Here is a 57,671-nt window from a genome sequence, read left to right as displayed (position 1 = left end):
TTACCTGGCTGCAGGACTCCCTCATGGAAGCTATGCTCAGCCAGCTCGATGATTAGCAGGTAGGACCCTTCCGGCTTCACCCGTCTACCTCCCATTTTTATGGCAAATCTACGCTTATATGACGGGTTAGAGGCGGCCTTGGCGTGATAGTCCACTCAAAAGCGTGTAGGTGAGACCGCCAACCTATTGTTCTCTCTCATTTTTAGCTAATGTCAGGTCACGATGAACGATTCATTCTCAACCCTTCAAACTCCCTGGGGAACTCAGGTGCTAGCAGAACCTCACGCTAGCGCCCCCATTGGTGTGTTCGATTCCGGGGTGGGGGGCTTAACGGTGGCGCGAGCCATTATGGATCAGCTACCCAATGAATCGGTCATCTATGTGGGAGATACCGCCCACGGCCCCTACGGCCCTCTAACAATCGCCCAGGTACGAGCCCATGCGCTCCGTATTATGGATGAGCTGGTCGACTCCGGCGTCAAGCTGCTCGTCATCGCCTGCAATACTGCTTCAGCCGCAGTTCTCAGGGACGCTCGTGAACGCTACACTCGCAAGTACGGCATACAGGTGGTTGAAGTGATTCAGCCGGCTGCCCGCCGTGCCGTAGCAGCTACCCGCAACCGAAAAATTGGAGTTATCGCCACCGAGGCAACCGTGACATCACGGGCTTACGAAGACACCTTCTCTGTCATGAGTGACCTTGAAATTCATTCGGTAGCCTGTCCCCGATTTGTTGAGTTTGTTGAGCGGGGGATTACCTCCGGGCCAGAACTACTCAAAACCGCAGAGGCCTACCTGCAACCGCTGAAGGACGCCGGTATAGACACCCTAGTTCTGGGCTGCACCCACTACCCCCTACTGACCGGCGTTATCTCCTACATCATGGGAGATGGGGTTACCCTAGTTTCTTCGTCTGAAGAATCGGCTAAGGATGTCTACAAGGCGCTCTTGAAAGCCGGGCTAGAACGCCCCACCGACTTGCCGGCGTCCCACGAATTTCTTGCCACCGGCGAAACCGACACCTTTGAACACCTTGCCCGGCGCTTCCTGGGCCCAGAGGTAGCCAGGGTTAGCCATACCGAATCGGTCGCTGAGCGCTTTCCCACCGGTTCCCTGTCCATCGTGCCGCCGGCCCTCCCAACTCCTACCATATCGATCGACAATAACCTCGATCGCACCGCTGACTAGAAAGACCGCCTTATGCGTTTAACTGTTATTGGTTGCACCGGCTCCTTCCCGGGCCCCAACGCCGCAGCTAGCTGCTACATGGTCTCGACTATTGATGACCTGGGCAAGACCTGGCGCATCATCATTGATATGGGCAACGGCGCTCTGGGCACCCTGCAGACCCACATCAACCTTGAAGATATTGACGCTATCTTGGTATCCCACCTGCACCCCGATCACTGCATCGACCTTTCGGGGCTTCACGTGGCGATTAAATGGGACCCCAAGGGCTGGTCAAAGGGACCGATTCCGCTCTACGGCCCCAGCGACATCCACCAGTACCTGGTTAACACCCACGGGTTACCCCTGGACCCCGGAATGCACACCGAATTTGAATTCCACGAGTGGGCCAACTACAAAGAAGTAAAAATTGGGCCCTTTACCGTTACCCCTCACACCGTAGTTCACCCGACCAAGGAGCCCTACGCCTTGCGTCTAGAGTGCGAGACCTCTGAGGGTAAGACCGTGCTGACCTACTCGGGAGACACCGACAGCTGCATTGGCCTGATTGAAGCCGCTAGGGGCGCTGACCTCTTCCTCTGCGAAGCAGCCTACCAGGAGGGGCGCGATGACGCCCTGCGCGGCATTCACCTGACCGGCAAGCGTGCCGGTGAAACCGCCCGAGAAGCCGGTGTGCGCAACCTCCTGCTAACTCACCTGCCGGTGTGGAACGACCCAGAGACCGCGCTCGCAGAAGCTAAAGAAGTTTTTGATGGCCCGGTCAGCGTGGCCGAAGAATCTGCCACCTACCGTGTCAACCCCCGCCGCAGCCCAGAAGAATATGCTGCGAACCCCAAAACCACCACCCTTGAAGTGGTCTCGCGGCACCGCATCCGCTAGGTTGAAACCCTAAGATAATCACTCTCAATTCTGCAAAAAACTGCAGGAGGTATAGGCTAAAGCCATGACTGATAACACGGCAATCACCATCGTTCGAGCAGACGGCCGCACCGTTGACCAGTTGCGCCCCATCACCATTACACGCGGCTGGTCCAAGAACGCTGAAGGCTCAGCGCTGATTGAATTTGGCAACACTCGTGTGCTCTGTACCGCTTCGCTCACCGAAGGCGTGCCCCGCTGGCTCAAGGGCGAGGGTAAAGGCTGGGTAACTGCCGAGTACGCCATGCTCCCCAGGGCTACTAATACCCGTAATTCCCGTGAGTCTGTCAAAGGCAAGGTGGGTGGCCGCACCCACGAAATTTCACGTCTTATTGGTCGTTCTTTGCGCGCAATCATTGACACCAAAGAGCTGGGCGAAAACACCATCGTCCTGGATTGCGACGTCCTGCAGGCAGATGGTGGCACCCGTACCGCTGCTATTACCGGAGCTTACGTGGCTCTGGCAGATGCCATTAGTTGGGCTAAATCTAAGGGCATTATTCCTGCCAAAGCCCAACCGCTCACCGGCTCTGTTTCAGCTATCTCAGTGGGTATTATCGACGGCGTCCCCATGCTTGATTTACCCTACGTTGAGGATGTCCGCGCTGAGACCGATATGAACGTGGTCGTTACCGGTGACGGTAAATTTGTTGAAGTTCAGGGGACCGCTGAAGGTGCTCCCTTCGACCGCGAGGAGCTTAACTCCCTGCTAGATCTGGCTTTGGTAGGAACCTACGAACTATCTGAAATCCAGCGTGAGGCTTTGAAGAACTAATGCCAGCCAAAATTGTTTTAGCAACGCATAATGCCGGCAAACTGCGGGAGTTTCGCGAGATTTTGCGCGGAACCATCGACGGGCTGGACGTTGACACCGAAGTAGTCGATGCCGGTGCGGTGGGCGCCCCTGATGTCTTAGAAGACGGCGTCACCTTTGCCGAGAATTCACTGCTCAAAGCCCGTGCAGTAGCCCAAGTAACCGGCCTGATCGCTATCGCTGATGACTCCGGGCTGGCGGTGGATGTTCTTCATGGCGCCCCCGGAATTTTCAGTGCCCGCTGGGCAGGTCAACACGGTGATGACACCGCTAACCTGGAGCTTCTGCTGGCCCAGCTGGCTGATATCAAAGATGAGCACCGCGGTGCCCGCTTTATCTGCGCCGCATCATTGGCCGCCCCCGGAGGGGTTGAGGCAGTAGAACACGGCGAACTTTCTGGCACCCTCTTGCGCGAACCTCGCGGTGAGGGCGGCTTCGGCTACGACCCTATTCTTGCCCCCTCAGCCTTTACCGGTGAATATGCTGGCCTTTCCTGCGCCCAGGTGCCACCTGAAGTTAAGAACGCTATTAGCCACCGCGCTCAAGCCCTGGCGGCTTTGGTGCCTCATATCCGGGCAGCTTTAGCAGGCCACTAACGCACAGAGCAGAAAAGGTTCCCTATGGTAGCGCACCTTGCACAGCTAGAACAGATGAACAGCCTGCCGGTCATCAACGCAGTGATGACCCAGGCTGGTCTCAACATTCCAATGGACCGTTGGGACGTTCGTACCACGGGCTCCGCCCATATCGTGGTCAACATGGGTGGGCAGCTGAGCGTGCGTGTAGCCAAAACCCAACTCACCGGCTACCTGGTAGCTCGGCGCACCGAGATTCTACGCCGCCTACCGCAAAGTCTGCCCTTCACCGTGCCCCGGCCCATCACGCGCGTCATTACCCGCGCGGGGTTTACCGCTGTGGGGCTTACCTGGATTAAGGGCGAACCCCGCGTCCAGGGAGCGGCACCACCCAAACAACTAGTTAAACTGCTCAAAGGTATTCACACCATTGACTGCCGCGGGTACGGGCCGTATCTTGATCACCAGTACGAACACTGGAGGGGTGTAGAAGAGTGGGATACCCACCTGCGTGCCAACGTCGTGCCCCAGTTGCTTACAGGAGCCCAAAAGGTTGCGCTGAGAGCAATTGACTGCGTCCTGGAGCTGCCACCGGTCGAACCTGTACTTATCCACGGTGATTTAGCTGGGCACAATATTTTGTGGAACGGAGATAAGCTGGTCGGTGTTATCGACTGGGACCACGCAACCCTAGGCGACCCTGCCGTTGATCACGCTTCTCTGGGTAATTTCTATGGCTGGGAATCTCTCTCAAAAGCACTTGATGCACCCCAGATAGCCCGTGCACAGAGGGTGGCTGGCCTCTTGCCCCTGCAATCTCTTGCCTACATTATGAAGAATGGTATGGGCGGTGCCATTCAGCGACTAGCTGTTGAACGCGCCGATGAATGGTACCTTGACCACCGCAGTGAAATCCTTGGTTAGCTGACGCCTAACTGTTTCAACCAGTTCTCAAGGACGAGCTCAAGCGCCGGAACCGCATCGAGGGAAGCAAGCGTCTGCGTATTGAAAACATCCTCGGTGTAAAGAGCACCTAGCAGGGTGCCGGTCAGCGCGGCAATTGAATCCGAGTCACCGTCACAACTCACTGCCTGCGCCAAAGCTTTACGTGTAGCGAGCGCCGGACTGCTATCACCATCGGATATTTCCTGTTCTGCACTCAGCAGTAGGTAGGCGGCAAAACCTAAACAGCCGGGGGCTAACCAGAGGTCCCCAAAACTCTCTAGTGTGCGCTCAAGCGGCATACCGCTGTCCACCGATCTCAGCGCGGTCTGCAGGGCAGCTATGGTCAGGGCAGCATCCCCGGGTAGTGCCTGGCTCTGCTCCACTGTGCCCAGCCATTGCAAGACCGCTTCTAGGGCCTGCCGAGCCGGCAAATGGAGGTCGATAGCTTCGTGGGAACCCAGCAGGTGACGCACCAGCAGAGCATAGGCGCTGGCGCTCAGAATAGCGTCGGGGTGCCCGTGGGTCAGAGCTGCAGCATGGGCAGATAGCTTAATGACAGTGGCATCATCTGCCACGGGCAGAAAACCAAAGGGCGCTGATCGGATGAGCGCCCCGGTCCCCAGGGCTTGGGGATTGACGTTCTTAGAGATGAACTGCATTTCACCGGCTGCCAGCGCCGCCAGGGTGGCTTTGCCGGGGCCTCGGGCGACGCTCATGCTGGGCTGGGCATCCAGGGGGCGGGTGAGAGCGAAAGGAGCAGCAGCGGGGTAGGAGTTACCGGTGCTACGGTACCAGCGCAGGTAGGCAAGCCAAATGCAGGCGAGCTCATCGGCTGCCTGACCGTCGTTATTCCATTCCAATACTTCGCTCAGCCCATCTAGGGTGTAGAGGGTTAGCTGGGTATCATCGGAAACCACCAGGGGCTGGGCGGCAAGCGTGTCGAGAAGCTCTAAGGAGTTTTTTACCTTGTACCGTTCAAACATCTCGGTGCGGCTGAGCATTTCAACGGGGTAGCCCAAGGCGTCCCCCGTTGCACCCCCGAGGAGGGCGCCGCGCAGGGCAGCGCGGTAGGCGGGTGAGGTAGCGGAGGGTGCGGGGAAAGCAGAGGTCATAGGCACCAGTGTAGAGCAGAGCTGGCGCGGCTCCCATTAGACTGGGTTTATGCGTATTTTGCACACCTCTGACTGGCACTTGGGCCGCACCTTTCACGGCGTCTCTTTGCACGACACCATGGCTGACCTGCTCGATGAAATGGTGCAGTTGGTGGGCACTGAGGCGGTGGATGTGGTGCTGATTAGTGGGGACGTCTATGATCAGTCGCAGCCCCGCACCGAAACCGTGCGCCTTTTCAGCAAGACTCTGAGCTCCCTGGTGGATGCCGGGGCACAGGTTATTGCTACCAGCGGCAACCACGATTCGGCGGTTCGGCTGGGCTTTGCTTCAGATCTGTTAGCTCATAGCGGAGTGCACCTGGTGACCTCCCAGACCCAGGTGGGCCAGCCTATCCTGCTCCCGATAAAGGGGGGAGAGGTTGCTTTCTACGGCATTCCCTATCTGGAACCACGCCCACTTGCCACTCACTGGAACACCGACATCAGCCACAGCTCCGTACTCACCGAGGCTATGCGTCGAGTGACTGAAAACGTAGCAGAAGTAAAACCTCTGGCCACGGTGGTGCTGGCTCATTGTTTTGCCACAGGGGCCGACCCCTCTGATTCCGAACGTGACATTTCTGTGGGTGGGGCGCTCTCTGTTCCAGCCTCCCTTTTTGAGGCGGCAGACTACACCGCACTAGGGCATCTGCACGGGCGCCAGCGGGTTACCGATACCGTGCGCTACTCTGGCTCCCTCCTGCCTTATTCCTTTAGCGAGCAGAACCACCGCAAGGGCGCCTGGATTATTGATATCGACGAGCAGGGCACGGTCAGCGTGCAGGAGTACACCTGGCGCACCTGCCTCACGGTCAAAAAATTGCGGGGCACTTTTGAAGACATCACCGGTGGTTCCTATGAAGCCTACCGCTCTGCCTTTGTCAGCATTACCCTCACCGACGCGGTGCGCCCGGCGCGTGCTCTAGAGCAGCTCAAAGAGCACTTTGACTACGTGCTTGAACTTTTCTTTGAACCTCAGGGCGTCCAGCATACCGAGCTTCACAGCTACAGCCGCACACGGGAGGCCCGGACTACCTTCGATGTTTGTCAGTCTTTCTATCAGCATGTGCGGGGTCGCGCTCTAGACGAAGATGAGACCGCCTATCTGACCGAGGTTACTGAACTGGCGCGGCTGGCAGGAGCATCAGAATGAGAATCCACAGTTTAGAAATCAACGCCTACGGTCCCTTCCCCGGCACCATTAGCCTGGACTTTAATGAGCTCAACGAAGCCGGTATCTTTCTACTCAATGGTCCTACCGGCTCGGGTAAGTCCTCCATTCTGGACGCCATCTGTTATGCCCTTTACGGTAGTACCTCATCGGGACGAACCGACCTTAAATCCCGCTTCGCCGAGCCTGAGGCACAGCCCTGGGTCAAACTTGAGTGCTCGGTGGCGGGTAAACGTTACCGCATCTTTAGAAGCCCTGAGTACCTGCGCCCCAAAAAGCGCGGGAGCGGGCTCACCCGCGAGCAGGCCAGCGTCACCATTGAGGTCTTTGATGCAAAAGTGGGTAACTGGGAAGAGGACGCCAGCGTCACCCGGCACAAGGACGCCGGGGACTTCATGTACTCGGTCATTGGGCTGACCGCACAGCAGTTCAACCAGGTGATGCTCCTGCCGCAGGGTAAGTTCCAGCAGTTCTTGGTTGCCAAATCAGCAGACCGCGAGGAACTGCTCAAAAAGCTCTTCTCGACCCGAGAATTTGAGCGCATCCAGCAGATTTTAGACGACAAAGCTAAGGGCGCCGAAGCGAAGGCAGCTGAAGCTGAAGCGGCGGTGCGCTCCCTGATAGAGCGTGCCCGGCGGGCGGAGAAGGCTGCCGATATTACGACGGCCCGGCAGCTTCTGGTAGGGGATACCGGGACTACTCTGCCCGAAGCCACGTCTACGGGCGAACAACCCATAAAACCAGACTGGCTAGAGCTCACGTCAGAAGGAGCACTGAGCCGTACCCAGCAGCTACGTGATGACGTCGCCGAACTTAACCGGGTTGCTATTGACCTTACCGATACCGCGGCGGCTGAGATTGCTGAGCTGCGCCAGCAAGAAACCGCACTGGGGGAGCTAGAACGGCACTGGGTCCAGTACCGTGACCTACAGGCCCAGGAGGAAGAACTGGAGAGCCAGCGCGAACAGATAACCGAAGCTGAAGCCAGCCTTGCGCTGCATAGGCGGGCCGCCACCGTCCTGCCCATGATGACCGCCCAGGAGCGTGCTGCTGCGGCCGTGAAAGATGCTCAAGATCGCCTCGAAACAGTGACCAGTCGCCTGGAAACTGCTATTGAGAACGCCCTGACTGGGATAGCGGCAGCCGCCCCGGAATATACGCTCCTTACCCATGTGCAAAATCTCGCTGACTATGATGAGACCGAGGACCAGGTTGCCGATCTCAACCGCCACATCGAGAACCTCAACGATTTTGCTCGCAGTGACCGCCAGCTCACCTCTCTGGTGCAAGAACGGAGGCAGGCGGAGACGAAAACCGAGGGACTGCAAAAAGCTCTGGATGCAGCCCACACTGCGGTAACAAAGCAGGAACGCGAACTCGCGGAACTCAGTGCTCGTTTCATAGCCCTAGAGGACGCCGGGGCCCAGCTGACTGCGGCTCAAGTTCAGCGTGATACCGCTGAAACTGCTGTAATTCTTGCCCGAAAGCTAGAGCAGAGCAGAAGCCGGGTCGCGGCTGCTGAAGCTGCGACCAAGACCACCAATGAGGCTCGCCGGGCCGCAGGTATTAGAGCTGAAAACCTTCAACAGCAACGCTTTGACCGTGCCGCTCAAACGCTGGCTAGCAATCTTGAACCCGGCCACCCCTGCGCTGTTTGCGGGTCACGAGAACACCCTGCCCCAGCTACTTTCACAGAGGAAGTCCCGGCCATCTCAGCTGAAGAGGTGAAGGACGCATTAGCTGCCCGAGACCAAGCTGAGGCAAAGGCTCAAGCGGCCCTCCTGGAACTCACCTCAGCCGAGACCATCGTGGCTGAGCTGATTGCTACCGGTGCCAGCGACCTAAGTTCTGCTCTCATCCAGCTTCAGCAGGCTCAAGAGTCTCTTACCGAGAAACAGAGAAATATGCAACGTAGAAGCGACCTCGCACAAGAGCGTGCTGCAGCTGAAGCGGATCACGAGCGACTAAAGGTAAAAGAGAATACCTGTGCGAGAGATGTGGCCCACCACCGCACCCTGTTGAACAGCCTGGCCGAACGGATTGAAAAAGATGAGGCCGAGCTTGAAGCGCACCGGCAAACAACCGGGTTCACGCAGCGTGCTACAGCTTTGAGTCAGGTAGCACAAAGCCTGGTTTCTGCTCTCAGCATCCAACAAGAGGCTCAAAGACTAAAAAAAGCTCACATCAGGGCTGAAGAAGAACTAACCCAGGTAGTACAGAACAGCGGTTTCTCTAGCAGTGCTGAAGCTGTGGAAGCCCACCTGCCGAGCGAACGGGAAAGAGATCTCACCATGCTGGTCCAAACCCACCAGCAAAAAAGATTTACCCTTGATGGGCTTCTGGCGAGCAACGCAATGACCGGTATCGCTGCTCGCGTCCAGCAGGGAGAAGAATCGCCCACGCCTCAGGCCTTGCAGGAGGTGATCCAGTTGCGTCAGAGCCGAGAGCAAGCGCGTGATACCTACCTCCGTACAGGAGTGCGCCTCAGCGCAGCCTACCAAGAGCTCACCAGTATCGTCACAGAGCTAACCACCAGCCTCAGCCATAACCAGAAACTGTTAGTTCGAGCCCTCCGCGCTCGCAGCCTCGCAGCAACGGCAACGGCTGCCAAGAGCTCCGATAACGCCCTGCGCATGACACTGACCACCTATGTTCTAGCGGCTCAGCTAGAAGAGGTAGCTCAGGCGGCTTCAGAGCACCTTGAACAGATGACGCACGGCCGGTACACCCTTGAACATACCGATGACGCTGAGGGGCGCGGTAGCAAATCAGGTCTGGGTCTCACTGTGCGCGATGCCTGGCACGGTGCTACCCGCCACCCATCGACTCTCTCAGGCGGCGAGACCTTTATGGCCTCCCTCTGTCTGGCATTGGGGCTGGCAGATGTAGTTCAGCGCACCAACGGTGGGATCGAAATTGATACACTTTTTGTGGACGAGGGGTTTGGATCGCTGGACGAGGAAACCCTTGAAGAGGTCATGACGACCCTCGATAGTCTCCGCGAAGGTGGTAGAGTCATTGGGCTTATCTCGCACGTGGCCGAAATGAAAAACCGGATTACCCGTCAGGTGCAACTGACTACCTCACCCACCGGATCATCCCTCAAACCTGAGACGGGAGCCGTATGAGCCCGTACCGCATTAAGAATAAGCGCATCAGCTCGCCCCTGAGCGGTTTCGCTTCTCTGCGTACCCGCAATAAGTTGCCAGAAAAACCTAGAACCCCGCGTCAGACCGTGAGCGAACTGGGCACCCGTATGCGGGTCTCCTCCCGCTACGCCCAAACACGTATGCAAAATATCCTGCTCACGCACGGCTGGCGATTCTTTATCTTCTCCCTGCTGATGAGACTGCCGGCATCTATGGTAATGCTGGCGGTGATGATGATGCTGGCCTCCCAGAATAATGAAGCCACGCTGGGGGGCTACGCCGCCGGAACTGTTGGTATCAGCGCGGCTTTCATGATTCCGGTCTACCGGCGGCTTTCAGACCGCTGGGGGCAACACAAAATCTTCTTCGCCGTCACCGTGCTCAATATTTTGGCGCTGGTCTGGTTGCTGCTGGAAAGTTTGAGCTTTGCTGAGGGAACGAGTGGCAGTATCTCCCGTTTTTTGCTAGCAGCGGCCCTCACCGGCATTACCACGGTCCCGCTGGGTACCGTCATGCGCACCTACTGGAGTGCTGAGTACCTCAAAACTAAGGACAGACGTAAACTTAACGTCTCCATCTCCCTTGAAACCATGCTGGACGTCATTGCCCTACCAGCGGGCGCCGTGATTGCCGGTCTTTCTACCCTTGTTTTTAATGCCCAGGCAACCCTCTTCTCTGTGCTTATTATCGATGTTCTGGGGCTGCTCATGATTCTTTGGAGGCCAGGGAGTCTGCCCATCGATCGTCGAGACATGGTGGAAGGTAAACCCAAGCCACTGCGCGGTGGCAACCGCTCCCTGCTCTGGCTTCCGCAAACTGGCATGATTTGTCTGGGCACGGTGCTGGGGTCTACCCAGGCAGCTATCGTAGCTTTTGCTCTATCCACCGACCAGATAAGCGTGACCGGCTTCCTGATGGCCCTGCTGGGTCTCTTCGCTGTAGCCAGCGCTCTTTTCATCATCTTTGAACGGCTACCCGCCTTTACGTGGATAGCCTGGCTACTCAGCGGTTTGGGGCTGACTGGAGCTACCCTGCTTCTTTCCTTGCCCTCATCCCTCGAATGGCTGATGCTGGCCTTGGTGCTGGTGGGATTGTCCTACGGTATTTGCCTGGTAGTAGTGGATTCAGCGCTCACTTCTTTAGCGGCCCGCAGCAACCTGGACTTAGCACTGAGCACCATGCAGGCATGTTCCCTGGGCGGAATCGCCGTGGGCTTTGTGTGGGCCGCCGACCTGAGCGAGTCCTACAACCACCAGGTCGCTCTTTTGGTTCCCCTCATTGCCGCTGTCTTCTTCTTTATACTGGGGCACCTCTACGGCTTCCTCTGGCGCAGAATGTACGAGGAGCGTTTAGCGCCCCTGCCGCAAGACTAAAGCCGCTCGTGCTCCGTTATCGCCTGCTGCTCCAACTGTGGCCCGGTCACCTAAGAAGGTGACCGGGCCACAGCGTTGGGTTATCGAAGGCAGAGTCTAATCTCCTCGAGCGATCCATGCCTCCAGATTGGGTGCTTCCAGACCAATGCCGGTGGAATCACCGTGGCCTGTTAGCACCGCAGTGGATTCCGGTAGGGTCAGTAGCTTGTGCCGGATCGACTCAATGATGGTCTCGAAACTCGAGAAGGAGCGACCGGTTGCGCCGGGCCCACCGTTGAAGAGAGTATCACCTGAAAAAACTACGCCCTCGCTGTTATCCCAGCTCAGGGTGGGAGCGTAGAAACATACCGAGCCGGGGGAGTGCCCCGGGGTCGCTAGTACGGTGAGCTCGGTATCTCCAAGGGCCAGGACCATACCGTCTTCCAGCTCTTCATCGAAACCCCAGGAGGGGTACACCATGGTCCACAGCTCCCGATCCGCTGGATTGAGGTAAACAGGTGCCCCAAAGCGGTCGGATGCCTCTTTGGCTGAGCCAATATGATCATCATGGGCGTGAGTCAGCAGAATTTTCTCGACCGTTCGGCCCGCGACCTTAGCCGCGATTTTATCGACGTCGTGGGCGGGGTCAATGATGATCACTGAGGATTCATTCCCCAGAATCCACACGTTGTTATCAACGTCCCAGGTGCCGCCGTCCAGCGAGAAAGTCCCCGAGGTCACAACTCGTTCGATACGTTCAGTCACAGTAGTGCTCCTACTTGAATTCAACCACCGAGCGTAGCACTCGGCCGGTCTTCATGGTCTCGAAGGCTTCATTGACCTGCTCCAGGCTGATTCGTTCAGAGACGAAGCCGTCCAGATCTAGATTGCCGGCGAGGTAGTGGTCAACGAACATGGGGAAGTCACGGGAGGGAAGGGTATCACCGTACCAAGCACTCTTGATTGATCCACCGCGTCCAAAGACCTCATCTAGGGGAATGGTCCAGGTGGCGCCGGGGGCAGGGACACCGACCAGCACTAAACGGCCGGCGAGATCACGGGCATAGAAAGCCTGTTCGAAGGTTGCCGGCACACCCACTGCATCAATGACAAGGTCAGCACCGAAGCCACCGGTGAGCTCACGGATAGCTTCAACCGCGTCCTCCTGCTGTGAGTTCACGGTGTGGGTGGCGCCGTGCTCCCTGGCACGAGCCAGTTTCGCTTCATCAATATCAACAGCGATGATGGTGGTTGCCCCGCCCAACTTAGCTCCGGCAATAGCGGCGGTGCCGACGCCGCCGCAACCAATAACTGCAACAGACTCACCGCGTGCAACTGCTCCTGTATTGAGCACGGCACCCAGGCCTGCGGTCACACCGCAACCCAGCAGCCCAACAGCTGCATACTGGTCTTCAGTAAGCTCTGCATTAATTTTGGTGCACTGGCCAGCAGCAACCAGAGTCTTTTCTGCGAAGGATCCGATACCCAGAGCAGGCTCGAGTTCGGTGCCATCTTCAAGAGTCATCTTCTGGGTGGCGTTATGGGTAGCGAAGCAGTACTGCGGCTGACCCTTGGCGCAGGCGCGGCATTCACCGCATACGGCACGCCAGTTGAGGATGACAAGGTCGCCGGGGGCTACATTGGTGACGCCTTCGCCTACGGCCTCAACGATGCCGGTTGATTCGTGACCCAGGAGGTAGGGGTAGTTGTCGCCAACGCCACCTTGAACATAGTGGTGGTCGGTCTGGCAGACACCGCAAGACAATACCTTAACCAGGGCTTCACCCTTAATAGGGTCAGGGACATTGATGTTGGTGACGGTGGCTGGCTCATTTTTAGCCAGTGAAACGACGGCCTTAACGGTCTGCATAGTGCTCCTTGAGATGGGTTGGGGTGACATATTTTATCTGTGTCGACCGGTCTTCCCGGCTTCAGTCTCTAACGCTACCTAAGACCACACCGCATCGCTACCTCTAGCCCCGCCATTTGGCTGAGAGCGTGTGTGAATCCAATATGATGAGGCAGGCTTACTGTTACATTCACCGCGGATTCTTGGTTTGATCGGCAGCGCTTCATCAGTGCTCGTCCAAGAAGCGTACGGTTTCTTTTCTGACCTGCCCACTGGTAAGTATGTTGATGTGGTCCCGCCCGGCTATTTCCAGCCAGTTTGCCTGGCGTGTGGAAAGCAGGTTAAAGGCTGAGCGGGAATGAGCGAGGCTGTCTTTGCACCCTTCGTACATGAAGACGGGGCACTGAGGAATAATCTCTGGGTCCACTGCGGGAAAATGTGCTGAGGTAAATGACACAAGACTTTCTGGGGCAATGGGTGAACAAGCGAGGACGCTATCAAAGCCCTCCGGTACACCAATCTCGCCAAGTAGCGATGAATGAACCTGATCAAGCCTGCTATTGACCGGCATAGCTCCCAGAGTTAGCGTCAGTGCTAGATGAGGGAAAGTTGCTGCAAAACCCCAAAGAACCCGCGCACCTATCGAAAAGCCGATAAGGTGCGCGGGCTGCCCCAAACCTTCGGTATAGGTCTTGAGAACTTCTGAGAGCTGCGCCACTGCGTCCTGATGGTCAGCCCAGGAGATATCAAGCAAGGTCGCTGGTCGGAGACTTTCATCTTCGACCGACTGCAGACGATGGTAGGGGAGCGTCACCAGATGCAGGGGGTAGCCGGCAGCTTCAAGCGTTTTAACCCAGCCGGTAGAAACCCAGTTATGGTAAGGAGTGGAGGCGAAACCATGCACTAAAAGCACAGGAGCTTTTGCTGAGCGTCCACCTGTCAAAGGTGTAAAAGCTAGGGTAGCCACCGCAGCCTACTTCTTTGAACCATCCTGCTTCTGCTCAGCCATCTGCTGAAAATCAACCGTGCTGTTGGAGAGCCTAATCTTGCGGCCCTCTTCAACGAGGTTGTCCTTCTTCTGCTGAATTTTAATGGCTTGGGTATCGTCACGTGGGGGAAGCTTAATCTCGTCTTCGGACTTGATGCCTGCCTGTAGCTCACGGGTGCGCTGAATCTCTGCGTCGATCTGAGCGCCCAACAGGAGCACATTATTCATAATCCAGATGAAGAGAAGCATGACGATGACGCCACCAATGAGACCGTAAGTAGCGTTGTAGGAACCGAAGTTAGAGACGTAGAAACTGAAACCCAAGCCAGCTAGGCCCATGGTGACCAGCGCGATGGCTGCACCGGGGGTGAGGAAGCGAATCTTAGGCTGCTTAACGTTGGGGGTTGCGTAGTAGAGCAGGCTGATAAGAATAACAGCGATAATCAGCATCAAGGGGTAGCGCAACCACATCCAAACCCCAATGAAGCCGCCCAGTTCGATAGCTGGAACAGCGTCCTGGACGGTGTTGAGGACGTCTTCGCTGGAGAGCAGAACCAGCATCATGGCTACTACCATGAGCACCAAAACGAAAGTCACCAGAAGGTTGAAGGGGCGAAGCTTCCAGATAGGGCGCCCTTCGACCACACCGTATATCTTGTTCATAGCGCGCCCAAAAGCACCCACAAAACCTGAGGCAGTCCACAGTGCACCCACGATACCGGTAATCAGAGCGATACCTGCTGCAGAAGATGAGGTGAGCTGGGTGATGGGCTGTTCAATGACGGCCAACATATCTGCCGGAGCGTAGCCCTGAAGAAAATTGAGAATTGCATCGGTGGTCTGCTGTCCCTGCCCAAAAACACCCAGCAGAGAAACAACGGCCAGCAGACCGGGGAAGACGGACAGCACGGTGAAATAGGTCAGAGCCGCAGCGAGATCGGTGCACCCATCGTTCATGAATTCGCTAAAGGAGCGCTTGAAAATGTATTTCCAGTTTTTACCGCTGACGTCTGTCAATTTGGCAGGCTTGGGGGTTTGCCGATGCTCACCCTCAGTGGCGGCTCGGCTGATGGTCTGTTCTTCGAGAGACATCGTGTGTTCCTTCAGGGTGCAGGGAATTACTCAGTAGACATCCTATCAGCACAAGGCACCGTGTCACTTTGCAGGTTCTTGTGTGCTGGATTAAGGATGAAGAATTAAGAGCAAAAAAACCGCGACCGTCGCATGACGGCCGCGGCAGTTACTCAAAGGGTTAGTTATTGATTCCCAGTACCTGAGCTGTGTGAGCAAATAGCTCGTCAGCTAAATCATGGTTAGCGTTGAGCTGCACACCAAAACCGGGTACTAACTCCTTGATACGAGGTGCCCAACCGTCAAAATGGGTGGGGAAGCACTGTTGCAGCAGATTGAGCATAATGGGTGCTGCGGTGGACGCGCCGGGGGAGGCACCCAACAGAGCAGCGATGGAGCCATCCCCTGAGGTAATGAGCTCGGTTCCAAACTGTAGAACCCCTCCAGCCTTCTTGTCCTTTTTGATGACCTGAACTCGCTGACCAGCGGTGATGAGTTCCCATTCATCGGCTACAGCTTCGGGGTAATACTCGCGCAGGGACAGCACATGCTTTTCGCGGTTTTTCAGGAGTTCGCCGATGAGATATTTGGTCAGATCCATATTGGCTAGGCCGGCACGAATCATGGGGTATACGTTATCAGGGCGCAGTGAGAGTGGCAGGTCAAGGAGGCTGCCCTGTTTCAGGAAGTTGGTTTTGAAGCCAGCGTAAGGGCCAAAGAGTAGCGAACGCTTGCCGCCCACGTAGCGTGTATCAAGGTGGGGCACTGACATGGGAGGTGCACCCACTGAGGCCTGACCGTAGACTTTGGCGTTATGTTGTAGGGCGGTCTGCTCGTTGGTATTGCGGAAGAAAAGACCTGAGACGGGGAAACCGCCAAAGCCCTTACCTTCTTTAATGCCTGATTTCTGCAGGAGGTTCAGGGCGCCACCACCGGCACCCAGGAAGACGAACTTTGCTCGGATTGTTGAACCATGATTGCGGTTGAGACGGTCCTTAACCTTGACTGTCCAGGTTCCATCTGATTCTTTTGTTACATCCGTGACCTGCTGGCCGTAGGTGACCGTTACGCCCTTGCTGACCAGGTAGTCAGTCATCTGGGTGGTGAGGTTACCGAAATCAACATCGGTGCCTTCGGGGGACCAGGTTGCTGCAATTTTCTGATGAATATCGCGCCCGTTGACCGAAAGAGGAGCCCAGTCACGAATTTGTTCAAGGTCGGTTGAGAACTTCATACGCTCAAAGAGCTTTTGATCTTGAAACGCCTCAAAGCGCTTTGCCAGGTAATCTACGTGGGCATCACCAAAAACCAATGACATGTGTGGCACAGGATTGATGAAGGAGGAGTCTTTGATCTTGCCCTCTTCAACGAGGGAAGCCCAGAGCTGGCGACTTATTTGAAACTGCTCATTAATAGCAATAGCTTTGGTGGGGTTGACCGTTCCATCAGCACCGAGGGGCGCATAATTGAGTTCACAGAGCGCTGAGTGGCCGGTACCAGCATTGTTCCACGGGTTGGAGGATTCCTGGCCTACCGCGTCCAAACGTTCCAGCAGAGTGATGTCCCATGTTGGTTCAACTTCTTTGAGGAAAACACCGAGGGTGGCGCTCATGATACCGCCACCGACGAGCACAACGTCAGTTTTAACTTCGCTTGCCACTTTGACACTCCGTCACTTGAAAGTGGTGACCGACGCTGGACACCACGCTGAGCGGGCAACACCGGTTGCCCCTGGTTCATTGTTTAGCGTAGTACACATTACACCTCGCTCATAGCAAAGGCAGGTTGTGTGCTCTTAAGTTACTGACCTTCTCGTAGCTCTATCTTGTTGAAACGGTCTAGTCCGGTGGCTTCAACACCGTAGGTTCGCACGCGGGGCCCTTGGGTTACCCCTGAGACGGGGTAGGTGAGGGGGATAGCTGGGAGCAAAAGAGCTAATTTAGCATTGATCTCACGGTAGGCTGACCTGCGCACCTCGACATCCTCAATGACATCGGCGGCTTGCAAGGCTTCTATTATTTCAGCGTGATGTGTTGCCTCAGCGGCAGACGTTTCTGGGCTCGGGCTCGCTGAGGGGGAGCTAGCGGAGCTGGACGCTGAAGGTACCGTGAGTGAGTCCGGCGCAGTTGAAGCTGGAGCAAGAACCTTACCCAGAAAGGCGGAGGGGTCTCTGAAAGTGCCCACGAAGCCTGTGAGCTCAAGCCCGTAGTCGGGGTGGTGAGCTGGGATGTCCTCAGAATCAGGTGCATCCCATCGGTAGGGCCTAGGCACGATATTGAAGCCTGCTGCTACTAAATTAGCTGATATGACAGAGTATATTGCCTCGGGAGCGGGCAGAGTTGCCAGGGAAACCTGAACGGGGTAATAAAAGTCGATGGGCTCACCCTTGTAGGTTGAATCCTTAAGGAGGGAGCCGGCTGTAGCTGAGTCGTAACCGTAGTGCTCACGAGCTTTTTCGTGTCGAGTCTGAAAAAGAGCCGGCAGAAAGTCATAAGCTGTGGAGGTGCCTTGCGGGTAGTAATCTGCAGCGATTTTGCTTCGGTCAATCGCTTGGGCAAGTGCTTGGCGTGTGAGAGCATCTGCAAAGGCTGGGTGAGAAAGGTTAATATTCACATAAGCCACCGCGTAGGGGTCACGGGTCTGAACTGCGTACCCATCAAGTGCTAGCGGTACATAATCTTCGAGCCCGATCTGATCAAAGGCGTCCACGTTTCCCTGAAGTAGCGAGTAGTAGCGCTTTTCGGCGTCGGGGAGTGAGACGAACTCCAGCACGTCAATCCCTGGCTCAGCGCCGCCATAGTGGGGGTTGGTTACAAGGCGTATGCTTCCTTCACTCCACTCATCAAGTTTGAAGGCGCCAGTGCCTATGGGGTCCTCTGTGAAGTAACCGTCTTTCCCAATGAGTGCTGGAAGGGCGATGCCTAGGGCCGGCTGTGTGAGCACCTTAAGGAAGGAGACCGAGGGGCGTGACAGAGTCACACGAAGCACCTGATCGCTCGGAATTTCCCAGGAGGTGACGAGGGGAGGTTGCTCTTCTGAGTCTACCGACCCAAAAAGTTGGTGGTAAGGCTGGGTGAGGCGCGTGAGTGGTTGCTGCCCCAGTGCCTCCCAGCGTTCTAGGTTCGATGCAAGGGCTTGGGGCGTCAGCGCAGACCCATCGCTGAAAGTAGTCTGGGGATCAAGCTCAAAAGTATAGACTAAGCCATCATCACTGATGGTCCATTCTTGCGCGAGTCCGCTAACTGGCTCACCCGTGTTGGGGTCTGCTCTGACTAAGGGATCCAGGATTTGGGCTGTAATGCGGACGCTCTCGAGGCGTTGAGTACGCGCCGGGTCTAGTGTGAGGCAGGGTGCCGCCTGGGCAAACCTGAATACTCGCTCTTCTCTTGAGGGGGCAGGCTCTGGATCCTTGCTGTCACCAGAGTTGCTAGTAGAACATGCAGATAGGGTAAAGCCCGCAGTAATGACAGCCGAAATTTGCACAAAACGACGCCGACTCATCTTATGTGAAGCCATAATCCCCCCTTCGTAGCAGCTTGCGATCTGGTCTTTGATACACAAAAAGCCCAGATAACCTGGGCTTTGAGAGTGCGCGAGGAGGGACTTGAACCCTCACGCCGTAAGGCACAGGAACCTAAATCCTGCGTGTCTGCCAATTTCACCACTCGCGCAAGCGGTGCTGTAAGCACAACAGGAATAATGTTACAGCACCTCCAAGCTCACTGCAAAATGCTGGAGCTTAGCTGTCAATCCCTAAATCTCGGCGTAGTTTAGCAACGTGCCCTTTAGCGCGCACATTGTATTGAGCCATTTCTACCAAGCCGTCTTCATTAACCACGATGGTTGAACGAATCAGACCTGTGTAGGTCTTGCCGTAATTCTTTTTCTCTCCCCATGCCCCATAGCGCTCTGCGACAGCGTGGTCTTCATCGGACAGCAGAGGAAAGGTCAGGTTCTGGGTGCCGATAAATTTTTCCAGGGCTTCTGCTGAATCTGGAGAAACCCCCAGCACGCTATAGCCGTGGGCTGATAGGGACTCTAAGCTGTCTCTAAAATCGCAGGCCTGTGTGGTGCAACCGGGAGTTGATGCTTTGGGGTAAAAATAAACAATAACTTTGCGCCCTAAATAATCGCTCAGCGATACAGCGTCTCCGCCAGCGGCAGGTAGCGTAAATGCAGGGGCTGGGACTCCAATTTCCAAGCGTGACATGCCCTTCTTCTCTCCTTATGAATAACATTGAATAGACCAATATTGGGGTGGACGGTGAAGAATAAGTTACCACCCATACTAATATGCGAAGGTGCGACGTCACTAAATAATAAGGACAACTAAAATCGGAAAAATGAAAGGGGGTGCAAATGGGTGGTGAGAACAATATATGCGTTGACGTGGTAAACATGCTTATAATAACAACATGCCTGAAATTAACAATTGGTCTATCAATAGACTATTATCAACTGCCGCGCGCATGCTCGAGTACAGCTGGAATGATCAACTGAAGTCACTGGGATTGACTCATGCTGGCGTTACAGCCCTGAGTGTTATCGCCCAACAAGGAATAATTTCTCAGGTCAAAGTTGCATCATTAGTGGGAGTTCAAGCCCAAACAATGGGTAAGACCCTTGCTCGGCTCGAGAGCCACGGTCACGTTTTTAGAACACGAAATACCATTGATCGACGCAGCTATCTTCTTGGTATCACCGATGAGGGCCGGCGCGTCCTTTCTGAAGCCGAAAATATTGACCGAAAACTTGCATCCGTAGGCGAACTATCCAAGCCTGAATTTCGTGGCATGTTAATTAACATTATTGAAGGCCTGAAGGAGCAGGGCGGCGAGGAAGTCCTCAAGAGTTCTATTCCCCACCAGGATGCTTTTAGTAGCTCCTATGACGCAACTGATTCGGGTGAGGTGAACCTGGGTAAAGGTGCGACTGAGGTTAAACGCGTTAACACTGCTGTGATGGATGTCATCACCCCCGAGATGATTACTCGCCATCGCAGTGAGGGTGACCGCTAGTCCTCACCCAGCGCTGTGTGTATCATCACAGTATGTTTTATGATTTGCATGTACGACATGATGTGCGTATAGTATTTATTCGTTGCCAACAAGCAATAAAAAATTAGCGCCTCTAGCTCAATTGGCAGAGCAATTGACTCTTAATCAATGGGTTCTCGGTTCGAGTCCGAGGGGGCGCACCACTGCAGAAAAGCCCTGACCAATCGGTCAGGGCTTTTTTGTTCTCCCAGAGAATGTCCATCCGCTACTTATATGGTCTTAGCTGACAGTCTATATTTGCCAGGCATCGATAATGACCCGCTTGAAATCTTCGATATCAAGTTGCTGGTCCAGAACACCTGACCCATGGTGACTTTCGACGGGCATGAGAGGCTCGAACCTTAGGGTAAAACTGGTCCCGTTAGTGAGCTCAATGCCGTAAGTGCAGTCCCCCACAATAAAGGTACGCATCGCATTGGTGTTATCAACAGAAGTAGGTACCCCAGTAGCTTCAATGGCAGGAAGGGCGAGGGGAGCGATAATCGCTTCACGCGGGGTGTCCCTGTATCCCACCAAAAAATACTTTTGGTGGGGCTGCTGTTGGGCCGCAACGTCGCTATTTGCGTATACCGATGAGCCTGAAGCAAAGACGAGATTGTAGGCACCATAATTGAGGATTTGTGTGTCAAAGACCTGGTGTAGGGCCTTGCTGATCTCGGTGCTACTGAGCTCTGGGGTATTCATAGGCACCAGTCTACGGGCGATGTATATGAAAGCAACCCACGTAGAACCATTACGTACAGATGACATACCGTGACGCGCCAGGGTGGTGGTGTGCCCCTAAAGAATCCAGTCTTATTCCTAGTCGCATTGGCCTAGGTTCATATCAGCGACATAAAAGTTCATAATATAAAACCAGTTTGACCTGGTGGACATAAATCGTGAGTATATGATGTATGACAACACGCCAGCAGTCACAGATTCGAATTCTTGTGGTGCGTTTCCTTCTTGGGTACGCGGCATAAGTTTTGTTTGTATTCTGACAGCGTCTATGCCCTTCGCCCCACCACAGCGGAGGGTTTTTTCATAGGTACAACCACATCCAGGATTAAACCTATGACCCTAGAGAATAACCCCATTCGCCTCAACATCACACCACACTCTGACCTACTTTTAGAGGATGACCAATGACAGCGGGAAATCCCATTAACCCGGCAGCAATCGCTAAGACTTTTTCGTCTCGATCTGCCAAGACCGAGACGGCTCAACCGTCCAGCCAGCGAATGACGGGCTCACAGGCTATTGTGCGTTCACTCGAAGAGCTTGGTGTCACCGATATCTTTGGTTTGCCAGGTGGAGCAATTCTTCCAACCTACGACCCTCTCTTTGACTCTGAACAGCTGAACCATATTCTCGTACGTCACGAGCAGGGTGCAGGGCATGCCGCTGAGGGCTACGCCGTTGCCAGTGGCAAGGTTGGTGTGGCGATCGCTACTTCAGGCCCAGGCGCCACCAATCTTCTGACCGCTATTGCCGATGCCAATATGGATTCAGTACCCATTGTTTGCATTACGGGTCAGGTCTCCAGCAAAGTCATCGGCACCGACGCTTTCCAGGAAGCCGACATCGTGGGTATGACCATGCCCATCACTAAGCACTCTTTTATGGTGCGTGACCCCCAAGAAATCCCGCGTTGCCTTGCCACTGCTTTCCGTATCGCAGCAACTGGCCGCCCCGGGCCGGTGCTGGTGGATATTACTAAGGATGCCCAGCAGGGCATGATGGATTTCTCCTGGCCGCCGACCACCGAGGTGCGGGGCTACAACCCGGTAACCCGCGGTCATTCAAAGCAGGTCCGTGAGGCTGCCAAGCTCATTACTGAGGCTCAACGCCCGGTGCTCTATGTCGGTGGAGGTATGGTCCGCGCTGATGCTTCAGAAGAGCTCATGAAGCTTGCTCGTCTTATTAACGCCCCTGTGGTGACTACTCTGACCGCAAGAGGCGCCTTCCCTGACTCTGACCCGCAGAATCTGGGGATGCCCGGTATGCACGGCACGGTACCGGCTGTCATCGCAATGCAGAAGTCTGATCTGCTAATCGCGCTTGGCGCTCGTTTCGATGACCGGGTCACTGGAGTTGTGGATGAATTCGCCCCGGGTGCCAAAGTTATCCACGTGGACGTTGACCCTGCAGAAATCTCAAAAATCCGGATTGCTGATGTGCCAATCGTTGGCGACCTGCGCTACGTTCTCCCTGAACTAACCAGCATCATCACCGAGGAATTTGCCGCTGCGCTGCCTGACCTCAGTAATTGGTGGGCACTGGTCAATCGTTTCAAAGAGACCTTCCCCTTGGGGTACACCAAGACCGAAGATGGCCTTGGCTCACCCGAGTATGTCATTGAAAAACTGAGTGAAATTTCAGGTCCCGATGCCTACTACGTGACCGGTGTGGGTCAACACCAGATGTGGTCAGCTCAGTTCATTCAAAATGAGAAGCCCCGCCACTTCATCAATTCTGCAGGTTTGGGCACCATGGGCTTCTCGGTTCCTGCGGCAATGGGCGTGAAGGTAGCTTTCCCCGAAGCCACTGTGTGGGCTATCGACGGTGATGGTTGCTTCCAAATGACCAATCAAGAGCTAGCAACCTGTGCTCAAAATAATATCCCCATCAAGGTTGCTGTTATTAATAATTCATCCTTGGGCATGGTGCGCCAGTGGCAGAACCTCTTCTACGATGGTCGCTACTCGAATACCCATCTAAAGACAGGTATGGGCACCGAACGCATCCCTGACTTCGTGAAGCTAGCTGAGGCCTATGGCTGTGTTGGTTTGCGTTGCGAATCTGATGATGATGTTGAGGCAACTATTCGTCAGGCCCTTGAGATCAATGACCGCCCTGTGGTGGTGGACTTCAATGTCAGCCCTGATGCCCTGGTCTGGCCCATGGTGCCCGCCGGTGTCTCTAATGACCAGATTCAGATCGCAAAAGATATTTCCCCCAGCTGGGATGATGAGGAGACAGCATGAGCCGCCACACCCTATCTGTACTGGTAGAAGATAAACCCGGGGTTTTAGCGCGCGTTTCAGGGCTTTTTGCCCGGCGTATGTTCAATATCGATTCACTGGCTGTTGGCCCCACTGAAGTGCCGGGTATTTCGCGGATTACTCTGGTCGTTGATGCTGATGGGCACCTCTTGGAGCAGGTGACCAAGCAGCTTAACAAGCTGATTCATGTGCTCAAAATTGTTGAACTGAGTGATGAACAATCAGCCCAGCGTGATCACATCCTGATCAAGGTTCGTGCTGATGCTTCAGCCCGCATCCAGGTCACCCAGGCAGCTGATCTCTTCCGTGCCAAAATCGTTGATGTTTCCCCCGAGTCAGTCATCATTGAAGCCACTGGCTCAGCCAATAAAATAAATGCACTTCTTGAGGTGCTTGAACCCTTTGGTGTACGTGAGATCGTCCGAGCGGGGACTATTGCGCTCTCTCGTGGGCCTCGTTCTATGAGCGAAAAAGCGTTGCGCAGCTAGCCCTTGCCGCGGTGATTCAATCCGCAAAACATAAGTTCATTATGTGGACAATCCATCTCATTTTTAGTTTTGCTGACTAAGGTAGAGACAAGGATCCACACCCACAAGTTTTAGAGCAGTAGCTCAACATCAAACTGATCAAGGAGATCGCACATCATGGCAAAGATCTACTACAACGACGACGCCGACCTCGCCAACATCTCAGAGCGCTCGGTAGCCATCATCGGCTACGGCTCCCAGGGTCACGCTCATGCGCTCAACCTGCGCGACTCAGGCGTAGACGTACGTATTGGTCTTGCAGAAGGCTCAAAGTCACGCGCAAAGGCTGAAGCAGAAGGTCTGCGCGTGCTCTCTGTTGCAGAAGCAGCAGCCGAAGCTGATGTCATCATGATTCTGACCCCCGACCAGGTGCAGGCCGAGGTTTACAAGAAGGACATTGCCCCCAACCTCAACGAAGGTGATGCCCTCTTCTTCGCCCACGGCTTCAACATCGTCTTTGGATATATTGAAGCACCTGAAGGCGTAGATGTAGCGATGGTTGCTCCTAAAGGTCCCGGCCACACCGTGCGCCGCGAATTTGAAGCAGGACGCGCTGTTCCCGCCCTCGTAGCCGTCGAAAAAGACGCCTCAGGATCAGCTCTTGAGCTGGCTTTGGCTTACGCCAAGGGCCTGGGGGCGACCCGCGCTGGCGTCATCGAGACCACCTTCAAGGAAGAAACCGAATCAGACCTCTTCGGTGAGCAGGCTGTTCTGTGTGGCGGTGCTTCCCAGCTGATTCAGTACGGTTTTGAAACCCTGACTGAGGCTGGTTACCAGCCCGAAATCGCCTACTTCGAGGTGCTACACGAACTCAAGCTGATTGTTGACCTCATGGTTGAAGGTGGCATCGCCAAGCAGCGTTGGTCCATCTCAGATACCGCTGAGTACGGTGACTATGTTTCAGGCCCCCGCGTCATCACCCCCGAGGTGAAGGAGAACATGAAGGCTGTTCTCTCTGACATTCAGACCGGTGCATTTGCCAAGCGCTTTATGGAAGACCAGGCAGCTGGCGGCACCGAGTTCAAGGAACTGCGCGCCAAGGGCGAGGCTCACCCCATCGAGACCACCGGCCGCGAACTGCGCAAGCTCTTTGCCTGGAACACTGCTGACGATGACTACACCGACGGTTCAGTAGCCCGCTAAGGCGTACCTTCCACCGATAGCTAGAACAAGAGCTTCATCGTTGGGCAACACAGCCGGTTACCCGATACGATAGAACGGGTAGCCGGCTTTTGCCGTCTTTCTAGAACTTTTGCCCCTGGACCGGTTGACGTAGCCTTTGTGGTGAACTGCGCAATCGGGGGAGCAAAAGCCCATATTATTCAGTTGGCTCAATAAGAGCGACTGCTCACCGGCGTCCTTAGGGTCCGAAGCGTCGGTGACAGTAGTGCTGAACCCATCAACCACCAGTGTTATTCATAAGGAACCCACCGTGACCACCAAACCCGTAGTGCTACTTGCAGAAGAACTATCCCCCGCAACAGTTGAGGCTCTGGGGCCTGACTTTGAGATTCGTTCCTGCGACGGCGCTGATCGTTCCCAACTTCTGCCTGCTATCAAAGATGTCGATGCAATTTTGGTCCGCAGTGCCACCCAGCTTGACGCTGAAGCCATCGAAATGGCACAGAAACTGAAAGTTATTGCTCGTGCCGGTGTGGGCCTGGATAACGTTGATATTAAGGCGGCAACCAAAGCCGGTGTGATGGTAGTGAACGCCCCCACCTCTAACGTGATTTCAGCTGCTGAGCTCACTGTGGGCCACATTTTGGGCCTGGCACGCAACATTGCTGCCGCTGATGCTTCGATGAAGGCAGGGGAGTGGAAGCGCTCCTCTTTCTCAGGCGTTGAACTGTATGAGAAGACCGTGGGCATTATCGGCCTAGGTCGAATTGGTGGCCTTGTGGCTGAGCGTCTTCGCGCCTTCGGTACCGAGCTCATCGCCTACGACCCCTTCGTTACCTCCGCTCGCGCAGCAGCTCTTGGTGCCGAATTGGTAGATTTGGACGAGCTGATTGAACGCTCTGACTTCATCACCATCCACATGCCCCGCACTCCCGAAACTCTGGGCATGATCAATGCTACGAGCTTTAAGAAGATGAAGAAGAGCGCCTACGTGGTGAACGTAGCTCGCGGTGGTCTGATTGATGAAGCAGACTTGGACGCCGCCCTGCGTGCCGGCGAAATTGCTGGTGCTGCCATTGACGTCTACGTCAAGGAGCCCGCAAAGAATGTGCCTTTCGTGGGCTTACCCTCGGTGGTAGCCACCCCGCACTTGGGCGCTTCGACTTTCGAGGCTCAGGAAAAGGCCGGTATCTCGGTTGCTAAGTCTGTGCGCCTGGCCCTGGAAGGGGACCTTGTGCCCGATGCTGTTAACGTGGCTGGTGGTGCCATCGATAAGGACGTCCGCCCCGGCGTGCCCCTGGCAGAAAAGGTAGGCCGTATTCTCACTGCACTGGGTGGGGACGAAGCCCTCACCCGCGTAGAGGTCAAAATTGCTGGAGAAATTGCCACTAAGGATGTCACCTCCCTCAAGCTTTCAGCTCTTAAGGGTGTATTCACCGATGTTGTTTCTGACAAGGTTTCATATGTCAACGCCCCCATTTTGGCTGAGCAGCGCGGTGTAAAGGTCGAGCTGGTCACCACCACTGAAACCGAGTACTTCCGTAACGAAACCGTGTTGTCCGGTGCATTTGCCAACGGGGAGGTTGTCTCGGTGGCTGGCACCGTGACCGGCCCCAAACTCATTGAGAAGCTGACCAACGTTAACGGCTACGATATCGAAATCCCCATCACCGACCACATGCTGGTGCTTGAGTACGCCGACCGCCCGGGTATCATCGCGGCGATTGGTACCCTACTGGGCACCGCATCCATCAACATCGCAGGCATGCAGGTCTCCCGTCAGAGTAAGGGTGAAGAAGCGCTCTGCGTGCTCGCCCTGGACTCGGCTCTTTCACCCGAGGTGCTCGACAGCATCAAGCGCGTAGTATCTGCTGAGCGTGCCGCCATCATCAACCTGGCTGACTAGCTAGAGGTATAGACCTAGAAGTCTTACAAAGAAGGGTCTTGCTTTTCCACCGAGGGGAAGAGCAAGGCCCTTTAGCGTTGCTAGATTCCCGAGTCCACCCCACATGAGAGTGTTTACCCATATCAGAAATGGGTAAAAGGGTGACGCCGGATGCTGTTGCTGGTAGGTTGGTGATTTCCCGGACCCTTAAAAAACAGCTTGCGTTTATGATCCCCACGGTCTAAATGCACTGGGTGCTTTGGCTCCCTTGCTGCACGGTGATACCGGATTCCCAGAACCCAACAGAAAGTCACTCCAACGATGACCGTTCAACCACACCTACCCCGCCGAGCTCTTGCCCCCTTACTGACCGGCACTCTAGCGCTGGCCCTCACACAGCCCCATAGCCAGGCACAGGCAAGCCCCGTCTCCCCACTGCATCCAGCTAACTACCTGGCTCGAGGCACCGTTGCCCAACGTAGCGTTGCAGCCATGCCGGTTCTCCCTAACTCTGCACAGATGGCTAACTACCTCAAGAACCTGCATTCAACCTACGTCACCGATCAATTTAAGGGTAAGCTCCCGCTGAGCGGCAATGTTTTTGCCTACAACATCCCCATCCACACGGTTAACAGCAAGGACCCCAACCAGAACTACGAGTGGTTCTACAGCTTTGATCACCGCGTCAAATACCAGAGCGATGAATACAAAAAACTGATGGGTGCTGAAACCCCGGTTCGTATACCCCTCCCCATAAATTTTCAAATACCCGCTGGTGGGGATCGCTCGATCGCTGTCTATGACCTGGGCACCGGTTTATGGCGGTCCTTCTTTCTGGTTCAGAAAACAACTGAGGGCGAGCATAAGGGACGCTGGCATTACAGCTCTGGTGGCTACATCAAGGACGCACGAGCCCTGGCCGGATCAGGTCATAGCCTCCAGCTCACCGGAGGTTCCAGCAGCGTGGTGGGAATGGCTAGCGAGCTCACTCAAATCGGTATCGATGAGGTGCTAGCAGGGAGAATCAACCATGCGGTCTCCTTTACCCTGCCCAACGCCCGCAGCGGCTACTCCTGGCCTGCTCGTCAAGGAGACGGCAACCTAACAGACCCCCTTGCTCCCTATGAGGGGCAGTGGTTCCGCATCAACCCAGCGGTCAATTTAGATTCTTTGGGCCTGCGCCCACTGACCCTCATGATCGCCAAAGCTCTCCAGAAATACGGGGGCTACGGCAGTGACCGTAACATCTGGTGCATGGCAGCTAATTACGAATACGACACCAGTCAGACTGAGGCTACTCAAGGGAATTCCCGCTGGTACACCCAGGTGCAAGCTAAGTATGGTCAGGCGCCAGAGAACCTGCATGACTTCCCTTTCCAGCATTTGCAATTTGCTCCTAAAGACTGGAAGGGCGGCCTCTAATCTCCCACCGCTGTTCAGATGATAGAGGGGGTGGGGGAGCCGACGCCCTGCAGCGGTAGAGCGCACCCCTAAAGCGGACGATATTAGCCCATGGGCCGTGGTTCACGGTAAAGTTGTGCCTATGACTTCAACCCCCTTCTACATCACCACCGCAATCGCTTACCCCAACGGTGACCCCCACATCGGTCACGCTTACGAACATATTGCTACCGATGTGATGGCCCGTTTCAAGCGCCTCGATGGCTTTGATGTACGCTTTTTGACCGGCACCGATGAGCACGGCCAAAAAATGCAAACCACCGCCGAGAAACTGGGTATGAGTGCTCAAGAACTCGCCGACCAGAATGCCGCCCGCTTTAAAGCTATGGATGATCAGCTGAGCATCAGCTACGACCGCTACATCCGCACCACAGACCCCGACCACTATGAAGCATCCCAGGCTTTGTGGAAGCGGATGGAAGAGGCCGGAGACATCTACCTGGACAAGTACGAGGGCTGGTACTCCGTCCGTGACGAAGCCTTCTACGCAGAAGACGAGACCGAGGTGCGCAACGGCGTACGCTACGCCATTGAAACCGGCACCGAGGTGGAGTGGAACGAGGAAGAATCCTACTTCTTCCGACTCTCCAAGTACGCAGACCGCCTCAAAGAGCTCTACGCAACTGATGGGTTCGTCTACCCCGAATCCCGCCGTAACGAGCTAGCAGGCTTCATGAAGGATGGGTTGCGCGACCTCTCCATCTCCCGCACCAGCTTTGACTGGGGCGTGCCCGTGCCCGGCAATGAAAAGCACGTCATGTACGTCTGGGTGGACGCCCTGACTAACTACCTGACCGGCGTCGGCTTTCCGGACACCAACAGCGACCTCTTTAAGACCTACTGGCCCGCCAGCTACCACGTCATCGGCAAAGATATCTCACGCTTCCACGCTATCTACTGGCCTGCTTTCCTCTGGTCAGCCGGTATCGAGCTACCCAAGCGAGTCTTCGCCCACGGCTTCCTGCTGGTTGACGGCGAAAAGATGAGCAAGTCCATCGGCAACGTCGTTGACCCTGTAGATCTGGTTTCCTCCTTCGGGCTGGATCAGCTACGCTTCTTCCTGCTCCGTGAGGTCAGCTTCGGTCAGGATGGCTCCTACTCAGCCGAAGCTATCAAGAGCCGCATCAACTCTGATTTAGCCAATGACTTGGGTAACCTGGCCCAGCGATCGCTATCAATGGTTGCCAAGAACTGCGAGGGTAAGGTGCCGCTTCACGGCGCTTTCACCGCTGAGGATCAGGCCATGCTCGATCTGGCGAATGCCCTCTATGAGCCGGTGCGCGCTGATTTCGATGAACTGGCCTTCCACAAAGCTCTAGAACGTATCTGGCAGGTGGTAGGCGAAGCTAACCGCTACTTCACCTCCCAGGAACCATGGAAGTTGCGCAAGACCAATCTTGAGCGCATGAACACGGTGCTCTACGTGACCGCTGAGGTGCTGCGTATTGTCGCGATCCTGACTCAGCCGGTCATGCCCACCGCGATGGGAAAGATGCTGGACCTTCTAGCGGTTAGCCAAGACGCCCGCGATTTCGCTGACCTGGGCCAGGCGCTGGTACCCGGTGCCGAACTGCCGGCTCCTGCTCCGATCTTCCCCCGCTATGAGGAGCCCAAAGAAGGCTAAGCCTTAGCATCCCACCGAAACTAAGAAAAACTGCCCCACCTGAAGGCTTCAGGTGGGGCAATTTTATGGGCTAAGTAGCATTCTCATAGGGAGCCTGCGCTCAGCTTGAGGCAGATTGGCGGCATACGTATCTAACTCATCTACTCTTAGAACCAACCCAAGCCAGTGACCTTGTAGTAGAGCATCTGCGCCAGGGCAATGTAGCCCCACCCATTGAGGTGCAGACCATCTGTTGAGAAGAGAGAGGGCGGGATCTTACCTTCATCGTAGGCTTTTCTATCGGTATCTGAGCTCCACACACCCGAACCTGAGAGGGCGCCGTACCTCAACCAGCTCTCCTGGGTGGTCTCCCGAAGGAAGGTTTCGGGGTTTACGAAGAGCTCGCCGTACTTTTCAGCAGCCCATGCGTTATATTCACTGACCTGCTTTGCTCGGTCAGAATCTTTGCTATCACTTCTGCTACGGAAGTGCCCCATCACCAGGGTGCGCTTGGGGGCAAGGGCAAAAGCGTGTTCTGTATCTTTGCGAATCTGCTCGGTTTGATTCATATTATTCCGACCAATTTGAATGATGTGGTAAGAGGAACGCGAAATCATTTCTTGATAAGAATGGAACCAACTAGCTGGGGTAGTAGCAGGTGCGTAGATTGCTTCACCGTCAACCTGTCTCGTGAAGGTGAACGTATCGTTGGACGCAGGCACCAGGACGCCAGGTACCCCACCTACGTAGCCGGCGGCAAGAGTGCTGCCGCCCCATGCGACGTTAGAATCAGACGCTAGGGTTACTTCAACAGAACCTGAAGCCGGAATGGTATCCTGCGGGAACACCAACTTGTACATGCTTTCTGGTGTTCCCCTGCGAGCATTGATCTGGGTGGAAGTTTCACCGCCACGTCCAAAATTCAGGACTGGAGCTCCTAAATAGGAATGCAGTAAGGCTTCAATGGTGGCGTTAAAGCCGGCAGGAACACCCTGATCAGCCTGAGCTCCTTCGAAGGAGGAGCTCCCCCAAAGAGCCAGAGAGGGGCCATTGACCGTGGGGTAGGTGAGTTCGGACGGGAAGATATCGGACGTCGCATCGGAAGCGTGAGCAGGTGAGCTGCTGGAGGTTGTGCTGATGAGGGTCGCTGCACTGGCTGCGCCGGTTAAAGCAGCAAAGCGCATGAGGTTTCTGCGCGAAGTCGAAAGACCTTCTACATTTTCGGGGGTCATCTGTACCTTAGTCATGGTGATTAGAGTGATAAGAATGTCGTATCAACGTGTCTGTTGTTTTGCGCCTCAGCTATACATAGTAGTTAGACTTGGGGCTGATTATCTAGGAAAGGTCGCCGTGTCATTACTAACTAGTCACTGTATAAAAGGTGTATCCATTCTGAGCCTATTAGCTACGGGGTTGCTCACCGGCTGTTCCACACAGCCAGAAAACTTCAGCGAACTTCCCACCCAGAAACCTAAACCGGAGCACATCTCCCAGCTCTCTTCATGGATTTACCCTCCCGCAGAAGCAGAGGAAGCCCGCCGTGGATTTGTTGAGCGGTGCGTCAAACAGGCAGGTGGCTCCTACAAAGAGGCTGTACTGCACCATGATCTGGAAGACACCGTCTACACCGGCCGCACCACAGAAGAACTTAAGGAAACCGGTTATGGGCCTGAGCCTGCAGATAAGAGCCAGCAGATAGCTGACTTTGACCAAAAAGGGCTTGATGCTTATATCGGTACAGATAAGACTCAGCAGTTCCAGGTGACCTTCATGGACTACACCAGCGGTGGTATTTCAGCGGACGGTTGCCTGGCACAAAGCTATGAGTACATCTACGGTAGTGCTGAAAATGGTATTAAGGTTGCACTCTTAGCCCCGCAATTTGGTCAGGCTATTTCAGAAGAGCTGCACGCTGACCAAACCTATATTGACTTGCAAAATGCCTGGAAAACCTGCATGAACGACGCTGGGATTACTTCCCTTGAATCCACCGATCAGGCTGTCTATCAGTCCAGCTTGGTTGATGCTGAAACAGCGGAAAAAATGCTGAAAAGCGATATCAGTTGCCGAGAAGGCAATAATTTTGATGGTGCTGTCACTGAGCTCAAGCACTCATATTACGAGAGCATGTATAAGCGCCTAAAACAGTTCTCAAACGATATCGAAGAGACCCATCAGTTTGCTCTTGAACGGGTTAACGCTGATAAGGCTGAGCCCAAGGACACCTCATCTGTCACGGTGCCCACAACCTCCCCCTCACCTTCAGCATCCTAAAATCTTAGGGAGATCACCGGGTCGGTGGGCTTTGATCTAGTGTCAAGCCCACCGACTCAGTTTTTGCTAGTGGCCTTAGGTGATCTGCCGAAGAGCAACTGCTGGTGGCACCCCAGCACCTTTGTAAGCAGGTAGGGAAGCAGCTAGCCAGGCTAGTGTTAGGCTACCTATCCAGGTTGCAACCAACCCCTGCCAAGCGAAAGCGTAGGTTAGAACCGCACCTTCAGCCACGAAAGCTTGCAGGAGGAGCAAGCCCATGCTGACTTCCTCATTTAAAGAGTTAGCCTCGCCCTTGTCTACGTTAACCCTGGCAGAAATTCCGAAGGTGCTATTAATCTCCACCTCTTTCAAACTGGTGACTTGCACCGTTACTTAACCGTTCATGAGTATCAGCAAACTCAGTATGAGTGTCCAGGAGCGCCGTGATCAGCTAACCTCTGCAATACCACGGCATTCACCCTGAACCTACGGCGCTCAGCATCCTTTAACTGAACCAAAACATCATCCACGGCTGTCAGTTTAGAGAGCTAAAGTGCCAGCACCAGAACCGACAGATGATATACCCCGTCAATTCATACCGCAGTATGAGCACCAGACCCACCGAGGCACCAAGATTGGGTAGGGTAGTAGCATGCAGTACATCTCAACGCGCGATACTGGCGCAACCCCCGCGTCTTTCACTGACATCCTTCTGGGCGGGCTAGCCCCCGACGGCGGTCTCTACCTGCCCGTAGAATACCCTCAGCTGACTGACGCCACTCTTACCCACTGGCGCCAGGTGCTGAACACTGAGGGCTACCATGCGCTTGCCGCTGAAGTGCTGCAGCTCTTCGTTGATGACATTCCTGCTGAGGACCTCAAAGCGATTACTGCCCGTGCCTACAGCTACCCCAAGTTTGCCTCTGAAGACATTGTTCCCGTGACGGAACTAGAACCCGGCCTGCTCATCGGTCACCTGTCTGAGGGACCCACTGCTGCCTTTAAAGACATGGCCATGCAGCTGCTGGGTGAGCTCTTTGAATACGAGCTAGCCCGCCGCGGAGAACACCTGACCATTGTGGGCGCGACCTCTGGCGACACCGGCTCCTCAGCCGAATACGCTATGCGTGGCCGCGCAGGCATCAAGGTTTTCATGCTGACCCCTGCCGGTCGCATGACTCCCTTCCAGCAAGCACAGATGTTCGGTCTAGATGATGAGAACATCGTTAACATCGCTCTGGACGGTGTGTTTGACGACTGCCAAGACGTCGTCAAGGCCATCTCAGCCGACGCTGCTTTCAAGTCGGAACACCGTATCGGTGCGGTGAACTCCATCAACTGGGCACGACTCATGGCCCAGGTGGTCTACTACGTCTCAAGCTGGATTCGTGCCACCGAAACCAACGACCAGAAGGTCTCCTTCTGCGTACCCACCGGCAACTTTGGTGATATCTGTGCAGGGCATATCGCCCGCCAAATGGGGTTGCCCATTGACCGGCTGATCGTTGCGACCAACGAGAATGATGTGCTCGATGAATTCTTCCGCACCGGTGACTACCGCGTGCGTTCTTCGTCTGATACCTATGAAACTTCCAGCCCCTCCATGGATATCTCACGAGCCTCAAATTTTGAGCGCTTTGTCTTTGACTTGCTGGGGCGCGATGCTGAGCGCACTGCTGATCTCTTCGGTATCAAGGTGCGCCAGGGTGGGTTCTCACTGAGAGATGATCCGGCATTCGCGGACGCCGCGGACCGTTACGGCTTTGCCTCGGGCAAGTCCACCCACGCCGATCGTGTTGCCACAATTCGCGAGGTCAACGAGAAACTGGGTGTGCTGCTTGACCCCCACACCGCTGACGGTGTGAAGGTGGCCCGCTCACTGGCCCCCGAAATTGACACCCCTATTATTTGCCTTGAAACCGCCCTGCCGGTCAAGTTCGCTGAGACCATTGCTGAGGCAACCGGCTCTGAGCCAGAAATTCCGGCACGTTTTGAGGGCATCATGGAGGCCGAGCGTCACGTGCTTGACCTGCCCAACGATACTGAGGCAGTTAAGGCCCTGATTCGCGAGCGAGCCTAGTCTAAAAAATCAACAAGCGGCCCCTATCTTCTAAGAAAGAGAATAGGGGTCGCTTGTTTTAGCATGGCGTTTAGTGAAATTACTAAAGAAATCGTTGAGACCGGACAAGCCCACTATCTGAAACCAGCGACCAAAATGTGGTAAAGACTAGAGGGCGGGGCTAGCCTGGAAGCATGACTGAAAATCGCTCCATCAACCTCGCCGTCATTGCCGGCGACGGCATTGGCCCCGAAGTAGTAGCCCAAGCCGAGCGCGTGCTGAACCACGTCGCTGACCTCGAGAACATCACCCTCACCAGCACCCCCTACAGCTTGGGAGCTGAGCACTGGCTAGCAACCGGTGAAACCCTCACCCAAGAGACCAAAGATCAGCTAGCTACCCACGATGCTATTCTTTTTGGTGCTGTGGGCGCTGATCCCCGCTCGGCAACGGTGCCCAGCGGTCTTATCGAGCGCGAAATCCTGCTCAATCTGCGCTTCTCCTTTGATCACTACATCAACCTGCGCCCATCCAAGCTCTTTCCCGGGGCAGTCTCACCGCTGAGCAACCCCGGCGATATCGATTTCGTGGTGGTGCGAGAAGGCACTGAAGGCCCTTACGCCGGTAATGGCGGACTGCTGCGGGCTGGCACCCCGGCTGAAATTGCCACCGAGGTTTCGCTTAACACTGCCTACGGCATTGAGCGCTTGGTCCGCTACGCTTTTGAACTGGCTACCAGCCGCGAGAAAAAGAAACTCACCCTGATTCATAAGACTAACGTTCTCGTTAACGCCGGTCAGCTCTACTCCCGCATCTTCAATGAAGTCGCGGCCGAGTACCCGCAGGTCACCACTGACTACTTGCACATTGATGCTGCCACCATATTTTTCACCACCGAGCCCTCTCGTTTTGATGTCATTGTCACCGATAACCTCTTTGGTGATATTCTCACCGATCAGGCTGGCGCTATCACCGGTGGGATCGGCTACGCTGCCTGCGGCAATATCAACGCCAGCGGCACTTTCCCCTCAATGTTTGAGCCGGTGCATGGCTCAGCCCCAGATATTGCTGGCCAGGGCATTGCTAATCCGACCGCCACCGTCCTTGCCGCGGCTATGCTGCTGCGCCACCTTGGCTTTGAGGGCGCCGCAGCGCGGGTCGAGCGGGCCGTGGAAGCGGACCTGGCAGCCAACCCCGGTGCCCAGCGGTCTACTGAAGAGGTTGGCTCGGCAATCATCGCTGCTCTCTAAATCTGCATCTGCGCCCCGATCTTCCAGTGGGGCGTAGACTTTTTCACACGTGGGAGTGCTCACCTGCGGTATCCTCACTTACAAGAGACCCTTACTTTAATTCAAGGATGGAACATGACTGTGGACTTCACCGTTACTCGTAACCCGAACCCCACCAGCCCCGAACGTCGCGTTGAGATTTTGGCTGACCCGGGCTTTGGTAAGCACTTTACCGATCACATGGTGCGTATTGACTGGCACGGTGATTACGTAGACGGTGGGGAATGGTCTAACGCGCAGGTGTTGCCCTACGGCCCCCTGAGCCTGGACCCCGCGGCATCGGTCTTCCACTACGGCCAGGAGATTTTTGAGGGCATTAAGGCCTACCGCCAGGCTGACGGTTCTATCACCACCTTCCGCCCCGAAGAGAACGCTTCCCGCCTCAACAAGTCAGCTCAGCGCCTGGTTCTGCCGGAACTGCCCGAAGATCTCTTCACCGAGGCTATCCGCCAGTTGGTCAGCATCGACGCCGACTGGGTACCTAGCGGTGACGGTGAATCCCTCTACTTGCGTCCCTTCATGATTTCAACTGAGGCTTTCTTGGGTATTCGCCCCGCACACGAGGTCAGCTTCTTCGTGATTGCTTCACCCGCCGGTAACTACTTTGGCACTCCCAAGCCCGTTGATATCTGGCTTTCAACCAACTACGCCCGCGCGGGTGTGGGTGGCACCGGTGAGGCTAAGTGCGGCGGCAACTACGCGGCGTCCCTGGCAGCTCAGCTAGAAGGTGAAGCTAACGGTTGTAAGCAGGTGATCTTCAAAGACCCCAACCGCGATGACGCCATTGAAGAGCTGGGTGGCATGAATGTCTTCTTCGTCTTTGCTGATGGAAAGATTGTGACCCCTGAGCTGACCGGCACCATCCTGCGTGGTATCACCCGTAAGTCCATTATCAAACTGGCGCAGGAGCGCGGACACACTGTTGAGGAGCGCAGGTTCACTCTGGACGAGTGGCGCCAGGGCGTTGCCTCAGGTGAGATTACCGAGATTTTTGCCTGCGGTACCGCCGCTGTGATTACCCCTGTCGGCAAACTTAAGGCCGCTGACTTTGAGATTTCTTCACCTTCCGGTGAGGACGGCGGGGCAGTTACCATGACTCTTCGTGAAGAGCTGGTCGGGATGCAGACTGGTAAGGTTGAAGACCGCTTCGGCTGGAACGTGAAGCTGGTTTAAACTCATTCCCAAGGGATAGGGATCAGATTTTTCGGTAGGGAGCATGACTGTGCTGGTCCTTAACGAAAAATCTGGTCCCTTTCTTGTTCTTAGTGAGCTTAGAGTAAGAAAGGGTACGCTCGATGCCTATAGCCTGGTAGAAGGACTCATCGTGGCTGACCAGCAGTAGAGTGCCCCGGTATCCCCAACCGCCTCGAAGATGGCGGGGGAGTAGCCATCGCTCTCTAGGGCATTCAGAGTCTCTGGAGTTTTCATAACGTCAAACAGCTGGGCGAGCGTGGCTTCGGCTAAGAGCCCAAGGTTTTGGGGCAGGTAGTCATAGTGGCAGTGTCAGGGCTTCAGCAGAAAATAGAGAGCCGCTGAGGAATCCACCGTTCTGACCTTTCGAAGGGGATAAAACTACCACAATCATAAGAAAATTAAGGCTGGGCGGTCATTGCTGAAAAGATAAGTAAGTACAGGGGGTAGAGCCGAAGAAGAAGCTTAAGCCAGCCAAGAGACGCTCCTTACCGGTTCTGTGCCTTCTTTTCCTTTAGCAGCGGCTCTGCCTGTGCGGTAGCCTAGAGTCATGCGCATTGCTCGATTTACTGTTGAAGATAACCTGCATTTTGGTCTCGTTGAAGGCGACGCAGGTGAAGAAACCATCACCGTTCTATCGGGGGACCCCTTCTACTCGGGTGTCAACCCCACCGACAAAAAATATCGCCTGGACGAAGTACGCCTAGTTGCGCCTATTATTCCCCGCTCCAAGGTCATTGGTGCCGCCCGCAACTGGCACGACCACGCCCAAGAACTCGGCAACCAAACCCCCACCAGTCCCCAGTTCTTCTTCAAGCCCAACACCTCCGTCATCGGTCCCGGCGACCCCATCGCTCTGCCCGAATGGTCCAGCGATGTCTCTTACGAAGGCGAGCTTGCTGTGGTCATCGGCCGCATTGCTAAGTCCGTCCCGCTAGATCGCGTCCCCGAGGTAATTTACGGCTACACCGTTGCTAACGACCTCACCGCCCGCGACGCCCAAAAATCAGACGTGCAGTGGGCACGCGCTAAGGGCTTTGACGGCTCTTGCCCCCTGGGCCCCTGGATTGAAACCGAGTTACAGACCGATGACCTGACTATCCAGACCTGGGTAGACGGTGAACTCAAGCAGGATGGCACCACCGCAGACATGGTCTTCTCCGTCGCGGAACTGGTGGCAGCAGCCAGCGAATACTTCACCCTGCTACCCGGCGACGTCATTCTCACCGGTACTCCAGCCGGCGTCGGCAAGCTCTCAGCGGGCAACGAAGTCGAAATTGAGGTTGAGGGCATCGGTGCCCTGGTTAACACTGTCCGCGCAGAATAAACCGCCCAGCCACTAAAATTGAACTCGAAAAATTTTTACACCACCACAGAAAGGGATGTGGAAACATCCATGAGTGATTACGCTCTGAAACTTACTGATCCGTCTGAAACCCGTGTCCGTTTTTGCCCATCGCCCACCGGCACCCCCCACGTGGGTATGGTGCGCACCGCCCTTTTCAACTGGGCCTATGCTAAGCACACTGGCGGCAAGCTGATTTTCCGTATTGAAGACACCGACGCGGCACGTGACTCAGAGGAATCTTTCAATCAGGTGCTCGAATCCCTGCAGTGGTTGGGCATCAACTGGGACGAGGGTGTCGGTGTGGGTGGCCCCCACGAGCCCTACCGTCAGTCAGAGCGCATGGACATTTACGCGGAGGTTGTGGAGAAGCTCAAGGCAGGCGGCTACGTCTATGAAGATTTCTCAACCCCCGAAGAGGTAGAAGAGCGTCACAAGGCCAAGGGCGAAGACCCCAAGCTGGGCTACGACAACTTTGACCGCAACCTCACCGAAGATCAGAAGGCAGCCTACCGCGCTGAAGGCCGCCAGCCTGTTTTGCGCCTGCGCATGCCTGACACTGACATCACCTTCAACGACCTGGTGCGCGATGAAATCACCTTCAAGGCGGGCTCCGTTCCAGACTTCGTCGTGGTTCGCGCCAACGGCAAGCCCCTCTACACCCTGGTTAACCCCGTGGACGACGCGCTGATGGGCATCACCCACGTGTTGCGTGGTGAAGACTTGCTGTCCTCAACTCCGCGCCAGATTGCGCTCTACCGCGCCCTGGTTGAGGTGGGGGTTACCAGCTTCATCCCCGAATTCGGCCACATGCCCTACGTGATGGGCCAGGGCAACAAGAAGCTTTCCAAGCGTGACCCCGAATCCAGCCTCTACAACCTGCTGGATGCCGGCTTCATTAAGGAAGGTCTGCTCAACTACCTGTCCCTGCTGGGCTGGTCGCTGTCTCACGATGAGGACATCTTCACCATGGACACCATGGTGAAACACTTCGACATCGCAGACGTACTGGCTAACCCCGCCCGCTTTGACCTGAAGAAGGCTGAAGCAATCAATGGCACCCACGTGCGTATGCTCGAAGCTGAGGACTTCCGCAACCGTCTGGTACCCTTCCTCCACAAGGCTGAGCTGGTCTCAGCTGACGATTTTGAGGCTCTGACCGAGCGCGAACAGCAGATTTTGACTGAAGCTGCGCCTCTGGTTCAGGAACGCATGCAGCTACTGGGTGAGACCCCGGGCTTGCTGGGCTTCCTCTTTAAGAAGGACGAGGACATCGAGATCGCTCCGGACGCCGCTAAGCAGCTTAAGGAGTCAGCACCCGCTGTTCTGGACGCCGCGATTGCCGCTATTGAAGGCCTAGAAACCTTTACTGCTGAAAGCATTCAAGACGCGTTGCGTGAGGCAATCGTTGAGGGGCTAGAAATCAAGCCCCGCCTGGCCTTCGGGCCGGTGCGCACCGCTATCTCGGGTGAGCGTATTTCACCACCCCTCTTTGAATCCATGGAGATTTTGGGCAAGGATTCCTCACTCGCTCGCCTCAAGAAGCTAGCTGCTTCATTGGCGGACTAGAGCCTGCCCACACTGAGCCTCGCCTCCTGCCACCTGCCCGGTGGTCAGGGAGCGGGGTTCTTTGCGTTTTGGGAGGTTCTGCTGTAGTTACTTCTGGGGACTGCTTTTATCTTTTCCATAGGTATCTGAGCGGTGTGCGGATTGATGTGAATATCTCATATGACAAGCAAAAATGCGTAATAACCGGTCACAAAGGGGAGTGTTCAGGGCGGGTAGTTTGAGCGGGCTTGCCCTGGCACAAGTCCAGTGGTAGAAAATGAAACAAGCATTGACTTATATCACACTAGCCTTGGAGTAATTCTCATGCACTCACCCCGCTACCTAACCCAAACCCTTACTCTGGTTGCCCTTAGTGCCATGGTCTTGAGCGGCTGTGGGGAGAAGGCAACTGGTAGCATCCCGGAGCCTGGCGATAGTTCTTCATCGGCTGCTTCTTCTGTTTCGGTATCTGCCGGGGGCGCTGGTGCTTCTGACGGTGCTACTGCTGAGGTGACTGAGCGCTTTTCTGGTGGGTCTAAGGCGCCTGAGGGGGAGTATCGTGCTGCTGACGAGCAGGGCCCGGCTCAGAATGTGCCTAAGCCTGAGGCTCCTGCTGGGATGAATGTTGAAACTACCGAAGGCATGGAAAAGTTCATTACCTATTACCAGGACATGCGCAACTATGCTTTGCAGACTGGCGACGTGGATGGTGTGCGGCAGCTAGTTGATGAGTCCTTTACTCAAGAGCAAGATTTTTTTGATTCGTTGAAGGAAATTTATAAGTCTGGCGGTTGGGTTATCGAAGGTAAATTAACCATTCATTACAACAAGGATTTAATTACATCTATGGATGATAGCGTCTACTCTATTGGTAGCAATTTTGAACAAGATGACTCAGTGCTGTGGTACGACGGTGAGGCTACCTACACAGACAATTCAGATTCAATCTATGAAGGAATAGATTTTAGAGTCCAGTTCAAAGATTCTAAATGGAAAGTTCTAACCTCACAGGCAATCAAATAGTCATGAAGCGTTACGTTGGTTCTGTATTTGTAGCAGTGACTATTTCTTTGTGTTTAGCCGTACCTTCCGCAGTTGCTAATACATCCGGGAGCGTTAACGAAACCGGTTTTGACGTGAAAATAAATAGGAGCAAGTTTCTGGATGGACAAAGACCACGTCAGGTAAAAGAAACCCCAAAATCTGAGCAAGTTCCCGGCGATTCTGCTGCCCCTGCCATGAAACTTATACAGTTCAAAGAACATAAAAATCCTGAAGATAAGCGTGCCCGGTTAGCTGAAGGAGCCTCGCTACAAACAGGTTCCTACTGTTTGGCCTCAGACGGCACCTTAGGCACTATGGGTGTTGTCCCCGCTGACTGGGGTGAAGGTTCAGATACTCCCTACTACAACAACGGTGTTCCTCTGGGCTGTATCGCTCTAAACCCTGATGAACTTGAGGACGCGGGTCTTGAGCTTGCCGAAGTCGATGGTGAGATGGTTGTCCAGCCTATCCGCATCCAGTTGACAGTGGAGGATCTGCAAAGCTTTCCCATTACTCCTGCAGATGCCCATCAAGAGCGAGCTCCCCATACCTTGAAAAATTACAACACCAACTTTTGGGCAGATGCCGATGTCCAGGAGTTCCAGCGTCAAATAGCTGGGCAACAGGTTCAGGTGAGAGCTACGCCAGTAAGCTACACATTTGTTTATGGTGACGGTGGGCAACTAGGTCCTGTCTCGCATGCGGGGTATCAACTGGGTGAGGATGTCTGGGATGAGGAAACCCCAACCAGCCACAAATATACGGTGCCGGGTGACTACCAGTTCAGTGTGGTGACAGGGTATCGAGGTGAATTTAGCGTTGATGGCGGTCCTTGGGAAGTGATTGATGGAACGGTGGAACGCCCCAGTGAGGGTCAGTTGGTTCGGGTGTGGCGGACGCAGGTGGGTTTGGTGGCTGATGATTGTTCGGCTGCTCAAGGTGCTTGGGGTTGCCCCGGCGCTGACCGGTAAGCAATCCAGCAAATTAAAGACAATTTACGGCGGATTAGAGCCGGCTCCACCCCTCTAAACTTTGGTATTGCAGAGCCCATTTAGGGCGCAAATTTAGGTGTGACTCAGGTCTACCTATTTCAAGTTGCACACCCCGAGTAAAGCGTATAGAGTTATTACTCGTTGCGGCGATGAGTTTGAAGAACAAAACGCAGCAACAAACAATAATGGGATATGGTGTAATTGGCAACACTACGGTTTCTGGTACCGTCATTCTAGGTTCGAGTCCTGGTATCCCAGCGAACAGCTTGAAAAGTTGTTACGGCCCCATCGTATAGCGGCCTAGTACTCCGCCCTCTCACGGCGGCAACACCGGTTCGAATCCGGTTGGGGTCACAGGCAAGAAAACCTCCACTCATTTGAGTGGAGGTTTTCTTTATTAAACCCACCATTCACTAAACGTCCCGCTGCCAAGCTTCGGTTTGAGCGTGATGCAAAGCATTGCTCCTAGGTTTGCACCAAAACCCACCTTGCCTATATGCTTATATCTGTTGCTCTTGAGGAGTAACGCTTCAGAAATGAAGACGGCCCCATCGTATAGCGGCCTAGTACTCCGCCCTCTCACGGCGGCAACACCGGTTCGAATCCGGTTGGGGTCACAGGCAAGAAACCTCCACTCATTTGAGTGGAGGTTTTCTTTTTATTTAGAGCTCCTATGCCACACTAGCGCTGTTTTACCGTATAGTTCACTCTTTATCCAAGCCCTACGTGCAAGAATAGAATCGTGCACAACGAAACTATCACTCACACTTTGCAGGGCGTGCGCGAGGCCCGCGACACGCTTGCCGCAACGCACTTTCCCTTGGAAACCGGGGGAGCAGGAACTGCTCGAGATCTGGCCCGCAAAACGGTAACCCAGCTCGATGATTACATCATCCCTAAACTCTCCAGCCTTGACGCCCCATTGACCGTGGTGGTTGGCGGTTCAACCGGTGCCGGTAAATCTACGCTGGTGAACACTCTCATCGGTGAGCCCGTCACTCGGTCCGGCGCTATCCGCCCCACCACCCGCCAGCCAGTTCTGCTACACCGTCCAGAGGACGCTGGAGCATTCACTCCTGAGCGTATATTGCCTAATCTGGTGCGCGTCCCCGTAGGACCAGGTGCGGCTCTTCCCGGCGCTAATCCTCACAACGGCCAGGACGAACTGGTTATGGTACCCGTGCCTGGACTGCCCGCCGGCGTTGCCTTGGTTGATGCCCCGGACTTTGATTCAGTTTCAGATGAGAACCGACGTCTGGCTAAGCAGCTCCTGGCAGCTGCTGACTTATGGCTCTTTGTCACCACGGCTAATCGCTACGCCGATGCTGTGCCCTGGGAGATCCTTCGTGAAGCAGCTAAGCGTGATATCACCATTGCGGTGGTGCTCAACCGTGTGCCTGAAGGCTCTGAAGATGAAATTGAAGCTGACCTGACCCGTATGTTGGCTGAAGCCGGTATTACTGCCGCGCTGATTATGTCCGTTACTGAACAGGACCGTGATGATCAGGGTCTGCTACCCGCCGTCGCGCTGACTCCGTTGACCTTTTGGCTACGTAGCTTAGGTGCTGACGCTGATGCTCGCAGCGCCATTGCACGCCGCACTCTGGAGGGTGCGGTGCGAGGCGTGGCTGGCCAAACACACCAGCTCGCTGACGCCCAGCGGGAACAGGAAGACGCCGAGCGTGCTCTGCGCCAAAACCTGAATGACGCCTACGCCCACGCCTTTGAAAACGTCAAGGAATCCACTAAAGACGGTCAAATGTTGCGCGGTGAGGTGCTCACCCGCTGGCAGGATTTTGTGGGAACCGGTGAGTTCTTTCGCTCGGTGGAAAGCACCGTCGGCAAAATCCGCGACCGAATCTCAGGTTTCCTGCGCGGCACTCCGCCTACCAAAGTTGTTGAGGTAGAGCAGGCTCTAGAGGTTGGCTTGCATTCGGTGATTATGGAAGAGGCCGCTGCAGCGGCCGAAACAGTTCAGCGCCGCTGGCTCGAGGACCGAGCCGGCCGTGCTCTGCTGGCAGGTGAGGATCTGGGAGGTCAGGATAAGAACTTCCCTGAGGAAATCGCTGAAAGCATCCGTGCCTGGCAACAGGATGTCATGGACATCATCTCTCAGGAGGGCGCCGACAAGCGCCAAAAGGCACGTTTCATGTCGCTGGGCGTCAATGTCACAGCTGTGATTCTGATGATTGCTGTCTTCTCCATGACCGGTGGACTAACCGGTATCGAGGTGGGTATCGCTGGTGGCTCAGGTGTGGTCGGTCAGAAGCTTCTCGAAGCAATCTTCGGTGAGGACGCTGTGCGCCGCATGGCTAACCGGGCTCGTGAAACCCTCGAAGCCCGCGTCAAAGAACTGCTGGACCGTCACGCCCAGCGTTTTGAAGACCGCTTGAACAGCCTAGAGATGGGCCCGGACCACCAGGCGCTTGAAGATGTAGCAGTTACCCTCACCTCAGCCGGTGAGACCATGATGGCAGGGGAGCAGAACCAAGATGGCTGAGACCAAGAAAGACCAGAGTCATACCGCTCTAGCCCTGCGCGTTGCCGCACTTGAAAAAGCGGTAGAGCTGGGCGCCGACCGCCTAGAACCTGAACTTCTGCACCGAGCAACCGATGTACTAGCGCGCACCGGAGCCCGCCGTGAGCTTTCTGCCGAGCACACCGTGATCGGCTTTTTTGGCGCAACGGGTTCTGGTAAATCAACCCTCTTTAACGCCGTGGTCGGCAAAGAAATCGCCAAGAGCGCTGCCCGCCGCCCCACCACATCCGTTGCTCAGGCTGCGGTCTGGGGCAAGGCTGGCGTTGAGCCCCTGCTGGACTGGCTGGGCGTTGAAAACCGCACCTACATGGACGAGGATGCCACCGAAGCCACCGAAGCTCTCAACCGCGCTGACGTCCCGGTCACCGTGGGCATGTGGAATAAAATCCGTAAATCTGTGGGGCACGCAAAAACAGAAGAGGCAACCGGCGGACTAGTATTGCTCGATCTGCCGGACTTTGACTCGGTGGAGGCCTCCAACCGCGTCATCGTTGAAAAAATGGCGCAGTGCGTGGACGTGCTGGTCTGGGTTATGGATCCCCAAAAATATGCCGATGCCGTCATCCACCAGGACTTCATCGCTCCGCTCGCATCCCACGGCGCTGTTACCCTAGCTGTTCTCAACCAGGTGGACCTCCTGGACCCCGCAGAAGTGCCAGCGGTACTCGATTCACTCAAACTTCTGCTGGCACAGGACGGGCTTTCTTCCACTCTGGTTGCTGCCCCCCTGGCAGTCTCAGCCCGCACTGGTGAAGGCGTGCCCCGTCTACGCGAAGTTCTGGGGCAGGTTGCTGTAGCAAAGAATGCCGCACTAGAACGTATCGATGCTGATTTGCGCACGGTGGGTGCTGATCTGGGTCGCCAGGACGGTGGTGGGCATCCTCGCGGAATTACCCTTGAGAATACTGAGCAACTTGAAGCTGGCCTATACGCCGCATCAGGTGCAGATGGCATTGTGAAGGCTGCAGCTAACTCCTATAAGTTGCACGCGGCTGAGAAGACTGGCTGGATTGCAACCCGCTGGTTGCTCAAGGCTCGCAAGGACCCTCTGAAGCGTCTGGGCCTGCACAAGGAGCACGATGGCGCACCGATTTCTAAGTCTTCTCTGCCTCCGCTGGGTGCCTCTCAGAAAGCGGCGATGAGCACCTCTCTTCGTACCTTTGCAGGTGATGTTTCTGAAGGCGTAAATGAACCCTGGAGCCACAGTATCAGGGATTCAGCTCGCACCTATGAAGACCAGCTGCCCAGCGAAATCGAGCGTGCTATTGCCACCGTTCACTATGATGCGGGCAAGAAGCGCTGGTGGTGGCAGGTGCTTAACGTCTTCCAGTGGTTGGGTATCGTTGCGGCGCTCGTGGGTCTGCTCTGGCTCACCGGTCTAGCCCTCGCTACTTACTTCCAGATCGTTCTGCCGGAACCACCTACCGTTGAAGGCTTCCCGCTACCTGTCCCGACCCTGCTAGTGATTACGGGTCTGCTGCTGGGCATCGTGATAGCGATGCTGGGCAGGCTCGTCGCGGCAGCTGGGCACCGCATGTACGCTCGTGGAATCACGCGCCAGCTAAAGAGCAATGTTGCGGACGTTGCTCAACGGGCTGTGGTGGCACCGGTCGAAGATGAACTCAACCGTCTAGCTGACTACCGGGCAGCTCTAGAGCAGGCTCGATAGCATCCGGCTGTCAGCACAGGCAGATGAAAGCGTGCTGACTCCAGATCAAAACTAAAGATGACCCTTGATGCGGACTAGAATTTGTCCGGATCAAGGGTCACCTTTTCTGATGCTGAGCTGAAGAGCTGATGGGTAACTAGCTACGCAGTGCCTCAGTGAGAGCGGCGGCAGCTTCACAGACCACTTCGGCGTGTAGCCTGCCGGGCTGACGGGTGAGGCGCTCGATGGGACCTGAGATTGAGATAGCTGCAATAACCTTGCCAGCAGGGGAGCGCACGGGAGCTGATACCGAGGCGGTGCCGCGCTCTCGTTCCCCCACCGACTGTGCCCACCCGCGGCGTCGCACCGCAGCTAGCATGGTGGCAGAGAATCGGGCGTTATGTATGCTTTCAACAAGGCGTGCCTGCTCTTCCCAGGCAGTGAGAATCTGAGCTGCAGATCCAGCCTTCATAGAGAGCTGGGTGCCCACGGGGATGGTGTCGCGCAGGCCAATGGGGCGCTCCGCTGAGGCAACACAAACGCGCCAATCGCCCTGGCGGCGGAAAACCTGGGAGGATTCCCCGGTAGCATTGCGCAGATTGTTGAGCACAGGCCCGGATGCTGCAATGAGGCGGTCTTCGCCGGCGGCAGATGATAGCTCACCCAGGCGTGGGCCCAGCATGAACCTGCCCTGAATGTCACGAGCTACCAGACGGTGGTGGGTCAGTGCCACGGCCAGACGGTGGGCGGTGGGGCGGGCGAGGCCGGTTGCTTCAACCAGTTGGGAGAGCGAGGCGGGGCCAGCTTCAAGGCAATCAAGAATGTGGGCGGCTTTGTCGAGGACGCCGACGCCGGAGCTGCGGTTTTCCTGCATGAGGTCAGTCTTTCACCTGGTGGAGACGCACGGGCGGTGCGGTCTCGTATCGCGGTCAGTGTGTGTTTCTGGGTGTGAAACCGTGGGGCTAGGATTGTGTCCGTGTATCTATCATGACTTCTCATATTCTGATATGCAAGTTCAGTTATTGGAAAGTTTGAAAAAACACGGTCACACTGGTGTATGACAGTACTTATTTCGTTGATGGAGGACTCATGGATGGTGTAACGGGTATTAAGCCCCGCACCCTGGCGGAGAAGGTATGGGACGCGCACACCGTAGTGCCCGGCAAGGGCGGCAAGCCCGATCTTCTCTACATCGATTTACACCTGGTGCACGAAGTTACCTCACCGCAGGCTTTTGAGGGCCTCCGCCTTGAAGGACGCCCTCTGCGTCGTCTTGACCTCACCATCGCAACTGAGGATCACAACACCCCCACCGAGAACATCTTCTCAACGATTGCCGATATCACCTCACGCACCCAGATTGAAACCCTGCGCAAGAACGCTGAAGAGTTTGGGGTGCGCATTCACTCACTAGGTGATGCTGAGCAGGGTATCGTGCACGTGGTTGGCCCCCAGCTGGGCCTCACCATGCCCGGTATGACCGTGGTCTGCGGTGACTCCCATACCTCGACCCACGGCGCCTTTGGGGCGCTCGCCTTTGGCATCGGCACCTCAGAGGTCGAACACGTCATGGCTACTCAGACCCTGCCTCTGGCGCCCTTTAAAACCATGGCGATTAACGTTGAGGGAACGCTGAAGCCCGGTGTTACTGCCAAGGACATCATCCTGGCAGTCATCGCCGAAATTGGCACCGGTGGTGGCCAGGGTTACGTGCTGGAATACCGTGGTTCTGCTATCCGGGGTCTCTCTATGGAGGGGCGCATGACCATCTGCAACATGTCCATTGAGGCAGGTGCCCGTGCCGGCATGGTGGCCCCCGATGAAACGACCTTTGAATACGTCAAGGGCCGCCCCCACGCACCTACCGGTGAGGACTGGGACGCTGCGGTGGGCTACTGGAAGACCCTTCCTACCGATGAGGGTGCGACCTTTGACCGTGAAGTCTTCATCAACGCTGATGAACTTGAGCCCTTTGTTACTTGGGGAACCAACCCCGGTCAGGGCATCCCACTCTCCCAGTCTGTTCCCTTCCCCGAGGACTTCGGCGATGAGAACGAACAGAAGGCTGCTAGCCGTGCCCTGGACTACATGGGCCTAACCGCTGGTACACCGATGAAGGAGATTCCCGTTGACGTGGTCTTCTTGGGATCCTGCACCAACTCCCGCATCGAAGATTTGCGGGCAGCTGCAGACATCGTCAAGGGGCACAAGGTGGCAGACGGGGTGCGCATGATGGTGGTGCCCGGCTCCCAGAAGGTACGTGCACAGGCTGAAAAAGAAGGTCTGGATCAAATCTTCAAGGACTTCGGCGCCGACTGGCGTTTTGCAGGCTGCTCTATGTGCCTGGGTATGAACCCTGATCAGCTGGCACCGGGGGAGCGTTGCGCCTCGACCTCTAACCGTAACTTTGAAGGGCGCCAGGGTAAGGGTGGCCGCACGCATCTGGTGTCACCTCTGGTAGCGGCAGCTACCGCCATCCGCGGTACCTTGGCATCGCCTGCTGACCTCTAAACTCCTCTGAACCCTGACCTGTCCCCGGACGTACCCCGGGGCGCACCAGAAAGATTGAACTATGGAACCGATTAAGAAGCACACCGGCATTGGCGTGCCGCTGCGATCATCCAACGTTGATACCGACCAAATTATCCCTGCCGTTTACCTTAAGCGAGTCACTAAGACCGGCTTTGATGACGCCCTTTTTGCAGGCTGGCGTAAGGATGAGAACTTTATTCTCAACCAGGAGCCCTACAAGCACGGCAGCGTGCTGGTAGCTGGCCCTGACTTTGGCACCGGGTCCTCCCGCGAACACGCGGTCTGGGCACTGAGAGATTACGGTTTCCGCGTGGTGATTTCAGCGCGCTTTGCCGATATTTTCCGTGGCAACTCAGGTAAACAGGGGCTAGTAGCGGCCCAGGTGACGCAGGATGACGTGGAACTGATATGGAAGCAACTTGAGGCAGAGCCGGGCACCGAGGTCACCGTGGACCTCGAATCCAAGACTGTGACCGTGGGCGCCCTCACCGTACCCTTTGAAATTGATGACTATGTGCGCTGGCGTCTCATGGAAGGCCTTGACGATATCGGGCTGACCCTTCAGCATGAAGAAGCTATCACTGAATTCGAAGCTTCCCGCCCCGCCTGGTTGCCCCGCACCCAGTAGCTAAACCACTTCTACGAAAAGTTCGCAAGGACGCCGGTGACTTATCCCCGGCGTCCTTTGGCTTTTGGCTGAGAGGTAACCGCGACACCTGCCAACGCCTGGACTAAAGGTGCTAAGGGTTGAATTGGGGGCTGTAGGAGTGCCTATTACCGGTAATACATCTCAGCTGCACATGAGAACATCACTTAAAGGGTAAACTTACCGGGTAAGAAACTTTTTAAGATTGGACACACATGGTCAGCGCACTGCGTATTGAAGGTGGCACCCCTCTTAAGGGCGAGATTAACGTCCGCGGTGCTAAGAACTTGGTTCCCAAGGCTATGGTTGCTGCTTTGCTTGGCTCAACCCCCTCAGTGCTCCGCAACGTCCCTCAGATTAAGGACGTTCAGGTTGTCACTGACCTTGTTGAACTGCACGGTGTATCCGTAGATTACAACATGGAAGCCGGCGAGCTGCGCATGGACCCCAGCAAGGTGTCTGTAGCTAACCACACCGACATTGAAGTTCACGCCGGTGACTCTCGTATTCCCATCCTTCTGTGCGGCCCGCTCCTGCACACCATTGGTGAAGCATTCATCCCTGATTTGGGCGGCTGCAAAATTGGCGACCGCCCCATCAACTACCACCTGCGCGTTCTAGAGCAATTCGGCGCCAAGGTGGAGAAACTGCCCACCGGCATCAGCATGCGCGCCCCCGCAGGCGGGCTTCAGGGCGCAGCTATTGAGCTAGAATACCCCTCGGTGGGTGCCACCGAGCAGGTTTTGTTGGCAGCTACCCGCGCCAAGGGCAAAACAGAGCTTAAGGGTGCTGCCATAGAGCCCGAAATTATGGATCTCATCTCTATCTTGCAGAAGATGGGCGCCATCATCACCGTTGAAACCGACCGTCAAATCATCATTGAGGGTGTGGACGAGCTTACCGGCTACAACCACTTTGCTATGCCTGACCGTAACGAGTCAGCCTCCTGGGCCTCGGCTGCGCTTGCAACCCAGGGCGACATCTTCGTCCGCGGTGCCAACCAAAAGGATCTCGCGACCTTCATTAACGTCTACCGCAAGCTCGGAGGCGGCCTGGATATTCAGGACGAGGGCATTCGCTTCTTCCACAAAGGTGGAGACCTGAACCCCCTCTTCGTAGAAACCAACGTGCACCCCGGTTTCATGACCGACTGGCAGCAGCCCCTGGTGGTTGCCATGACTCAGGCAAAGGGAGTGTCGGTGCTCCACGAGACGGTCTACGAGAACCGTTTCGGCTTTACCGACGCCCTAGTGCGCATGGGCGCCTCAGTGCAGTTGCACCGCGACTGCCTTGGCCCCGCAACCTGCCGTTTTGGCCACAAGAACTTCTTGCACTCAGCGATTATCACCGGTAAGACCCCTCTGCGCGGTGCTGATATCAACGTGCCTGATCTGCGCGGTGGTTTCTCCCATGTGATTGCGGCACTCACCGCTGAGGGCACCTCCAACGTCACCGGCGTTTCGGTCATTTCCCGCGGCTATGAGCACTTTGCAGATAAGCTCACTGCTCTGGGCGCAAAATTCGAGGTCTCCGCTTAAGATGGCTGCCAAGAGTTCCTCACTGGGTGATATCAGCCCCACTGCCAAGGGTGATGCGGTATATCGGTTGGCAGGTAACCTGCTCAGACCGCTCTATCATCTACCCATGAAGATTGATATCACCGGTATCGAGAAACTGCCGCAAGAGGGCGGCTACATTGTAATCTCCAACCACCTAACCGTGGTTGACCCGATTACTGCAGCCTACCCCCTCTTCATCAGGGGCGTTTTACCCCGGTTTCTTGCTAAAGAGGGGCTCTTTCGAGTGCCAGTTCTGGGGTGGCTCATGCGCCAGTGCGCTCACATCCCCGTCAGCCGTGGTTCCGCGCAGGCCGGTAAGTCCCTGGACGTTGCGCGCAACGTCCTGGACGCCGGGGGAGCGGTACTCATCTTCCCCGAGGGCACCCTCACCAAGGATCCAGAACAGTGGCCCATGACCGGTAAAACCGGTGCAGCACGCCTTGCTTTAGCAACCGGTGCCCCCGTCATTCCCATTGCCCACTGGGGTGACCATGAATTCTGGCCCCGTGGTGGAAAGCCTCGCTTTGGGTTCCCCCGTAAGAAGGTGCAGATTGTAGTGGGCGACCCCATTGATTTCAGCGATCTTCTCACAGGTACCGAGCCGGGAGCTAAGCAGAACCGCCAACAACTAGCGGACGCTACGACCAGAATGCTGGATTGTGTCACTGACTTGCTTGAAACCATCCGCGGTGAAAAGGCGCCAGCCGGGCGCTGGAACGCTGTGCTAGGTGTGCGCCAAGCATCCGAGAATAACTAGAACCCCGGAGTAGAAAGGCAGATATGAGCACTTCTCTTCCACCAAAAGTAGCTGTTCTTGGTGCCGGTAGCTGGGGCACTGCCTTTGCCAAAGTAGTGGCGGATGCGGCTACCGCTGCGGGAAGTAACCGTCAAGTGGTGCTCTGGGGCCGTAAACCAGACGCTATGGCGCAGATGGCCAGCACTCGTATTAACGAACCCTACTTCCCGGGGGTAAAGCTACCGGATAATCTGGAGTTCACTTCAGATGTGGAACAAGCACTACATGGCGCTCACATCGTTGTTCTGGCGATTCCAGCTCAGGCGCTCCGAGCGCAGCTTGAAGTTTTTGCGCCTCTCCTCGAGCCTTACGCGGTTCTGGTTTCACTCGCCAAGGGCCTCGAGATGGGCAGTGGTCTGCGCATGAGTGAAGTGATTATTGAAGTACTTCAGGGCAACCTAGTTGCCATCGACGCTCCCCCTGAAACTATTTCTGGGGTCACTGACCGAGTTACCGTGCTTTCTGGGCCCAACCTTGCCAAAGAAATTATCGTTGAGCAGCCCACCACCTCCGTGGTGGCAGCTACCACTCTGGAAACAGCACAGAACGTAGCTTCAATTTGCGCAGCAAACTACTTCCGCCCCTACACCAACACCGATATTATCGGTGTTGAAATCGGCGGGCTGGTTAAGAACGTCATCGCGCTTTGCGTAGGAATGTGCGAAGGGAAGCAGTACGGAGACAACTCAAAAGCTTCGGTGATGACGCGTGGACTAGCAGAAACAACCCGTCTTGCCCTGGCACTGGGCGGCAAACTGGAGACCATGAGCGGACTAGCTGGCATGGGCGATCTCATCGCTACCTGCTCATCCCCGCTCTCACGTAACCACACCGCTGGCCGCCTCCTCGCAGAAGGTATAGAGCCAGACCAACTGCATACCGTTATGAGCCAGACCGCTGAATCCATAAAATCAGCTCCGGTTGTGGCAGAACTCGCGCGAAAAGTGGGGGTCGCCATGCCTATCACTGAAGCAGTGGTAGAAGTTTTGAACCGTACAATATCAGTTGAGCAACTGGCACCGGCACTGCTGGGTAGAGCGCTTAAATCAGAGAGCGATCACATTAGCTAGCGGTCGCCGAATAAGGCCAGTTCAATCTACCGATCGTCTCAGACCACCTATCGTAAGGATGCCATGACTCTTTCGAGCCAGAAGCCCACCGTCGCACTCCTGTGTGGTGGCCGCTCATCGGAGCACTCGATTTCTTTGATTACCGCCCGCGGTGTGCTTGGAGCTATCGATTATGAAAAGTACAACGTCGTCACCATTGGTATTACCCGCGATGGGCGTTGGTTTTTGACCGATGAAGATTTTCTAAACCGCCTGCTGGAAGAAAACGCACTGGCAGACTTCCCGGCTGAGGGCAAGCAGGTTTTTCTTCCCCTGGGCGGGGGAGACAACCGCCTGCGACTCATTGATTCCAAGGACGAGACCCACGTTGAAATGGGCCCTGCCATTGACGTGGTATTCCCGCTGCTGCACGGCCCCTTTGGTGAGGACGGAACCGTTCAGGGTCTGCTAGAGATGGCTGACCTGCGCTACGTGGGCTGCGGTGTGGCGTCCTCAGCCATAGGCATGGATAAACACTTCATGAAAGTTGCTTTTGAAGCCGCGGGTCTGGAGGTTGGGCCCTATGAAGTAATCACCCACCGCCAGTGGGTACAGAACCCTGGTCAAGCCCGTGAACGCATCCAGGCGCTAGGCTACCCAGTCTTCGTAAAACCCGCACGCGCTGGATCATCCTTCGGCATTACCAAGGTGAATTCTGCTGAGCAGCTCGATGCCGCCATTGAAGAAGCGCACAAATATGACCCTAAACTTGTCATCGAAGCGGGAATCCTGGGGCGAGAAATTGAGTGCGCGGTGCTCGATGGCCATCGATCAGCTAACCCGCTGGCTTCACATCCCGGTGAAATCGTGATGATGGATCGGGAACACAGCTTCTATGATTTCGAGTCTAAGTACGTCTCTAAGACCAGCGCTGAAACCCGCTGCCCCGCAGACCTACCTACCGACGTCGCCCAGCAGCTGCGAGAGCTAGCCGTTGAAGCTTTCCTGGCAGTAGACGGGGAGGGCCTGTGCCGCGCCGACTTCTTCTACACAGAAGACGGGCACCTGGTGATTAACGAAGTTAACACGATGCCAGGCTTTACCCCCATTTCCATGTATAAGACCATGTGGGAGAACACCGGGGTGAGCTACGCTCAACTGATTGATGAACTGATCACCCTGGCTCTTGAACGCCCGCTAGGCCTGCGCTAAGACAAAACCCCGCGTTATCATTTACCAGTGAAAACGCGGGGTTTTGTTTTGTGTATTTATTGCTGTTTAGGCAGATGATTCAGCAGTCTCTATGTCAGAGAGAGTGTCATCAATATTGGTGCATTCTTGCTGCTGAGGAATTTGGCCCACCGCCGAAGCAATTTCTGCCAGCAGGGTTGATGAGGAAATTTGGTCAGCATCGAAGGTGATCTGGATGGCGGGTGTACGGCCGAACGTCTCCGCTACCCAGGTGCCCGTGGCGCTTTGCTCACCACTTTCAGCCATTTGTTCATCGGCTGGTTTGATGATCCAGTCGATACCATTGACCGAAGCGCAGGGGTCTGCAATTGGTGCGGTCGGCAAACTGACCCCGCATTTAAGAACGGACACGGTCGGCTCGCCCCAGGCAGTAGTGCCCTGAGCGGTGGTCTCACGCTGATCAAAACCGCCGAGCGTTTCAGGCATAGCGACCATAGCGTAGGCGCAGACCGGATTGGCTGCGTCCTCAGCAGGTTGGAGGTTAACAGCTCGCGGGCCGCAACCCGAAAAAGCGAGAGATAAAGAGCAGACTACGGTAAGAAGGGTGGTCTTTTTGAGCGTGTTCACCCAATCATTCTAACGCCTGCCTGTCTATCTATATGATGCCCTCACGCCGAGCATGTTGAACCCAACATTTCAACTGAAGGTAACATTCGGTAGGGTAGTACAAAAGATTTAGGTAACTGAGACTGTGTGAAAGGGGATGATCGGATGCGTCGTATACGCAATGCACTAACCGTTGCCGGGGCACTTGGTGTCATGGTGCTACCCGTGGCAACGGCAATGGAAACAGTTCCTGCACCAGAGGCAACAACGACCCCGAGCGCAACTGCAACCGCTTCACCGACCCCCACATCTTCTCGCAGCGCCCCCGCTGAAGTTACTCCCGGCACCCCCTCGCCGCAGCAACCGACGCCCTCTCCTGAGCTAACCTCTGAGCCAACGCCTGCCCCAACTTCTGCCCCAACGCCTGAGCCAACCTCTGAACCAACGCCTGAGCCAACCTCTGAACCAACGTCTGAGCCAACCTCTGAACCAACGCCTGAGCCAACCTCTGAACCAACGCCTGACCCCGGACCTAGCGAGGTTCCCAGTACGGTGCCGGCGTCGCCTCAGCCCAGCACGCAACCAACTGAAGAGGTGGAATCCGTCCCTGCACTGCCTCAGCCGAGTGACGAGGCTCAGCCCCTGCGACCTGCACCTCAGCAAAGCGCTGAAGAAGCTCAGGGGTCTGTGGCTGCTCTTTCCCCTTGGACGCTCGACTCAACCTTCAATAGCGACCGTATAATCGGCGTTATTACCCCTCCGCTTGCTCCCGTAGATTCTCGCGAAGCCACCGCAGTGGCTTCTGGCAGGCTACCTGCATCTGTTCTTGGGCTCACCAATCCCCAGTACGTTGAACGGCAAAGCTATGATGGCACCTTAGGGTGGGTTGAAGGTTTTCTTAATTCCAATAGCGACCCCTCGCCCCGCTCTGACTCCAGCACCGCTGCCGGTGTGGTGGGAGCAGAAGCGCGTGAAGGCGGCGTTAGCTCCATGCCCAGTGGTAACGTTTTTGAACGAGGTATAGCCATTGTGAGCGGTTCTGGCCCGCTCGTGGTTTTCACCGCAATTGCAGCATGTGGGCTTCTGCTCATCGTGGGCAACTTTATGCGCCAGAGTCGAACCGACAAACGTTAGGTAAGGGTAACCACCCCATCATGCAAAGAGCACGAGACGTCAGTGAGGACGAGCTGCTAGAGGCCTTCTTACCCATCATTAAAAGTCATAACACCAAGGCTGACCGTCTCGTGCTTGGCCCTGGTGACGACTGTGCTGTGCTTGATCTACGCGACGGGTTGACAGTGATCACCACCGATACCCAAACAGAAGACCAAGATTTCCGACGCACGTGGGCCAATGGCATGGTAACAAGCGGGTACGATGTGGGGTGGAAGGCTGCGACTCAGAACCTGGCTGATATTGCTGCCATGGGGGCCGCCCCACAGACCCTGCTCATTTCTCTGACACTCACCCCAGATACGCCCGTGACGTGGGTAGAGGACTTTGCCCGCGGGGTGACCGAGGCCTGCACCGCCCAGGGCGCTGAGAAGTGCAGTATTTCTGGTGGAGATTTAGGAGCCGGAAGCGAGATTTCGGTGACGGTTACTGCTGTAGGAACCTGCCTCGCCCCGGTCCTTCGCAGCGGGGCTCAAACCGGGGACGCACTCGTCCTGGCCGGAGCGGTGGGTACCGCCGCCGCTGGCCTAGCCTTGTTAGAGAACTCTTCTAGCTACCAGCTCACCCCCGGGCTGTCTGCTTGTATTGAAGCTCAGCAAAGACCGTGCTCACCGCTAGCCAGCGGTGCCGCTGCAGCTCACCAACTCACTGCCATGCTTGACGTTTCAGATGGCCTGCTGCGTGATGCTGGGAGAATAGCCCGAGCGTCCTGCGTTAACATTGATATAGACGCTGCTGCTCTATCGCCCTGGGTCGCCAGGGTCCAGGAGACAGCGGATCTGTGCAGGGCACCAGGCCAGAGCGCCGATGACCTCGCCCTGCACTGGGTGCTAACCGGTGGGGAAGACCACGGTCTGCTGGCGACTTGCCCAGCAGACGCCGTGCCCGCTGGCTTCACCCAGATTGGTAGGGTGACCCAGCCGGGAGGCTCCGTGACCGTTGATGGAAAAACTTACCGTGCGAAGGGGTGGGACCACTTTGAAGCAACTGCCCGCTAACTGGTGGCTGCCCTGGCTGGTGCGCGCTCGCACCCTGCTGGTTGAACACCGAAACTTACTTAACCGCATCAATGTTTTTCCCGTAGCTGACGCTGATACAGGAACTAACCTCGTTGCAACCGTAGGGCGGGCAGCTGATACCGCGGGACTAGCCGATGAACCTGATTTCGCAACCGCCGCACGCGCTGCTTTGCGAGGTGCACGGGGAAACTCTGGCACTCTAGTCTCAGTGTGGTTGCTGGGCTTAGCCGGTGAGCTGGAGGGGCTTGATTGTCCAGATGTAGCCCAGCTACATCATGCCCTGTTAGCAGGTGCCCAGCGCGCCCAGAGCGCGCTCAGTCAGCCCGCTGAGGGAACCGCTCTCACCGTGATGTCAGCCTTAGCCGCCGTACCGCCTACAGAAAATTTTGGGGGCTACCTGGCCAAGCTGGTGGATGCAGCTGAATCGACTGTACGGCAAAGCGCCCATGCTGAGCACGCGCGTCATGGTTGGGTGGATTCAGGTGCACTCGGAATGCTGCTCGTAATTGCTGCTCTGTACTCCGCGATAACCGCTACAGAGGCTACCGCTGACTACTCTGATCTTCTGGTTCTTCCCCCTGCTTTTGAAGGCAAAAAACTGCTTGATTCAGAGGTTGCTGGTGCTAGGACACAACCTCAAGTGGAGGTGATGTGCACCATGCAGTTGCCGGTCTATGAAGTTACCGCCCTACGTAGCGCCCTGGATACTATTGGGGATTCTGTGTCCATCGCTCAGGTGTGCGCAGGACATGAGGCTCTCTGGGCTATTCACGTGCACGTTGCCAAAGAGAGGGATGCTCTGCGAGTCTTAGAAGCCGCGGGTGAGCCTCAGGACGTGCGGGTGACAGCCTTAGACACCGCTGAGCATCAGGAGCGACATGCCGGAGAACTTGCATGAGCGATGACGCTCTTTTTGATGTGCCGGTTAGTGGCACAACAACCAACTCGGGCAAGGCGCGGGAGCAGAAAGCTTCGACAGGTGAAGCTAGAAAAAAACCGAGCAAAACTACCCGCCGCGTCACGGCGAGCGCCAAGACTGGGCAAGCGTCCAGCTCTAAGTCTAAGAGCCCAGCTCAGACTAAAACCAGTGGCAAACCTGCCCGCCGCAGAACTAAAAAGACTGAGCCTCTGCCCGAGGAAGCGCGGCAGGCACTGGCCCGTTATGCTGCCGAAGACCGCTTAGAGAACGCTAAGCTCAGCACCTATCTGGGGCCAACGACGGCTAAATCCTTGAAGACCCATCTGGGCCTTGAAACGGTGGGTCAGTTACTGGAGTACTACCCGCGAAAATACCTGCCTCGCGGGGAGCTAACCTCTTTTAGCTCCCTGCTCGAAGGGCAAGAAGCAACCATCGTGGCTAAGGTGTTGAGGGTGACCAC

General features: G+C 55.7%; 49 protein-coding genes and 5 tRNA genes (2 of these 54 only partly in view). 40 read left to right on the top strand and 14 right to left on the bottom strand.

From position 1 onward, the window contains the following. The 6 genes from M3668_RS01105 to M3668_RS01080 all read left to right on the top strand — a co-directional run. Positions 1-56 carry the 3' portion of a DUF2017 domain-containing protein gene (locus tag M3668_RS01105; RefSeq protein WP_251378990.1) on the top strand. It extends 502 nt beyond the left edge of the window, so 56 of the gene's 558 nt are visible here — the last part of the coding sequence; the start codon falls outside the window, past its left edge; it ends in the stop codon at positions 54-56. Between the two features lie 166 nt (positions 57-222). Further along, a complete protein-coding gene (murI, locus tag M3668_RS01100) occupies positions 223-1,188 on the top strand; it encodes a glutamate racemase (RefSeq protein WP_251378989.1) in 966 nt (321 codons plus the stop codon). 12 nt (positions 1,189-1,200) lie between these two features. Continuing rightward, a complete protein-coding gene (locus M3668_RS01095; RefSeq protein WP_251378988.1) occupies positions 1,201-2,067 on the top strand; it encodes an MBL fold metallo-hydrolase in 867 nt (288 codons plus the stop codon). Between the two features lie 64 nt (positions 2,068-2,131). Continuing rightward, positions 2,132-2,881 carry a ribonuclease PH gene (gene rph / locus M3668_RS01090; RefSeq protein ID WP_251378987.1) on the top strand — a complete coding sequence of 250 codons (750 nt, stop codon included), beginning with the start codon at positions 2,132-2,134 and terminating at the stop codon, positions 2,879-2,881. Next, on the top strand, positions 2,881-3,516 hold the full coding sequence (gene rdgB, locus M3668_RS01085) for an RdgB/HAM1 family non-canonical purine NTP pyrophosphatase (protein WP_251378986.1): 636 nt from the start codon (positions 2,881-2,883) through the stop codon (positions 3,514-3,516). Before rph ends, rdgB begins: the two co-directional genes overlap by 1 nt. Positions 3,517-3,540: 24 nt before the next feature. After that, complete coding sequence (locus M3668_RS01080) at positions 3,541-4,419, top strand: phosphotransferase (protein WP_251378985.1); 879 nt, start codon at positions 3,541-3,543, stop codon at positions 4,417-4,419. Here M3668_RS01080 and M3668_RS01075 read toward each other — a convergent pair. Continuing rightward, positions 4,416-5,552 carry an ADP-ribosylglycohydrolase family protein gene (locus M3668_RS01075; RefSeq protein WP_251378984.1) on the bottom strand — a complete coding sequence of 379 codons (1,137 nt, stop codon included), beginning with the start codon at positions 5,550-5,552 and terminating at the stop codon, positions 4,416-4,418. The two genes, M3668_RS01080 and M3668_RS01075, sit on opposite strands and share 4 nt — an antisense overlap. Before the next feature lie 49 nt (positions 5,553-5,601). Here M3668_RS01075 and M3668_RS01070 point away from each other — a divergent pair, with 49 nt between their 5' ends. Genes M3668_RS01070 through M3668_RS01060 form a run of 3 tightly spaced genes read left to right on the top strand, consistent with a single transcriptional unit; the run spans position 5,602 to position 11,284 of the window. Then, entirely contained in the window at positions 5,602-6,744 is a 1,143-nt protein-coding gene (locus tag M3668_RS01070) for an exonuclease SbcCD subunit D (RefSeq protein ID WP_251378983.1), read from the top strand. Beyond that, the gene (locus M3668_RS01065) at positions 6,741-9,890 is read left to right on the top strand and encodes an AAA family ATPase (protein ID WP_251378982.1); all 3,150 of its coding nucleotides are present in this window, start codon (positions 6,741-6,743) and stop codon (positions 9,888-9,890) included. The genes M3668_RS01070 and M3668_RS01065 overlap by 4 nt, the downstream gene beginning before the upstream one ends. Next, positions 9,887-11,284, top strand: coding sequence for an MFS transporter (locus M3668_RS01060; protein ID WP_251378981.1), 1,398 nt, complete (start codon positions 9,887-9,889; stop codon positions 11,282-11,284). Before M3668_RS01065 ends, M3668_RS01060 begins: the two co-directional genes overlap by 4 nt. 96 nt (positions 11,285-11,380) lie before the next feature. Here the strand turns inward: M3668_RS01060 and M3668_RS01055 are convergent, their stop codons facing one another. The 8 genes from M3668_RS01055 to bcp form a co-directional block, all read right to left on the bottom strand. Then, entirely contained in the window at positions 11,381-12,028 is a 648-nt protein-coding gene (locus M3668_RS01055) for an MBL fold metallo-hydrolase (protein WP_251378980.1), read from the bottom strand. Between the two features lie 10 nt (positions 12,029-12,038). Then, on the bottom strand, positions 12,039-13,133 hold the full coding sequence (locus tag M3668_RS01050) for an S-(hydroxymethyl)mycothiol dehydrogenase (RefSeq protein WP_251378979.1): 1,095 nt from the start codon (positions 13,131-13,133) through the stop codon (positions 12,039-12,041). Positions 13,134-13,338: 205 nt separating this feature from the next. Continuing rightward, entirely contained in the window at positions 13,339-14,079 is a 741-nt protein-coding gene (locus tag M3668_RS01045; RefSeq protein ID WP_251378978.1) for an alpha/beta fold hydrolase, read from the bottom strand. A 6-nt stretch (positions 14,080-14,085) separates the two neighbouring features. After that, the gene (locus M3668_RS01040) at positions 14,086-15,192 is read right to left on the bottom strand and encodes a YihY/virulence factor BrkB family protein (protein ID WP_251378977.1); all 1,107 of its coding nucleotides are present in this window, start codon (positions 15,190-15,192) and stop codon (positions 14,086-14,088) included. 160 nt (positions 15,193-15,352) lie between these two features. Continuing rightward, positions 15,353-16,831, bottom strand: a complete 1,479-nt coding sequence (locus tag M3668_RS01035; protein ID WP_353055956.1) for a malate:quinone oxidoreductase — start codon at positions 16,829-16,831, stop codon at positions 15,353-15,355. A 140-nt stretch (positions 16,832-16,971) separates the two neighbouring features. Further along, entirely contained in the window at positions 16,972-18,687 is a 1,716-nt protein-coding gene (locus M3668_RS01030; RefSeq protein WP_251378976.1) for an ABC transporter substrate-binding protein, read from the bottom strand. A gap of 73 nt (positions 18,688-18,760) precedes the next feature. Further along, a tRNA-Leu gene (locus M3668_RS01025) sits at positions 18,761-18,842 on the bottom strand. A gap of 68 nt (positions 18,843-18,910) precedes the next feature. Continuing rightward, a complete protein-coding gene (gene bcp, locus M3668_RS01020) occupies positions 18,911-19,381 on the bottom strand; it encodes a thioredoxin-dependent thiol peroxidase (RefSeq protein ID WP_251378975.1) in 471 nt (156 codons plus the stop codon). A gap of 205 nt (positions 19,382-19,586) precedes the next feature. On the opposite strand from bcp, the gene M3668_RS01015 reads away from it, so the two are divergent. Beyond that, a complete protein-coding gene (locus tag M3668_RS01015; RefSeq protein ID WP_251378974.1) occupies positions 19,587-20,189 on the top strand; it encodes a MarR family winged helix-turn-helix transcriptional regulator in 603 nt (200 codons plus the stop codon). Positions 20,190-20,295: 106 nt separating this feature from the next. After that, positions 20,296-20,371 (top strand) — tRNA-Lys (locus M3668_RS01010). 88 nt (positions 20,372-20,459) lie between these two features. Here M3668_RS01010 and M3668_RS01005 read toward each other — a convergent pair. Then, a complete protein-coding gene (locus M3668_RS01005) occupies positions 20,460-20,912 on the bottom strand; it encodes a hypothetical protein (RefSeq protein ID WP_251378973.1) in 453 nt (150 codons plus the stop codon). Positions 20,913-21,355: 443 nt separating this feature from the next. Here M3668_RS01005 and M3668_RS01000 point away from each other — a divergent pair, with 443 nt between their 5' ends. The 6 genes from M3668_RS01000 to metG all read left to right on the top strand — a co-directional run bounded on the left by M3668_RS01000 (position 21,356) and on the right by metG (position 29,834). Beyond that, positions 21,356-23,197 (top strand): acetolactate synthase large subunit, encoded by a 1,842-nt coding sequence (locus M3668_RS01000; protein WP_251378972.1) that lies wholly within the window; start codon positions 21,356-21,358, stop codon positions 23,195-23,197. Next, entirely contained in the window at positions 23,194-23,703 is a 510-nt protein-coding gene (ilvN, locus tag M3668_RS00995) for an acetolactate synthase small subunit (RefSeq protein ID WP_251378971.1), read from the top strand. The genes M3668_RS01000 and ilvN overlap by 4 nt, the downstream gene beginning before the upstream one ends. Before the next feature lie 156 nt (positions 23,704-23,859). Continuing rightward, the gene (ilvC, locus tag M3668_RS00990; RefSeq protein ID WP_251378970.1) at positions 23,860-24,885 is read left to right on the top strand and encodes a ketol-acid reductoisomerase; all 1,026 of its coding nucleotides are present in this window, start codon (positions 23,860-23,862) and stop codon (positions 24,883-24,885) included. Positions 24,886-25,174: 289 nt separating this feature from the next. After that, on the top strand, positions 25,175-26,770 hold the full coding sequence (gene serA / locus M3668_RS00985; RefSeq protein WP_251378969.1) for a phosphoglycerate dehydrogenase: 1,596 nt from the start codon (positions 25,175-25,177) through the stop codon (positions 26,768-26,770). A 300-nt stretch (positions 26,771-27,070) separates the two neighbouring features. Beyond that, positions 27,071-28,171, top strand: coding sequence for a hypothetical protein (locus tag M3668_RS00980; RefSeq protein WP_251378968.1), 1,101 nt, complete (start codon positions 27,071-27,073; stop codon positions 28,169-28,171). Positions 28,172-28,292: 121 nt separating this feature from the next. Further along, positions 28,293-29,834: a methionine--tRNA ligase gene (gene metG / locus M3668_RS00975; protein WP_251378967.1), complete on the top strand. Its 1,542-nt coding sequence runs from the start codon at positions 28,293-28,295 to the stop codon at positions 29,832-29,834. 146 nt (positions 29,835-29,980) lie between these two features. On the opposite strand, the gene M3668_RS00970 is transcribed toward metG, so the two are convergent. Next, entirely contained in the window at positions 29,981-31,060 is a 1,080-nt protein-coding gene (locus M3668_RS00970; protein WP_251378966.1) for a hypothetical protein, read from the bottom strand. Between the two features lie 103 nt (positions 31,061-31,163). Here M3668_RS00970 and M3668_RS00965 point away from each other — a divergent pair, with 103 nt between their 5' ends. Next, entirely contained in the window at positions 31,164-32,087 is a 924-nt protein-coding gene (locus M3668_RS00965; RefSeq protein WP_251378965.1) for a hypothetical protein, read from the top strand. A gap of 75 nt (positions 32,088-32,162) precedes the next feature. Here M3668_RS00965 and M3668_RS00960 read toward each other — a convergent pair whose 3' ends face one another. After that, positions 32,163-32,429, bottom strand: coding sequence for a hypothetical protein (locus tag M3668_RS00960; protein ID WP_251378964.1), 267 nt, complete (start codon positions 32,427-32,429; stop codon positions 32,163-32,165). Positions 32,430-32,718: 289 nt separating this feature from the next. Between M3668_RS00960 and thrC the strand changes: the two genes are divergently transcribed. From thrC to M3668_RS00900, 12 genes are all read left to right on the top strand, one after another. Beyond that, positions 32,719-34,146, top strand: coding sequence for a threonine synthase (gene thrC / locus M3668_RS00955; RefSeq protein ID WP_251378963.1), 1,428 nt, complete (start codon positions 32,719-32,721; stop codon positions 34,144-34,146). 173 nt (positions 34,147-34,319) lie between these two features. Then, a complete protein-coding gene (locus tag M3668_RS00950) occupies positions 34,320-35,375 on the top strand; it encodes a 3-isopropylmalate dehydrogenase (protein ID WP_251378962.1) in 1,056 nt (351 codons plus the stop codon). A 114-nt stretch (positions 35,376-35,489) separates the two neighbouring features. Beyond that, entirely contained in the window at positions 35,490-36,587 is a 1,098-nt protein-coding gene (locus M3668_RS00945; RefSeq protein WP_251378961.1) for a branched-chain amino acid aminotransferase, read from the top strand. Positions 36,588-37,155: 568 nt separating this feature from the next. Then, positions 37,156-37,932: a fumarylacetoacetate hydrolase family protein gene (locus M3668_RS00940; RefSeq protein WP_251378960.1), complete on the top strand. Its 777-nt coding sequence runs from the start codon at positions 37,156-37,158 to the stop codon at positions 37,930-37,932. A gap of 69 nt (positions 37,933-38,001) precedes the next feature. Next, positions 38,002-39,519: a glutamate--tRNA ligase gene (gltX, locus tag M3668_RS00935; RefSeq protein WP_251378959.1), complete on the top strand. Its 1,518-nt coding sequence runs from the start codon at positions 38,002-38,004 to the stop codon at positions 39,517-39,519. 303 nt (positions 39,520-39,822) lie between these two features. Beyond that, positions 39,823-40,521: a DUF6318 family protein gene (locus M3668_RS00930; RefSeq protein WP_251378958.1), complete on the top strand. Its 699-nt coding sequence runs from the start codon at positions 39,823-39,825 to the stop codon at positions 40,519-40,521. A gap of 215 nt (positions 40,522-40,736) precedes the next feature. Then, on the top strand, positions 40,737-41,513 hold the full coding sequence (locus tag M3668_RS00925; RefSeq protein ID WP_251378957.1) for a hypothetical protein: 777 nt from the start codon (positions 40,737-40,739) through the stop codon (positions 41,511-41,513). 207 nt (positions 41,514-41,720) lie between these two features. Continuing rightward, positions 41,721-41,792: transfer RNA gene (locus tag M3668_RS00920), tRNA-Gln, on the top strand. A gap of 23 nt (positions 41,793-41,815) precedes the next feature. Continuing rightward, positions 41,816-41,888 (top strand) — tRNA-Glu (locus tag M3668_RS00915). 190 nt (positions 41,889-42,078) lie between these two features. Then, positions 42,079-42,151: transfer RNA gene (locus M3668_RS00910), tRNA-Glu, on the top strand. Positions 42,152-42,276: 125 nt separating this feature from the next. After that, positions 42,277-44,034: a GTPase gene (locus M3668_RS00905; protein WP_251378956.1), complete on the top strand. Its 1,758-nt coding sequence runs from the start codon at positions 42,277-42,279 to the stop codon at positions 44,032-44,034. Then, on the top strand, positions 44,027-45,742 hold the full coding sequence (locus M3668_RS00900; RefSeq protein ID WP_251378955.1) for a dynamin family protein: 1,716 nt from the start codon (positions 44,027-44,029) through the stop codon (positions 45,740-45,742). The genes M3668_RS00905 and M3668_RS00900 overlap by 8 nt, the downstream gene beginning before the upstream one ends. Positions 45,743-45,878: 136 nt before the next feature. Here M3668_RS00900 and M3668_RS00895 read toward each other — a convergent pair whose 3' ends face one another. Beyond that, positions 45,879-46,595, bottom strand: a complete 717-nt coding sequence (locus M3668_RS00895) for an IclR family transcriptional regulator (RefSeq protein WP_251378954.1) — start codon at positions 46,593-46,595, stop codon at positions 45,879-45,881. Between the two features lie 215 nt (positions 46,596-46,810). On the opposite strand from M3668_RS00895, the gene leuC reads away from it, so the two are divergent. The 6 genes from leuC to M3668_RS00865 all read left to right on the top strand — a co-directional run bounded on the left by leuC (position 46,811) and on the right by M3668_RS00865 (position 53,515). Next, entirely contained in the window at positions 46,811-48,232 is a 1,422-nt protein-coding gene (gene leuC / locus M3668_RS00890; RefSeq protein ID WP_251378953.1) for a 3-isopropylmalate dehydratase large subunit, read from the top strand. Between the two features lie 61 nt (positions 48,233-48,293). Then, on the top strand, positions 48,294-48,881 hold the full coding sequence (gene leuD, locus M3668_RS00885) for a 3-isopropylmalate dehydratase small subunit (protein WP_251378952.1): 588 nt from the start codon (positions 48,294-48,296) through the stop codon (positions 48,879-48,881). Between the two features lie 233 nt (positions 48,882-49,114). Continuing rightward, positions 49,115-50,437, top strand: coding sequence for a UDP-N-acetylglucosamine 1-carboxyvinyltransferase (gene murA / locus M3668_RS00880; RefSeq protein WP_251378951.1), 1,323 nt, complete (start codon positions 49,115-49,117; stop codon positions 50,435-50,437). A gap of 1 nt (position 50,438) precedes the next feature. Continuing rightward, positions 50,439-51,215 (top strand): lysophospholipid acyltransferase family protein, encoded by a 777-nt coding sequence (locus M3668_RS00875; RefSeq protein WP_251378950.1) that lies wholly within the window; start codon positions 50,439-50,441, stop codon positions 51,213-51,215. Positions 51,216-51,238: 23 nt separating this feature from the next. After that, positions 51,239-52,324: an NAD(P)H-dependent glycerol-3-phosphate dehydrogenase gene (locus M3668_RS00870; protein ID WP_251378949.1), complete on the top strand. Its 1,086-nt coding sequence runs from the start codon at positions 51,239-51,241 to the stop codon at positions 52,322-52,324. Positions 52,325-52,387: 63 nt separating this feature from the next. Next, positions 52,388-53,515: a D-alanine--D-alanine ligase family protein gene (locus M3668_RS00865; protein ID WP_251378948.1), complete on the top strand. Its 1,128-nt coding sequence runs from the start codon at positions 52,388-52,390 to the stop codon at positions 53,513-53,515. A 66-nt stretch (positions 53,516-53,581) separates the two neighbouring features. On the opposite strand, the gene M3668_RS00860 is transcribed toward M3668_RS00865, so the two are convergent. Next, positions 53,582-54,121 carry a DUF3515 domain-containing protein gene (locus M3668_RS00860; RefSeq protein WP_251378947.1) on the bottom strand — a complete coding sequence of 180 codons (540 nt, stop codon included), beginning with the start codon at positions 54,119-54,121 and terminating at the stop codon, positions 53,582-53,584. Between the two features lie 144 nt (positions 54,122-54,265). Between M3668_RS00860 and M3668_RS00855 the strand changes: the two genes are divergently transcribed. The 4 genes in view from M3668_RS00855 to M3668_RS00840 are tightly spaced (at most 20 nt apart) and all read left to right on the top strand, a layout consistent with a single transcriptional unit that may run on beyond the window. Further along, complete coding sequence (locus tag M3668_RS00855; protein ID WP_251378946.1) at positions 54,266-55,234, top strand: hypothetical protein; 969 nt, start codon at positions 54,266-54,268, stop codon at positions 55,232-55,234. A 20-nt stretch (positions 55,235-55,254) separates the two neighbouring features. Beyond that, entirely contained in the window at positions 55,255-56,271 is a 1,017-nt protein-coding gene (gene thiL, locus M3668_RS00850; RefSeq protein ID WP_251378945.1) for a thiamine-phosphate kinase, read from the top strand. Continuing rightward, the gene (locus M3668_RS00845) at positions 56,252-57,190 is read left to right on the top strand and encodes a DAK2 domain-containing protein (protein WP_251378944.1); all 939 of its coding nucleotides are present in this window, start codon (positions 56,252-56,254) and stop codon (positions 57,188-57,190) included. The genes thiL and M3668_RS00845 overlap by 20 nt, the downstream gene beginning before the upstream one ends. Continuing rightward, positions 57,187-57,671: the 5' portion of an ATP-dependent DNA helicase RecG gene (locus tag M3668_RS00840; RefSeq protein ID WP_251378943.1), read on the top strand. It continues 2,353 nt past the right edge of the window; only the first 485 of its 2,838 coding nucleotides appear in the window; the start codon lies at positions 57,187-57,189; its stop codon lies beyond the right edge, outside the window. Before M3668_RS00845 ends, M3668_RS00840 begins: the two co-directional genes overlap by 4 nt.

The sequence above is a fragment of the Rothia sp. P100 genome (assembly GCF_023712425.1).
GTDB lineage: Bacteria > Actinomycetota > Actinomycetes > Actinomycetales > Micrococcaceae > Rothia > Rothia endophytica.
The sequence above is the reverse complement of the archived record's forward strand: the minus strand, read 5'-3'. Positions and strand labels throughout refer to the sequence as shown.

Excerpts from the sequence above, each read along its gene's own strand:
- murI (WP_251378989.1), top strand. The coding sequence starts at position 223 with ATGAACGATTCATTCTCAACCCTTCAAACTCCCTGGGGAACTCAGGTG.
- M3668_RS01095 (WP_251378988.1), top strand. The coding sequence starts at position 1,201 with ATGCGTTTAACTGTTATTGGTTGCACCGGCTCCTTCCCGGGCCCCAAC.
- rph (WP_251378987.1), top strand. The coding sequence starts at position 2,132 with ATGACTGATAACACGGCAATCACCATCGTTCGAGCAGACGGCCGCACC.
- rdgB (WP_251378986.1), top strand. The coding sequence starts at position 2,881 with ATGCCAGCCAAAATTGTTTTAGCAACGCATAATGCCGGCAAACTGCGG.
- M3668_RS01080 (WP_251378985.1), top strand. The coding sequence starts at position 3,541 with ATGGTAGCGCACCTTGCACAGCTAGAACAGATGAACAGCCTGCCGGTC.
- M3668_RS01075 (WP_251378984.1), bottom strand. The coding sequence starts at position 5,552 with ATGACCTCTGCTTTCCCCGCACCCTCCGCTACCTCACCCGCCTACCGC.
- M3668_RS01070 (WP_251378983.1), top strand. The coding sequence starts at position 5,602 with ATGCGTATTTTGCACACCTCTGACTGGCACTTGGGCCGCACCTTTCAC.
- M3668_RS01065 (WP_251378982.1), top strand. The coding sequence starts at position 6,741 with ATGAGAATCCACAGTTTAGAAATCAACGCCTACGGTCCCTTCCCCGGC.
- M3668_RS01060 (WP_251378981.1), top strand. The coding sequence starts at position 9,887 with ATGAGCCCGTACCGCATTAAGAATAAGCGCATCAGCTCGCCCCTGAGC.
- M3668_RS01050 (WP_251378979.1), bottom strand. The coding sequence starts at position 13,133 with ATGCAGACCGTTAAGGCCGTCGTTTCACTGGCTAAAAATGAGCCAGCC.
- M3668_RS01040 (WP_251378977.1), bottom strand. The coding sequence starts at position 15,192 with ATGTCTCTCGAAGAACAGACCATCAGCCGAGCCGCCACTGAGGGTGAG.
- M3668_RS01030 (WP_251378976.1), bottom strand. The coding sequence starts at position 18,687 with ATGGCTTCACATAAGATGAGTCGGCGTCGTTTTGTGCAAATTTCGGCT.
- bcp (WP_251378975.1), bottom strand. The coding sequence starts at position 19,381 with ATGTCACGCTTGGAAATTGGAGTCCCAGCCCCTGCATTTACGCTACCT.
- M3668_RS01015 (WP_251378974.1), top strand. The coding sequence starts at position 19,587 with ATGCCTGAAATTAACAATTGGTCTATCAATAGACTATTATCAACTGCC.
- M3668_RS01005 (WP_251378973.1), bottom strand. The coding sequence starts at position 20,912 with ATGAATACCCCAGAGCTCAGTAGCACCGAGATCAGCAAGGCCCTACAC.
- M3668_RS01000 (WP_251378972.1), top strand. The coding sequence starts at position 21,356 with ATGACAGCGGGAAATCCCATTAACCCGGCAGCAATCGCTAAGACTTTT.
- ilvN (WP_251378971.1), top strand. The coding sequence starts at position 23,194 with ATGAGCCGCCACACCCTATCTGTACTGGTAGAAGATAAACCCGGGGTT.
- ilvC (WP_251378970.1), top strand. The coding sequence starts at position 23,860 with ATGGCAAAGATCTACTACAACGACGACGCCGACCTCGCCAACATCTCA.
- M3668_RS00980 (WP_251378968.1), top strand. The coding sequence starts at position 27,071 with ATGACCGTTCAACCACACCTACCCCGCCGAGCTCTTGCCCCCTTACTG.
- metG (WP_251378967.1), top strand. The coding sequence starts at position 28,293 with ATGACTTCAACCCCCTTCTACATCACCACCGCAATCGCTTACCCCAAC.
- M3668_RS00970 (WP_251378966.1), bottom strand. The coding sequence starts at position 31,060 with ATGACTAAGGTACAGATGACCCCCGAAAATGTAGAAGGTCTTTCGACT.
- thrC (WP_251378963.1), top strand. The coding sequence starts at position 32,719 with ATGCAGTACATCTCAACGCGCGATACTGGCGCAACCCCCGCGTCTTTC.
- M3668_RS00950 (WP_251378962.1), top strand. The coding sequence starts at position 34,320 with ATGACTGAAAATCGCTCCATCAACCTCGCCGTCATTGCCGGCGACGGC.
- M3668_RS00945 (WP_251378961.1), top strand. The coding sequence starts at position 35,490 with ATGACTGTGGACTTCACCGTTACTCGTAACCCGAACCCCACCAGCCCC.
- M3668_RS00940 (WP_251378960.1), top strand. The coding sequence starts at position 37,156 with ATGCGCATTGCTCGATTTACTGTTGAAGATAACCTGCATTTTGGTCTC.
- gltX (WP_251378959.1), top strand. The coding sequence starts at position 38,002 with ATGAGTGATTACGCTCTGAAACTTACTGATCCGTCTGAAACCCGTGTC.
- M3668_RS00930 (WP_251378958.1), top strand. The coding sequence starts at position 39,823 with ATGCACTCACCCCGCTACCTAACCCAAACCCTTACTCTGGTTGCCCTT.
- M3668_RS00925 (WP_251378957.1), top strand. The coding sequence starts at position 40,737 with ATGAAACTTATACAGTTCAAAGAACATAAAAATCCTGAAGATAAGCGT.
- M3668_RS00900 (WP_251378955.1), top strand. The coding sequence starts at position 44,027 with ATGGCTGAGACCAAGAAAGACCAGAGTCATACCGCTCTAGCCCTGCGC.
- M3668_RS00895 (WP_251378954.1), bottom strand. The coding sequence starts at position 46,595 with ATGCAGGAAAACCGCAGCTCCGGCGTCGGCGTCCTCGACAAAGCCGCC.
- leuC (WP_251378953.1), top strand. The coding sequence starts at position 46,811 with ATGGATGGTGTAACGGGTATTAAGCCCCGCACCCTGGCGGAGAAGGTA.
- leuD (WP_251378952.1), top strand. The coding sequence starts at position 48,294 with ATGGAACCGATTAAGAAGCACACCGGCATTGGCGTGCCGCTGCGATCA.
- murA (WP_251378951.1), top strand. The coding sequence starts at position 49,115 with ATGGTCAGCGCACTGCGTATTGAAGGTGGCACCCCTCTTAAGGGCGAG.
- M3668_RS00875 (WP_251378950.1), top strand. The coding sequence starts at position 50,439 with ATGGCTGCCAAGAGTTCCTCACTGGGTGATATCAGCCCCACTGCCAAG.
- M3668_RS00870 (WP_251378949.1), top strand. The coding sequence starts at position 51,239 with ATGAGCACTTCTCTTCCACCAAAAGTAGCTGTTCTTGGTGCCGGTAGC.
- M3668_RS00865 (WP_251378948.1), top strand. The coding sequence starts at position 52,388 with ATGACTCTTTCGAGCCAGAAGCCCACCGTCGCACTCCTGTGTGGTGGC.
- M3668_RS00855 (WP_251378946.1), top strand. The coding sequence starts at position 54,266 with ATGCGTCGTATACGCAATGCACTAACCGTTGCCGGGGCACTTGGTGTC.
- thiL (WP_251378945.1), top strand. The coding sequence starts at position 55,255 with ATGCAAAGAGCACGAGACGTCAGTGAGGACGAGCTGCTAGAGGCCTTC.